Here is a 56,898-nt window from a genome sequence, read left to right as displayed (position 1 = left end):
GAGTGCGGGTCGCCCTCCTGGTCGGAGAAGGCGTGGTGGCGGCGGTGGTCGGCGACCCACTGGATGATCTCGCCCTGTACCGCCAGCGAACCGGAGACCGCCAGGGCGATCCGCAGCCACCGCTTGGCCTTGAACGAGCCGTGGGTGAAGTAGCGGTGGTAGCCGACCGTGATGCCGAGCCCGGACACCACGTACCAGACCAGCGCGATGGCGACGTCGGTCCAGCTCAACCAGCCGCCCCAGGCGACCGGGACGGCGGCGATCAGGGCCACGAAGGGGATCACGACGAACGCCCAGAGGGCGACCAGGATGCCTGGAGACTGGGTGCCCTGGGTAAGTGGCTTCGGGCCGGCGGCGTTGTTCGGGTCCAGCAGAGCGGTCGACATGGCACCTCGCAGAGGGGTCGGGCAAGATCGCAAAGTTACGCCTACGTCACCGTAACTTGAGGCACCGCGGTTCGCACGGGAGAGTTTCGGGAATGAATGGGTGAGAACGTCGTACGTGCGTTCTAACCTGCTGGTCATGGTCGATCCGCTCGCCGCCGAGGTGCGTCGCCTGCGCACCGTCGAACAGCTCTCCGTCCGCGAGATCCGGGCCCGCACCGGCCTCGGCCGAAACAAGGTCTACGACCTGCTGCGCGGCGTGCCGGCACCGGAGCGCACCCGCCGCCCCAACGCCAAGGACGAGTTGCGTGCCGAGGCGATCGAGCTGCGCGGGCTGGGGCGGTCGGTGAACGACATCGCCCGGCAGCTCGGCGTCGCCAGGTCCACCGCCTACCAGTGGGTCAAGCACCTGCCGCTCGATCCCGACGACCAGGCCGCCGAGCGCCGGCGCGACCACGCGGCGCGGATGACCGAGGCCCGCTGGGCGGCTCACCGGGAGACCCGCGACGCCGCGCAGGCGGACGCCCGGAGGCGCGCGGCCGAAACGGTGGGCCCGCTCGACGAACGCGATCTCCTGCTGCTGGGCGCGGCGATCTACTGGTGCGAAGGCACCAAGTCGAAGCCGTGGCGGCGCGACGACCGCGTGCAGTTCGTCAACAGCGATGTTCGGCTGCTCCGCCTCTTCCTGCGCTTTCTGGAGACCTGCGGGGTGGACCGCGGCGTTCCGGCCTACCGGGTCAGCATCCACGAGTCCGCCGATGCCGTGGCCGCCGAGCGATGGTGGGCCGGCGAACTCGACCTGCCGGCCGAGCGATTCCGGCGGGCGACGCTGAAGGCGCACCGCCCCAACACGGTCCGGCGCAACATTCAGGGCGACTATCACGGATGTCTGGTCATCGACGTGCCGCGGAGCCGAGAGTTGTACTGGCGTATCGAAGGGCTCGTCGCGGGACTTGACGACATGATCACGTAGGGGATGGGGCGGTCACCGCCGAGGCGCTAAGCTGTCTTGCGTCACGATCGGCCGTGGTGTAATTGGCAACACCCAAGATTTTGGCTCTTGAGTTTCAGGTTCGAATCCTGGCGGCCGAGCCTTCCTCGATGCCCCGCCTGGAGCGGGGTATCGGGCAATCCACCCACTCCCTCTGGTTAGCATGGCCGCGAGACTGTCCGTCGTCCCGACTGGAGCCGCGCCGTGTCCCAGCCCCACACCCGCACCGTCGTCGTGCTCGCCGCCGGTGAGGGCAAGCGGATGAAGTCGGCGCTGCCCAAGGTGCTGCACCCGCTGCTCGGCCGGACGCTGCTCGGCCACGTGCTGACCGCCGCCGCGCCGCTCGGCGCGGACCGCACGGTGGTCGTGGTCGGGCACGGCGCCGACCAGGTGCGCGGCCACCTGACCGAGATCGCCCCGGAGGCCACCCCGGTGCTCCAGGCCGAGCAGCTCGGTACCGGGCACGCGGTCCGGATCGCGCTGGACGCGGCGCCGGACGCCACCGGCACCGTCGTCGTGATCAACGGTGACGTGCCGCTGCTCCGTCCCGAGACGGTGGCCGCGCTGGTGGCGGCGCACGAGGGCGAGGGTGCCGCGGCCACCGTGCTCGCCGCCGAGGTGCCTGACCCGACCGGCCTGGGCCGGATCGTCCGCAACGCCGACGGCCGGCTGGAGCGGATCGTCGAGGAGCGGGACGCCACCGCCGCGCAGCGCGCGATCCGCGAGATCAACGCCGGGATCTACGCGTTCGACGCGGCCCGGCTGCGGGATGCGCTGGGCAAGCTCTCCACCGACAACGACCAGGGCGAGGAGTACCTCACCGACGTCTTCGGCCTGCTGGTCTCGGCCGGCGAGCCGGTCGCGGTGCACGTCGCGGCCGACCACGTCGAGACGCTGGGCTGCAACGACCGGGTCGAGCTGGCCGCGCTGCGCCGGCTGTTGCGCGACCGGGTGAACGAGGCCTGGATGCGGACCGGCGTGACCCTGCTGGACCCGGACACGACCTGGATCGACGTGACCGTCGCGCTGGACCGGGACGCGGTGGTGGACCAGAACACCCAGCTCCGCGGCGGCACGGTGGTCGGCACCGGCGCGCTGGTCGGGCCGGACGTCACCCTGATCGACACCGTGGTCGGCGCCGGCGCGACCGTGCTGCGCAGCCACGCGGTGGGCGCCGAGGTCGGCCCGGGGGCCAGCGTCGGGCCGTACGCGTACCTGCGGCCGGCCGCGCGGCTGGCCGGGAAGGCGAAGGTCGGCACGTTCGTCGAGGTGAAGAACTCCGAGGTCGGCGAGGGCGCCAAGGTGCCGCACCTGTCGTACGTGGGTGACGCGACGATCGGGGCGAAGGCCAACATCGGCGCGGCGACGATCTTCGTGAACTACGACGGGGTGAACAAGCACCGGACGGTGGTCGGCGAGGGGGCCTTCGTCGGCTGCGACACCAGCCTGATCGCCCCGGTCGAGGTGGGTCCCGGGGCGTACGTGGCGGCGGGCAGCGCGATCGCCCAGGACGTGCCGCCCGGCGCGCTCGGGGTGACCCGGGCGCCGCACCGCAACATCGAGGGCTGGGTGGCCCGCAAGCGGCCCGGCACGGTCTCCGCGGCGGCGGCCGAGCGGGCGCTGCGGGCCGCGGAGGGTGCGTCGGGCGGGGCGGGTGCCGCAAGCGAAGGTGAGGCAATCCACGGCGGCGCCGAGGCGGTGGGGCCGGCGTCCGCCGGGGGAGATACTGCAACCGAATAGTCCCCGGCCCACCACCACCGCGCGCCGGGCACCACCGACCACAACGGGAGCAGACGGGCCATGGGCAGCATCGTCGCCGAAAACCGCAAGAGCCTGATGCTCTTCTCCGGACGGGCCTTTCCGGAGCTGGCCAGGGAGATCGGCGAGGTGCTCGGCGTCGCGCCGACGCCGGCCGACGCGTACGAGTTCGCCAACGGTGAGATCTTCGTACGGTTCAAGGACTCGGTGCGTGGTTCGGACGCCTTCGTGGTGCAGTCCGTCACGCACGGGGTCAACACCTGGGTCATGGAGACCCTGATCATGATCGACGCGCTGAAGCGGGGTTCGGCGAAGCGGATCACCGTGGTCCTGCCGTTCTACCCGTACTCGCGGCAGGACAAGAAGCACCGGGGTCGGGAGCCGATCTCGGCCCGGCTGATCGCCGACCTGCTCAAGACCGCGGGCGCGAACCGGATCCTCACCGTCGACCTGCACACCGCGCAGATCCAGGGCTTCTTCGACGGCCCGGTGGACCACCTCTTCGCGATGGACGTGCTCGCCGAGTACGTCCAGCACCGGTACGCGGGCCGGCCGATGACCGTGGTGGCGCCGGACTCGGGCCGGGTGCGGGTGGCCGAGCGGTGGACGGACCGGCTGGGCGGCTGCCCGCTGGCGTTCATCCACAAGACCCGGGACCCGTTGAAGCCGAACCAGGTGGTGGCGAACCGGGTGGTCGGCGAGGTCGAGGGCCGGGTCTGCCTGATCGTCGACGACATGATCGACACCGGTGGCACGATCTGCCGGGCGGCGGACATCCTCAAGGAGTCCGGCGCGGCGGACGTGGTGGTCGCCTCCACCCACGCCCTGCTCTCCGATCCGGCCACCGAGCGGCTGAAGAACAGCCCGATCAGCGAGGTCGTGGTGACCAACACGCTGCCGCTGCCGCCGGAGAAGCAGCTCGACAAGCTCACCGTGCTGTCGATCGCGCCGCTGCTGGCCCGGGCGATCCGTGAGGTGTTCGACGACGGTTCGGTGACCACCCTGTTCGGCGGCCTGAGCTGACCGACCGGCGGGGGTGGGGCGGTGGCCCGACCCCCGCCGGCCCGTTTCGCCGAGCGCCGACGCCGGCGGCGGAGCGGAGACCTGGGGACTGCCGGAGAGCACGGAATCAGCTCGGGTAGACTGGTGCGGTTGCCACGGCGAGGGTGCCCGGCGGGCCGCTGACAAGCGCCGCACGGAGGCACCGTGATCGACGCGGTGCTCCGGGCAGTCGTTCATGACGCATGAGCCCCAGCGAGCCCCTCGCCCCAGCACCGCCAGACGACAAGCCGCCGCAGCGAAGCATCAGGAGTTTCCCCGTGTCCGAGGTAAAGATCAGCGCCGAGCCCCGTACCGAGTTCGGCAAGGGTGGTGCCCGTCGTACCCGCCGGGCCGGCAAGGTGCCCGCCGTGCTGTACGGCCACGGCGAGAAGCCCAAGCACATCGCGCTTCCCGCCCGGGAGTTCGCCGCGGCGATCCGTAAGGGTGGCGCCAACCAGCTCTTCGCGATCGAGGTGAGCGACGGCACCCAGGCGCTGGCGCTGCCGAAGGCGATCCAGCGTGACCCGATCAAGGACACCTTCGAGCACGTCGACCTGCTGCTGGTCCGGCGCGGCGAGAAGGTCACCGTCGACGTCCCGGTCCAGCTGACCGGTGAGGCCGCCAAGGACACCCTGATCGTGCACGACCACGACACCCTCTCGGTGACCGCCGACGCCACCAAGGTGCCGGACCACCTGGAGGCCTCGATCGAGGGCCTGGAGGCCGGCTCGCAGGTCACCGCCGGCGACGTTCAGCTGCCGGCCGGCGTCGAGCTGGCCGCCGACCCGGAGCTGCCGGTCGCCGCGGTGACCGCCGCGCCGACCGCCGAGCAGCTCGAGGCCACCCTGCCCGAGGTCGAGGAGGCCACCGAGGAGGCCGAGGCCGAGGTCGGCGAGGTCACCGAGGGCTCCGAGGGTGCCGAGGAAGCTCCGGCCGCCGAGGGCGGGGAGAGCGCCGAGGCGCGTACCGAGGCCTGATCGGTTCGCTTCGTGCGACAGGCGTCCCCGAGCGGTTGGGGGCGCCTGTCGGCGTATTCGGGGTCTGGTGACAGCGACAGCGGGAGGGGCGGGTCGTGACGGACGAGGCGGGGCCGTGGCTGGTGGTTGGCCTGGGCAACCCGGGCCGGGAGTACGCCGGTAACCGGCACAACGTCGGGTTCATGGTGGCCGACCTGCTGGCCGGGCGACTCGGCGCGAAGTTCGGCCGGCACAAGCGCGCGGTGGCGGAGGTGGCCGAGGCTCGGCTCGGCTTCGGCGGGCCCAAGCTGGTGCTGGTGAAGCCGCTGACCTACATGAACCTCTCCGGCGGGCCGGTGGCCGCGCTGGCGCAGTTCTACAAGGTGGCGCCGGGCCAGGTGATCGCTGTGCACGACGAGCTGGACATCGGCTACGGGCAGCTGCGGGTGAAGTGCGGCGGCGGTGAGGGCGGGCACAACGGCCTGCGGTCGATGTCGAAGTCGCTGGGCACCAAGGACTACGTCCGGGTGCGATTCGGCATCGGCCGGCCGCCGGGGCGGCAGGACCCGGCGGACTACGTACTGTCGGATTTCGACGCGGTCGAGCGCAAGGAGCTGGAGTTCCTGGTGGACCGGGCTGCGGACGTGGTGGAGTCGGTCGTCACCCGCGGCGTGGAGCCGACGCAGAACCTGTACCACGGGTCGTGAGCCGGGCGGGCGTCCGGGGCCGGACGTCGTCGGCGGGTAGTCTGCGCCTTTCGCCCGAGTGACGCGACCGGCGGCGCGGGTTGTCGCCGGCGCGCCGGGCGGCGCGGGACGGGACGAGGCGACGGGAGCGGAAGTTCATGGGCAGTCCTCCGATGATCGACGGCGCGTTCGCCCGCTGGCTGGCCGCCCGGGCCGGTCAGGCGCTGCTGGCGCTGCGGGCCGAGTTGGGGTTCGCGGACGCGGGAGCGCTGAAGTCGGCCGGGGACAAGGTCTCGCACGACCTGATCCGCACCGAGTTGGCGCAGTGGCGGCCGGGCGACGCGGTCCTCTCCGAGGAGGACGAGGGGTCGCGGCTGGCGTGGGCGGCGGAGGTGAACACCGGGGCGGTGTCCCGGTTGACCGCCGACCGGGTGTGGATCGTCGACCCGCTGGACGGCACCCGGGAGTTCGCCGAGGAGGGCCGTTCGGACTGGGCGGTACACGTGGCGCTCTGGTCGCGTACCGCGCCGACGCCGCACGGGCTGGTCGCCGGGGCGGTGGCGTTGCCGGCGCAGCAGCGGGTGCTCGCGACCGACTACCCGCCGGCGTACCCGCCGCTGACGGTGGAGGCGGCGGCCGCGGGCGGGCGGCGGACCATCCGGTTGGCGGCCAGCCGGAGCCGGCCGCCGGTCTTCCTCACCGACCTGGCCGAGGAGGTGGGGGCGCACCTGGTGCCGATGGGCTCGGCCGGCGCCAAGATCGCGGCGGTGGTGACCGGTGAGGTGGACGCCTACATCCACGCCGGCGGCCAGTACGAGTGGGACTCGGCGGCGCCGGTGGCTGTGGCGACGGCCACCGGGCTGCACGCTTCCCGGATCAATGGTTCTGCGCTGAAATACAACGAGGCGGATCCGCGCCTGCCCGACCTGCTGGTCTGTCGTGCGGATCTCGCTCCCCGGTTGCTTGCGGCGTTGCAGAGACATTCGGGGTAGCCTGAGCGTCTTCCTGACGTACCCGACCGGAAAGGTCTGGAATCGGATGAGCGAGCGAATCGAGTCCCGGTCGTGACCGGCCCCGCCTACCAGGTCTCGCACCTCGACGCGTTGGAAGCCGAGAGCATCTTCGTGATGCGCGAGGTGGTCGCCGAGATGGAGCGCCCGGTGCTGCTCTTCTCCGGCGGCAAGGACTCGATCGTGATGCTGCGGTTGGCCCAGAAGGCGTTCGCGCCGGCCAACATCCCCTTCCCCGTGATGCACGTGGACACCGGGCACAACTTCCCCGAGGTTCTCGAATACCGGGATCAGCGGGTCGCCGAGCTGGGCCTGCAGCTGGTGGTGGCGAGCGTGCCGGAGGCGTTGGCCAGCGGGCTGGTGCGCGAGTCGGCCGACGGCATGCGCAACCGGATCCAGACCCCGGTGCTGCTGGACGCGGTGGAGAAGCACCGTTTCGACGCGCTCTTCGGCGGCGCCCGCCGGGACGAGGAGAAGGCCCGGGCCAAGGAGCGGGTGTTCAGCTTCCGGGACGAGTTCGGCCAGTGGGACCCGAAGAACCAGCGTCCCGAACTGTGGGCGCTCTACAACGGCCGGCACCACCCGGGCGAGTCGATCCGGGTCTTCCCGCTGTCCAACTGGACCGAGCTGGACGTCTGGCACTACATCGCCCGAGAGCGGATCGCGCTGCCGTCGATCTACTACGCGCACGAGCGCGAGGTGGTCGAGCGGGACGGGATGCTCTACGCGGTCAACGAGTTCTTCCGGCCCCGGGCGGGTGAGGAGCGGTTCAAGGCGCGGGTGCGCTACCGCACGGTCGGCGACGCGTCCTGCACCGCCGCCGTCCGCTCGGACGCCGACACGGTGGAGAAGGTCATCGAGGAGGTCGCCGCCACCCGGATCACCGAGCGCGGCGCGACCCGGGGTGACGACCGGGTCAGCGAGGCCGCCATGGAGGACCGCAAGCGGGAGGGCTACTTCTGATGACCACCGAGACCGTCGCGCCGGACGGCGCGAACCCGGCGGGCGGCCGCGCCGCCACCGGGGCCGGGCCGGAGCCCCGCCGCATGGACCTGCTGCGCTTCGCCACCGCGGGCAGCGTGGACGACGGCAAGTCGACGCTGATCGGCCGGCTGCTGTACGACACCAAGTCGCTCTTCACCGACCAGCTCGCCGCCGTCGAGGCGGTCAGCGCGGCGCGCGGCGACGAGTACACCAACCTGGCGTTGCTCACCGACGGCCTGCGGGCCGAGCGGGAGCAGGGCATCACCATCGACGTGGCGTACCGCTACTTCGCCACGCCGCGGCGGAAGTTCATCATCGCCGACACCCCCGGGCACATCCAGTACACCCGGAACATGGTGACCGGGGCGTCCACCGCCGACCTGGCGCTGATCCTGGTCGACGCCCGCAAGGGCCTGGTCGAGCAGTCCCGCCGGCACGCGTTCCTCTGCTCGCTGCTGCGGGTCCCACACCTGGTGCTCTGCGTCAACAAGATGGACCTGGTCGATTTCTCGCAGGAGGTCTTCGAGCGGATCGCCGACGAGTTCACCGCGTTCGCCGCGAAGCTCGACGCGCCCGATCTGACGGTGGTGCCGATCTCCGCGCTGCGCGGCGACAACATCGTCAGCCGGTCGGAGAACATGCCCTGGTACGAGGGGCCGTCGCTGCTGCACCACCTGGAGCGGGTGCACATCGCCAGCGACCGCAACCTGGTCGACGTCCGGTTCCCGGTGCAGTACGTGATCCGTCCGCAGTCCACCACCGTCACCGACTACCGCGGCTACGCCGGCCAGGTGGCCTCCGGCGTGCTCAAGCCGGGCGACGAGGTGATGGTGCTGCCGTCCGGCTTCACCAGCCGGATCGCCGCGGTGGAGACCGCCGACGGGCCGGTCGCGGAGGCGTTCCCGCCGATGTCGGTGACCGTACGCCTGGAAGACGAGATCGACATCTCCCGGGGCGACCTGATCTGCCGGCCGAACAACGCCCCGGCGGTGGCCCAGGACATCGAGGCGATGGTCTGCTGGTTGGACGAGACCCGGCCGCTGCAGGTCGGCGGCAAGTACGCCATCAAGCACACCACCCGCTCGGCGCGGGCGATCGTGCGTGGGCTGAACTACCGGCTGGACATCAACTCGCTGCACCGCGACGAGGCGGCCGGCGAGCTGCGGCTCAACGAGATCGGCCGGGTGCGGCTGCGGACCACCATCCCGCTGCTCGCCGACGAGTACCGGCGCAACCGCACCACCGGTGGCTTCGTCATCATCGACGAGACCACCAACCGTACGGTCGGCGCCGGCATGATCATCGAAGCGTCCTGACCGGACCTGGTTCGCCGGTCAGCTTCCGGCTCCGGCGCCGGGGGTCGACACGGTGGTGCGGGCGGCGAGCCGGGTCCAGATCCGGTAGCCGAGCCAGCGGACGGCCGGCGCGGCGCGGCGGCTGAGTTGGCGCCAGGCGCGGAACGCGAAGATCGCGTAACCGGGGGCCAGCAGCAGCGCGCCCGGGACCGGCGCGCGGCTGCCGACCACCAGGCCGGCGGCCACGGTCAGGGTGAGCAGCAGGCAGAGCACCACCGAGGTCGAGCGGAACTGCCGGCGTAGCTGCCAGCGCACCGCCGCCGGCTGCCGGCGCCAGGCCAGCACGCCCACCGCGGCGACCAGCGGCGGCACCGCCAGCGCGGCGGCCAGCCGGGCGGGCCGGCCCGCGTCGCCGAGCGCGCCCGCGATCGCCGTGAACAGCGCCCAGTGCCCGAGGGTGGCCAGCACCAGCAGGTCGAACAGCCGCCAGCACAGCGCGGCGGCGACCGCTTCGTGCGCGGCGGCGGCCCCCGGGTTCTGCGGGTCGGCGGCCAGCGCGGCGGTGAAGCCCCGGGCGGCCCGCCCGGCCCGGTCCCGCGCGGCGTCCAGCAGCGCGAGCTGGCGCAGCGCCGGTTCGTACGCCGGGTCCAGGGCGAGGGCCTGCCGGCAGGCCTCCCGCGCGGCCCGTGGCCGGCCCATCCGGGCGTGCAGCCGGGCGTCGAGCAGGTGTAGCTCGGGGATGTGGCGGGCGAGGTCGAGCGCGGTGTCGGCGTACCGCCGGGCGACCACCACCCGGGTCGGGTTGCCGAGGGTGAGCAGCGCCTCGGCCAGCAGCGCGTTCGCCTCCCACGACCCGGGGGCCAGCTCCAACGCCCGCTGGGCGGCGGCCGCCGCATGCCCGGGGTGCCCGGCGGCCAGCAGGATCCGGGCCTTCTCGGCGAGCAGGTGCTCCTTGGCGGCGGCGACCTCCAGCGCCCGGTCGACCACCCGCATGGCCTCCGCGAGCTGGCCCAGCTCCCGGCGGCAGCGGGCCAGCATGAGCAGCACCCCGACGTGCTCGGGCTGCTCGGCGAGCAGGTCGGTCAGCACCCGTGCCGCGTCGGCGTGCCGCCCCACGCGGATCAGCGCCAGCGCCCGTTCCTGAGCGGCGATACCGGCGTCGCCCACGTCGCCTCCCCAGTCCGTCGCGTCGCCCGCCGGGACACCCTACCGACCGTCGCGTTCGGACCGTCGCGGTGGGAGCGGGGCCGGGGGCGGCTCAGTCCAGGCGGGTGGCGCCCGGCCCGGGAAGCACGGTGACGTGCCCGGGGGCGGTGAAGCCGCGCTCGGCGTACGCGGCCGTGACGGCGGCGGCCACGGCCTCGGCGGCGGCGGCGTCGTCGACCAGGGCGAGGACGCAGCCACCGAACCCGCCGCCGGTCATCCGCGCGCCGAGCGCCCCGGCCGCCAGCGCCGCCTCGACCGCGGTGTCGATCTCCGGGACGGTGATCTCGAAGTCGTCCCGCATCGAGGCGTGCGAGGCGGTCAGCAGCGGGCCGATCTCGCGGATCCGGCCGGCCCGCAGCAGCGCCACGGTGTCCAGTACCCGCTGGTCCTCGGTGACCACGTGCCGCACCCGGCGGCGGGTCTCGTCGTCGTCGAGGCGGGCGAGCGCGCCGTCCAGGTCGGCCACGCTGACGTCGCGCAGCGCCGGTACGCCGAGCTGCTCGGCGGCGTGCTCGCAGGACTTGCGGCGGGCCGCGTACTCGCCGTCGGCGTGCCGGTGCGGGGCCCGGCTGTCGACCACCAGCATGGCGAGGCCGGCGGCGTCCAGGTCGAACGGGATGTGCTCCACCGACTCGTCCCGGCAGTCGAGGAAGAGCGCGTGCCCGGCGCGGCAGCGGATCGCGGCGGACTGGTCCATGATCCCGGTCGGCGCGCCGACGTAGGCGTTCTCGGCCCGCTGGGCCAGCCGGGGCCGCCGCTCGGCGGGCAGGTCCAGCCCGCCCAGGTCGACCAGGGCGGCCAGCACGGCCGACTCCAGCGCGGCCGAGGAGGAGAGCCCGGAGCCGAGCGGCACGTCGGAGGCGATCGCCAGCCGGGCGCCGGGCACGGCGTGGCCGGCCTCGCGCAGCGCCCAGACCACCCCGGCCACGTACGCGGCCCAGCCGGTGACCCGGCCCGGCGCGGCGACCTCGGCGGCGCCGAAACTGACCGTCTCGCCGGTCAGCTCCGACCAGACGGTCCAGGTCCCGCCGGGCTGGGTGGCGGCCGCCGCCACGGTGCGCAGGGAGAGCGCGAAGGGGAGCACGAACCCGTCGTTGTAGTCGGTGTGCTCGCCGATCAGGTTGGCCCGCCCGGGAGCCGCCCAGCGGCCCGCCGGCTGCGCCCCGTACGCCGACCGGAAGCCGGCGGTGGCGCGGGCCGCGACGTCGTCGGTCACCGCTGCTCCAGCACGTGGGTGCGGTAGAAGGCCCAGGCGTCGCCGACCATGTCGTGCAGGGTCGGCTTCCGCGGCACCCAGCCGAGTTCGGCGCGGGCCAGCGCGGACGAGGCGACCAGCTCGGCCGGGTCGCCCTCCCGGCGCGGCGCGACCTCCACCGGCACCGGGTGCCCGGTGACCTCGCGGACCACGTCGACGACCTGCCGGTTGGTGAAGCCGCTGCCGTTGCCGAGGTTGTAGATGCGGTGCTGGCCGGGGGCCGCCGTGTCCAGCGCGAGCAGGTGGGCCCGGGCCAGGTCGGCGACGTGGATGTAGTCGCGCACGCAGGTGCCGTCGACGGTGGGGTAGTCGTCGCCGAAGAGCTGGAGCTTCTCCCGGCGGCCGGCGGCCACCTCGAGCGCGATCGGGATCAGGTGGGTCTCCGGGTCGTGCCGCTCGCCGAGCGCGACGTCGCCGTCCAGGTGGGCGCCGGCCACGTTGAAGTAGCGCAGCGAGACGGCGGCCAGGCCGTGTGCGATCGCCTCGGAGGTGAGCGCCATGTCGACGGCGAGCTTGGTGGCCCCGTACGTGTTGGTGGGGGCCTTGACGGCGGTCTCCGGGATCGGCAGCTCGGTGGGGTTGCCGTAGACGGCGGCGGTGGAGGAGAAGACCAGCCGGGGCACCCCGGCGGCGCGGACCGCGTCGAGCAGCGCGAGCGTGCCGACGGTGTTGGTGTGCCAGTAGAGCTCCGGCTTGACCATCGACTCGCCGGCGGCGATCAGCGCGGCGAAGTGCAGCACCCCGTCGAAGCCCGCCTCGGGGGTGACCACCCGGGCCGCCTCGTGAATGGACGCCTCGACGTGGGTCGCCTCGGGGGCGAGCGCGGCGCGGTGCCCGGTGCGCAGGTCGTCGAGGACGACCACCTGGTGACCGGCGTCCAGCAGCATCCGGGTCACCACGCTGCCGATGAAGCCGGCGCCGCCGGTGACGAGCAGTTTCACGTCGGTCTCCTCCTGCCTGGCCGGGCGGCCGCGACCATGTGGTGATCACCCTACGGCCGCCGGTCGGGCAGCGCTCCGCGTCCGCCCGCTCGCCATTCCATCATAAACTCTCACGATTAAACAGAGCCGAACATTCGCGCTTGTCGGTGGCGACGGCCTCCGCTGTCTACCATCCAAGGCATGCGGGAAGCGGGTCGTCCCGGGCTCCGGCGGCGGACGCGGGAGCGGCCGCGGCGCGAACCGGGCCCGCTCGCCCGGGCGGTGGCCCGGGTCGTGGTCCGCGCCGCGGACGGCGCCACCCGGCTGGTGACCGACCTGCTGGGCGCCAGCCCGGCCGCCGGCCGGGAGCGGATCAGCGAGGCCGACCTGCGCGACCTGGTCGCCGCCAACACGCTGCTGGACCCGGAGGAACGCCGGATCATCGACGAGGTGCTGGTCGCCGGCGCGAGCCTGGTCCGCGAGGTGATGATGCCCCGCACCGAGGTGGTCTTCCTCTCCGCCCGGCTGGCCATCGCCGAGGCGGCCCGGCTGGTCCGCGCCGAACCGCACACCCGCTACCCGGTGGTCGACGGCACCCACGACGACGTGGTCGGCTTCGTGCACCTGCGCGACGTGCTGCTGCGCCCCGAGGTCGACCCGTGCACCACGGTCGGGGAGCTGACCCGGGAGGTGAAGCGACTGCCCGGCAGCAAGCGGGTGCTCGCCGCGCTGACCGAGATGCGCCGGGAGGGACACCACCTGGCCGTGGTGGTCGACGAGTACGGCGGCACCGCCGGCATCGTCACCTGCGAGGACCTGATCGAGGAGCTGGTCGGGGAGATCCACGGCGAGTACGACGGCCCGCCCGAGCCGGTGCGTGCCGGCCTGCCGGCGGTGGTGGACGGCCGGCTCAACCTCGCCGACTTCGCCGAGCGCACCGGCGTGCGCCTGCCCGCCGGCCCGTACGAGACGGTCGGCGGGTACGTGATGGCGGCGCTGGGCCGGCTGCCGGTGGCCGGCGACGAGGTGCCGGTGGCCGTCGAACCGGACGGCGGCCCGGCCGGGCCGGGGGAGCCGCCCGGCGGGTGGCTGCTGCGGGTGCTGGCCCTGGAGGGGCGCCGGGTGGCCCGGCTCGCCGTCTCCGCGGTGCGCCTGCCCGAACAGCGCCGCGAGGTCGACACGCCCGCCGCGACCGGCCCCGCCCGACCCGTGGGGCCGTCATGACGGCCGCCGGGCGTTGCTGACAGAATTGCCGGCATGTCCGACGTTCCCGCCCGCCCCCGTGTCTTCTCCGGCATCCAGCCGACGGCCGACTCGTTCCACCTCGGCAACTACCTGGGCGCGGTGCGGCACTGGGTGGCGTTGCAGGACACCCACGACGCCTTCTACTGCGTGGTCGACCTGCACGCGATCACCGCGGGGCACGACCCGAAGGTGCTGAAGCAGCGGTCCCGGCTGGCCGCCGCGCAGTTGTTCGCGGTCGGGCTGGATCCGGAGCGCAGCACGCTCTTCGTGCAGTCGCAGGTGCCCGAGCACCCGATGCTGGCCTGGGTGCTGGGCTGCATCACCGGTTTCGGCGAGGCCAGCCGGATGACCCAGTTCAAGGACAAGTCGCAGAAGCAGGGCGGTGAGCGGGCCAGCGTCGGCCTGTTCACCTACCCGATCCTGCAGGCCGCCGACATCCTGCTCTACCAGGCCAACGCGGTGCCGGTCGGCGAGGACCAGCGCCAGCACCTGGAGCTCTCCCGCGACCTGGCCCAGCGGTTCAACTCGCTGTTCGGCCCGACCTTCACCGTGCCGGCGCCGCACATCGTCAAGGACACCGCGAAGATCACCGACCTGCAGGACCCGACCGCCAAGATGTCGAAGTCCAGCTCCTCCCCGGCCGGCATCATCGACCTGCTGGAGGACCCGGCCCGGTCGGCCAAGAAGATCCGCTCCGCGGTCACCGACACCGGTCGGGAGATCGTCTTCGACGCCGAGACCAAGCCCGGCATCGCCAACCTGCTGACCATCCACTCCGCGCTCAGCGGGCGCGGCATCGACGACCTGGTGGCCGCCTACGCCGGCAAGGGCTACGGCGACCTGAAGAAGGACCTGGCCGAGGTGGTCGGGGACTTCGTCCGGCCGATCCAGGAGCGCACCCGTGGCTACCTCGACGACCCGGCGCAGCTGGACAAGCTGCTCGCCGCCGGCGCCGAGAAGGCCCGCGCGGTCGCCGCCGCGACGCTGCGCACCGCGTACGAGCGGGTGGGCTTCTTCCCGCCGGTGCGCGGCGAGTAGCGCCGCGCGGCGCGACGGGTACGGGTTCGGCGGTCGGAGGGGTGGCGCGAAGCGTGGACGGCAGCAACGGGGCGCCCGGGGTGGACGACACCATCCAGATCGGTGTCGCGGTGGACATCCCCGAGCCGTGGGGGGCGATGCTGACCCGACGCCGGGCCGAGGCCGGCGACCCGCAGGCCGCGGACATCCCGGCGCACGTGACGCTGCTCGGGCCGACCGAGATCCCGGTGGCGACGCTGCCCGCCGTGGAGCGGCACCTGGGCGCGGTCGCCGCCGCCCACCTGCCGTTCACCCTGCACCTGCGGGGCACCGGCACGTTCCGGCCGGTGACCCAGGTGGTCTTCGTCGCGGTCGCGGCCGGGATCAGCGAGTGCGAGCTGCTGGCCGCCGCGATCAGCGCCGCCCCCGAGCTGCGCCGCGAGGCCCGCTTCCCCTACCACCCGCACGTCACGGTGGCGCAGGACGTCGCGCCGGAGGCGCTGGACAAGGCGTACGAGGACCTGGCCGACTTCTCCGCGATGTTCGAGGTGGAGGCGTTCACCCTCTTCTCGCACAGCGGGCAGACCCGGTGGCAGCCGCGCCGGGACTTCCAGTTGGGCGGCTGACCCTGCCGACGGCCGGACGGACGCGCGGCGGGCCGGTTACCCGCACGGGCGTCGGGGATCGGCGAGGATGAGCGCGTGAACGTGTTCGGCCGCCTGGAGGCGGGCATCGCGCGACGGCTGGACGCCGCGCGCCACCGCTCCGGCGCGTTCGACCACCTCTGGCGGGCCGGCGTTCTCTACGCCGACCTGCTGGGCGGCCGGCTGGCCGCGGCGATCGCCTACTACGGCTTCTTCGCGGTCTTCGCGCTCGCCCTGGTGGCGTACTGGGTCTTCGGCGCGATCCTGCAGGGCAACCGCGAGGTGAGCGTCGCCGCCGCCGACTTCGTCCGGGAGAACCTGCCGTTCCTCGACCCGGTGCAGATCGCCGAGAGCAGCGGCACGGTCGGGGTGGTCGGCCTGGTCATCCTGGTCTTCACCGGGATCGGCTGGGTGGAGGCGATCCGCTCGTCACAGCGACTGATGTACGGGTTCAACCAGCAGCCGGGCAACCTGGTGGTCCGCCGGCTGGTCGACCTCGGCGTGCTGGTCGTCGTCTTCGTGCTGCTCGGCGTCTCGGTGGCCGCGGTCGACGCGCTGGAGTCGCTGCTGCGCTGGCTGCTGCGCAGCACCGGCTCGCTCGGCCTCACCACCGTCAGCGCCGTGCTGAGCGTGCTGGTCAACGCGGTGCTGGCCACCCTGCTGCTGGTCGCCGTGCCCAGGCTGCGGATGAGCCGGGCCCGGCTGCGCCCGGTGGTGCTGCTGGTCGCGGTCGGCATCACGCTGCTCAACACCGTCGGGCGCTACTACGTGGTGCGCACCGAGCGGAACCCGGCGTACACCGTGGTGGCCGGCGCGGTGGGCCTGCTGCTCTACCTCTACCTGCTCAACCAGCTGCTGCTGTTCGGTGCGGCGCTCGCCGCGACCAGCACCCGGGGGCGGGTGGTGGACCTCGCGGCGGGCGGCCCGCCGCCGGGTGACCTCGACGTGGACACCGATCCCGGCACCCCGGGCGGGGCCGGATGAGCGGGAGGGACAAGCCGGTGCTGATCGTCGTCGACCAGGACTCGTCGGTGCCGCCGTACGAGCAGGTGCGCGGGCAGCTCGCGGAGATGGTCGGTGACGGCCGGCTGCCGGTGGGCACCCGGCTGCCCACCGTCCGGCAGCTCGCGGCGGACCTGAACCTGGCCGCCAACACGGTGGCCCGGGCGTACCGCGAGCTGGAGGCGGCCGGCCTGCTGCGCACCCGGGGTCGGCACGGCACGTTCGTCGCACCCGGGCGGGACGATGCGATGGACCGGTTGCAGCGGGCAGCGGCCGACTACGCGGCGCAGGCCGGCCGGCTCGGGGTGCCGCCCGCGGCGGCGCTCGCCCTGGTCCGTGCCGCGCTGGACGCGACCCGGCCGGGCTGACCAGCACACGCTCGCCCCGGCGCGGGCCACGCTGGCCGACGCGCCGGCGCCGGCCACGACACGCTCGCCCGGGCTCGGCGGGTGCGGTGCGGGGGCGGGACACGGTGGCCGCCAGGGCGCCGCGCGGCCGGGCCGACCGCGACGGGCGGCCGATGCGCGATCGGCCCCGCGTCCCGCGCTCGCCGGCGGCCGGCCGTGAATGGGCGATTGCCGCCCGGGATTCCGGCGGGACGGACCATGATGGGCCGGTGGGCGCACTCGTGACGTTGGACCTGCCGGACGACTCGCCGATGCTCGGCCTGCCCTGGATCATCACCTTCGGCCCGCTCGGCGACGCCGACGAGTGGGAGCCGGTGGTCTGCGGCCCGTACGAGCGGGCGCACGCGCTGGCGCTGGCCGAGGCGGTGGTGGCCGAGGAACAGCTGATGGCGGTGGTCGAACCGCTGCTGCCGGCGGTCTCCGCTGACGAGATCCGGGGCGAGATCGCGGCCGCCCAGATCGTCGCCGAGGACGAGATCGCGCAGGTCGAGGGGGCCGACCTCTACGGCGACTTCGAGGACACCATCGACGAGGAACTGGAGGCGGCGGCCGCGGCGGACCAGCGTACCGAGCCGACCCGCCCGCCGAGCGAGGCCGAGCTGCGGGAGGGCTTCCGGCGGATCGCCGCGAAGCTCACCGGCGCCGCGTCCTGAGCCCGGCGGCGACCGGCCCGGGCGGGGCCGGTCGGGCCGCTGGCGGGGGACCGCCGACGGCCGGGGCGCGGCCCGGGCAGGAGCGGCCCGGCCGTGCGCCGGTCAGTGGCGGCGCGGCGGGCCGTCCAGCACGCAGAACTCGTTGTCCTCCGGGTCGGCGAGGACGACGAAGCCCTCCTCGCCGGTCTGCCCCACGTCGGCCGGCCGGGCGCCCAGCTTCACCAGCCGGTCCACCTCGTCGGCCGGCTCGCCGTCGGCGACCAGGTCGAGGTGCAGCCGGTTCTTGTCGCGCTTGGGCGTACCCGACCCCTGCAACCAGACCGTGGGCGCGCCGATCGCGTCCGGCGGCGGGTACAGCTTGGCGCTGCCGTCACCGCCCTGCTCGACCCGGTAGCCGAGCGCCGCGGACCAGAACGTCGCCATCCGGTCGACGTCCGTCACGTCGAGGGTGTACTGGGCCACCCGTGCCATGGGGGATCACCTCCGGGGGGAACCGTCCTGGCACCTCCTACCCCCGCGGGCGGTGGCGACACGTCCGCCGATGGACGCCGGCGCCTCGCGGAGCGGACTCCACGAGGCGCCGGCGCCACCTCACCCCCCACCACAAGGGGTCGGTGGCCCAGCCGCCCGTCGGCGCGGGGCACAACGGACGACCAGGTCGATGACGGGTTACCCGCTCAGCGCCGTTCGAACCAGGCAGCCGCGTCGACCGGGAGCAGATGGCCGGAGCCCTGCCCGGTGAGCGCCTCGCTGGCGGCGATCGGCTCGCCGTACCCGTCGATCAGGGCCGGGGCACCGCTGATGTTGACCACGCAGGTCAGCACGGTGTCACCGGCGGCACGGCTGAAGGCCAGCACGCCCGGCGCGGTCTCCAACCAGGTCACCCCGCCGGCGTCGGCGGCCAGCGCCGGGTGTTCCCGGCGGATCCGCAGCGCCGTGCGGTAGAGCTCCAGGGTCGAGCCCGGCACGCCGGTCTGGGCGGCGACCGACAGGGCCCGCCAGGTCTCCGGGGCGGGCAGCCAGCTCAGCTCGCTGCCGGCCGGCCCGAAGCCGTACGGGGCCAGCTCGCCGCTCCACGGGATCGGCACCCGGCAGCCGTCCCGGCTCTCGCCGGTGCGCAGGAACGCCGGGTCCTGGCGCAGCTCGTCGGGGAGGTCGAGCACCTCCGGCAGGCCCAGCTCCTCGCCCTGGTAGAGGTACGCGCAGCCGGGCAGGGCGAGCATCAGCAGGGTGGCCGCGCGGGCCCGGCGCAGCCCCTCCGGGCCGTCGCCGTAGCGGGTGACGTGCCGCTGCTTGTCGTGGTTGGAGAGGACCCAGGTGGTGGGCGCGCCGACGATGGTGGCCTCGGCGAGCGCGGTGTCGATCACCTTGCGGAACGACTCGGCCGACCAGGTGGCGTCGAGGAAGTCGAAGCTGAACGCCTGGTGCAGCTCGTCCGGGCCGATGTAGCGGGCCAGCCGCTGCGGCGTCTCGGCCCACGCCTCGGCGACCGCCATCCGGCCGCCCGGGTAGCTGTCCAGGATCGGCCGCCAGGCGCGGTAGATGTCGTGCACCTCGTCCTGGTCGAAGTAGGGCAGCCGGCCCTTGCCCAGCAGCTCCACCTGGCGCTGCCCGGTGGTCATCGTGCTGAAGCCGACGTCCGGCAGGCCCTCGGCCTTGATCATTCCGTGCGCCACGTCGATCCGGAAGCCGTCCACGCCCCGGTCCAGCCAGAACCGCAGGACGTCCTCGAACTCGGCGCGCACCTGCGGGTGCCGCCAGTTCAGGTCCGGCTGGGCCGGGTCGAACAGGTGCAGGTACCACTGGCCGTCCGGCACCCGGGTCCAGGCCGGCCCGCCGAAGATGCTCTCCCAGTCGTTCGGCGGCAGCTCGCCGTGCTCGCCCTGGCCGTCGGCGAAGAGGTAGCGCGCCCGCTCCGCGGAACCGGGGGCGGCGGCCAGGGCGGCCTGGAACCACGGGTGCGCGCTGGAGGTGTGGTTGGGCACCAGGTCGACGATGATCCGCAGGCCGAGCGCGTGCGCGTCGGTGATCATGGCGTCGAAGTCGGCGAGGGTGCCGAACATCGGGTCGACGTCGCGGTAGTCGGCCACGTCGTAGCCGCCGTCGACCATCGGCGAGGTGTAGAAGGGGGTCAACCAGAGCGCGTCCACCCCGAGGTCGCGCAGGTACGGCAGGCGCTCCCGGATGCCGCGCAGGTCACCGATGCCGTCGCCGTCGCTGTCGGCGAAGCTGCGGACGTAGACCTGGTAGACGACGGCGGAGCGCCACCAGTCGGCGTCGGAGGTCTGCGGGGTGGGGTGGCTGGCGGTCATCGAGGCGTTCCCCGTTCTGTGGCGCGGGACGGCGGCACCCGGCGCGGGCGTGGCGGTGGACGCACGGGTGTCTGAGCAGGATGCCGCTCCGGCGTTGCAAGAGTCAAGCAGTCTTTGCGCAAGAAATGACGCCAATCACCGGATCAGGCTGGCACGGCGAGCGCGGGCGGCGCGGGCCGTTGCCCGCTCACCTCGCCGCTGCCCGGCCGGCCACCGGCCGCCCGGGCGACCGCGGTCGACCCGCGCACCACCAGCTCCGGGCGGAACAGGTACTCCGAGTGCGGGGCGGCGTGCCCGTTGATCTCGTCGACCAGGGCCCGCACCGCGGCCACCGCCATCGCCGCCACCGGCTGGCGCATGGTGGTCAGCGGCGGGTCGGTGAACGCCATCAGCGGCGAGTCGTCGTAGCCGACCACCGACAGGTCGGCCGGCACCGACAGGCCGCGCTGCCGGGCCGCCCGGATGGCGCCGAGCGCCATCAGGTCCGAGCCGCAGACGATGCCGGTGACGCCCCGGTCGAGCAGCCGGCCGGCGGCCGCCTCGCCACCCTCCACACCGAACAGCGACAGCTCGGCCAGTTCGTCTAGGTCGGCGGCGGGGAGCCCGGCCAGCCGGCTCATCGCGCTGCGCCAGCCGGCCACCTTCCGCTGCACCGGCACGAACCGGTCCGGACCGGTGATCAGGCCGATCCGGCGGTGCCCGAGCGCGACCAGGTGGGCCACCGCCAGCTCGGCGGCCTCGCCGTCGTCGCAGGAGACGAAGGGAGCGGCGATGCCGGGCACGTATCCGTTGATCATGACCACCGGCAGCGGGCGGGCGATCAGCGCGCGGTAGCGGTCGTGGTTGGCGGCGGTGTCGGCGTGCAGGCCGGAGACGAAGGCGATCCCGGAGACCTGCCGGTCCAGCAGCATCTCGACGTACTCGTCCTCGGTAACCCCGCCCGCGGTCTGGGTGCACAGCACCGGGGTGAACCCGCTCTGCGCCAGCGTCGACTCGATCACCTGGGCGAAGGCGGGGAAGATCGGGTTGTCCAGCTCCGGGACGACCAGACCGACCAGGCCGGCGCTGCGCTTGCGCAGTCGGGCCGGGCGCTCGTAGCCGAGCACGTCGAGGGCGGTCAGGACGGCCTGCCGGGTCTCCGGGGCCACGCCCGGGCGGTCGTTGAGCACCCGCGACACCGTGGCCTCGCTGACTTCGGCCTGTTGGGCGATGTCGGACAGTCGAGCGCGCATGGCGGCACTTTAGCTCACGGGCAAGTTCTTGCGTACACTCTTGCAAGCCCTTCCATTCTCTGAAACGCCTTGCTAACGTCCCCGCAACATGCGAGAGCAGCGGCGCGGCACCCTAGCGCCGGTTGGCAAGAACTTACAGAGGTTTCCACTGGCGGGGCCGCCTTCCCCCGGCGGACCGCCATGACGACAGGAGTACCGATGCGCATCCGTACCGCGGGTGTGGTCGCCGCCTTCGCCCTGGCGCTCGCCGCGTCCGGCTGCGGCGGCAGCGACGAGCCGGCCGCCAATGAGTCCCCCAAGGCTGCCGCCGGCGGCAAACTGGTGATCTGGGCCGACGACAAGCGGGCCGCGGCCCTCAAGCCGTTCGGTGAGAAGTTCGGCCAGGAGAACGGCGTCACCGTCGAGGTGCAGGCCGTCTCCAAGGACCTGCAGACCAACTTCGTCACCGCGCACCAGCAGGGCAGCGGCCCGGACGTGGTGGTCGGCGCGCACGACTGGATCGGCAACCTGGTGCAGAACGGCGCCATCGACCCGGTGCAGCTGACCGCCGAGCAGAAGAGCGCGTTCAACCCCACCGCTGTCAAGGCCGTCACCTTCAACGGCCAGCTCTACGGCGTGCCGTACGCGATGGAGAACCTCGCGCTGATCCGCAACACCGCGCTGGCCCCGGAGGCGCCGAAGACCATCGAGGAACTGGTCGCCACCGGCAAGAAGCTCAAGGCGGAGAAGAAGGCCAGCGAGATCCTCTGCCTGCAGTCCGGCCAGAACGGCGACGCGTACCACATCTACCCGCTGTACACCTCGGCCGGCGGCTACCTCTTCGGCACCGCGGCCAACGGTGACTACGACCCGAAGGACCTGGGCGTGGGCAAGCCGGAGTCGATCGAGGCGTTCAAGAAGATCGCCGCGCTCGGCGAGAAGGGTGAGGGTGCGTTGAAGCGCTCCATCACCGCCGAGAACTCGATCGCCAACTTCGGCGCCAAGAAGTGCGCCTTCCTGGTCTCCGGCCCGTGGGCCATCGCGGACGCCAAGAAGGCGAACATCTCCTACGACATCTCCCCGGTCCCCGGCTTCGCCGGCGGTAAGGAGGCGCAGCCGTTCGTCGGCGTCCAGTCCTTCTACGTGGCGGCCAAGGGCAAGAACAAGGCGCTGGCCCAGGAGTTCGTGGCCAACTACGTCACCACCCCCGAGCTGGCCGTGGCGCTGTACAACGCCGAGCCCCGCCCGCCGGCGCTGACCGCGGCGCTGGACCAGGTCAAGGGCACCGACCCGGACCTGGCCAAGTTCCAGGAGGCCGGCAAGAACGGCCAGGTGCTCCCGGCGATCCCGGCGATGGCCGCGATCTGGGACCCGTTCGGCAAGGCGCAGGCCGCGATCATCGGCGGCGCCGACCCGACCAAGACGATCACCGCGGCCGGCAAGACCATCTCCGGCCAGATCAAGTAATGAGCACGCCGCTGTCCGGCCCGGGACCTGCTCAGCAGGTCCCGGGCCGGGAGCCCGTCGGCTCCGGGCTCCCGCGCTCGTCCGGTACCGCGCGGAACCACGCGCCGATCACCGTGACCGGCCTGCTGGTCAAGGTGGTCCTGCTCGGCCTGGTGGCCGGGATCGCGATCTGGGCGGCCTTCCCGCTCATCGAGGCCGAGAAGTGGGCCGGGCTGGCCCTGCTGGCGGTCACCACCGCCGGACTGTTCTACCTCTACCTCACCCGCCGGCACGTCCCGGCCAAGTACCTGGTCCCCGGCACGCTCTTCCTGATCGCCTTCCAGGTCTTCCCGGTGCTCTACACGGCGAGCACCGCCTTCACGAACTTCGGCGACGGACACCGCGGCAGCAAGGACGACGCGATCGTCGCCATCCAGACCGCCTCGGTCAAGCAGGTGCCCGGGTCCACCGAGTACGCGCTCTCCATCGCCACCACCGGCGACCCGGCCAGCGGCCCGCTGGTCTTCCTGGTCACCGACCCGGCCACCGGGGTGGTCTCGGTCGGCGACGCCGAGGGGCTGCGCCGGCTCGACCCGGCCGACGTCACCGTCGCCCCGGGCGGCAAGGTCACCGCCGCCGACGGCTACACCGTGTTGAACTTCGGCCAGGCCGGCGCCCGCAGCCAGGAGATCACCGACCTGATCGTGCCGACCGCCGGTGGCGCCATCCGCTCCACCGGTCTCACCCGCGCCTACGAGGGCAAGGCCATGCGGGCGTACGACGCGGGCTGCGACTGCGTCCGGGACGCCGAGAGCGGCAGGACCTGGACCGCTGACGAGTCCAGCGGCGCCTTCGTGGCCGCCGACGGTGAGCGGCTGGCGCAGGGCTGGAAGGTCAACGTCGGGATCGACAACTTCGCCCGGGTGCTCACCGAGCCGGCCATCTCCGGCCCGTTCTTCGGCACGCTGGTCTGGAACTTCGCCTTCGCGATCGGCTCGACCGGGCTGACCTTCCTGCTCGGCATGGGCATCGCGCTGGCGTTGCACTCGCCCCGGATGCGCGGCACCAACCTCTACCGGGTGCTGCTGATCCTGCCGTACGCCATGCCGTCGTTCGCCATGCTGCTGGTCTGGCGGGACATGTTCAACACCGACTTCGGCCTGATCAACAACCTGTTCGGGCTGGGCGTGGACTGGTTCGGCCAGGACTGGTCGGCCCGCGCCGCGGTGCTGCTGGTGCAGCTCTGGCTCGGCTACCCGTACATGTTCCTGGTGACCACCGGCGCGCTCCAGGCGATCCCGCGCGAGCTGACCGAGGCCACCTCGGTCGACGGCGCGTCGCCGTTGCAGTCGTTCCGGTCGGTCACCCTGCCGCTGCTGCTGGTCGCGCTCTCCCCGCTGCTGATCGCGTCGTTCGCGTACAACTTCAACAACATCAACGCGATCTGGCTGACCACCGAGGGTGGGCCGTTCCCGGCCGACAACCCGACCAACGGGGCCACCGACCTGCTGATCACCTACACCTACCGGTTGGCGTTCGGCGCGCAGGGCGCGGAGTTCGGGATGGCCGCCGCAGTGTCGATCTTCATCTTCGCGATCGTCGCGACGGTCTCGGCGATCAGCTTCCGGCGCACCCGCAAGCAGGAGGAGGTGTACTCGTGAGCGCGAGGAGTGAGCTTGCGAGCCCCGCAGTCGCGAACGGCAGGTGGGTCCGGTGACCACCCTCAGCGGCGTACGGGCCGCCGGTGACACGGCCGGCGGCGCGCCGGTCGCCAACCGCAACGCCCGGAGTGGGCGGCGTGGCCAGTGGCTCCGCCAGGTCGGCTGGCGGCACGTGGTCGGGTTGCTGGCGGTGGCGTTCAGCCTCTTCCCGATCCTGTTCGTGCTCTCCGCGGCACTGAACCCGCGCGGCACGCTCTCCTCGACCGAACTGGTGCCGACCGAGGGTGTGTCGGTCGAGAACTTCGGCAACCTCTTCGAGCGGACCGCCTTCGGCCACTGGTTCCTCAACAGCCTGCTGATCGCCGGCACGGCGAGCTTCGTGTCGATCTTCCTCTCCGCGCTGGCCGCGTACGCCTTCTCCCGGATGCGGTTCGCCGGCCGCCGGATCGGGCTGCTCACCCTGCTGCTGATCCAGATGTTCCCGCAGTTCCTGGCGATCGTGGCGATCTTCCTGATCTTCACGACGGTCACCGACCTGTGGCCGGGCATCGGGTTCAACACGCCCTGGGGACTGTTCCTGCTCTACATGGGCGGCGCGCTGGGCGTGAACACCTGGCTGATGAAGGGCTTCTTCGACACGCTGCCCCGGGAGTTGGACGAGTCGGCCACCATGGACGGCGCCACCCACGCCCAGGTCTTCTTCCGGATCATGCTGCCGCTGGTGGCGCCGATCCTGGCGGTGACCGCACTGCTCTCCTTCATCGGCACCATCAACGAGTTCATGATCGCCAACGTGTTCCTCACCGACACCGAGTCGAAGACCCTGGCGGTCGGCATGTTCGGCCTGGTGGCCGGCGAGCGGAACAACAACTTCGGGATGTTCGCGGCGGGCACCCTGCTCACCGCGGTCCCCACCGTGCTGGTGTTCCAACTCCTTCAGCGCTACATCGTCTCCGGGCTCACCGCCGGAGCCGTCAAGGGATGACCCGCAGGGGTGGCCGCTCGCCGTCGTGGGTGTGGCGAGCGGTGCCACTGCGCTGCGGGGCCGGCGCCGTCCGGACGAGTGGCGGCCCCCCGCACCGCGCCCCGGCGTCGGTGCGAGCTGCGGCAAGGGCGTCGTGTCGACGTACACCGGAGCAGTCACGGGCCGAACGCCGCAGCCGGGGAACCGGCCGCGGTGGACGCCCCTTCCTCTCCCCGGCCGACCCAACCCGAAAGGTTCGACCATGCCGTTCCAGCCGCACCACGACGGGTCCGAGCTGTACGTCCCCGAGCAGGAGCCGTCGCTCGGCCAGACGGTCGACGTCTTCGTCCGGGTGCCGGCCGGTGCCGACGTCCGCCAGGTGCACGTGCGGACCACCGGCGACGGCGAGCCCCGGTTCGCCGAGGCGGCCGTCGACCGCACGGCCGGCGGCGAGGTCTGGTGGCGGGCCGCGGTGCAGGTGCGCAACCCGGTGAGCAACTACCGGTTCCTGCTCACCGGCGCGCACGGCCGCCGCTGGTTGAACGCCGCCGGGCTGGTCGACCACGACGTGCCGGACCACGGGGACTTCCGGCTGGTCTCGTACGATCCGCCGCCGGCCTGGGCCCGGGACGCGGTGGTCTACCAGATCTTCCCGGACCGGTTCGCCCGCTCGGCCGCCGCCGACGGCCGGCCGCTGCCCGACTGGGCGATCCCCTGCGACTGGGACACCCCGGTGATCGGGCGCGGACCGGAGACCCCGCGCCAGTTCTACGGCGGTGACCTGGACGGCGTCACCGAACGACTGGACCACCTGGCCCGGCTCGGCGTGAACACCGTCTACCTGACCCCGATCTTCCCGGCCCGCTCCAACCACCGCTACGACGCGGCCAGCTTCGACACGGTGGACCCGCTGCTCGGCGGGGACGCCGCCCTGGTCCGCCTCGCCGACGCGGTGCGGGCCCGGGGCTGGCGGCTGCTCGGCGACATCACCAGCAACCACACCGGCGACGCGCACCAGTGGTTCACCGCCGCCAGCTCGGACGTGCGCGCGGCCGAACGGGAGCTGTACTACTTCGACCAGGTGACCGGGGACTACGAGTCCTGGAACGGGGTCAAGTCGCTGCCGAAGCTGAACTGGGGCAGCGCCGAGCTGCGCCGGCGCTTCGCCACCGCCGACGACGCGCTGCTGCGCCGCTGGCTGCGCCCGCCGTACGGGCTGGACGGCTGGCGGGTGGACGTGGCGAACATGACCGGCCGGCGGGGCGCGGACGCGTACACCCACGAGGTGGCGGCGCTGCTGCGCCGGGTGGTCGCGCAGACCCGCGCCGACGGGCTGCTGATGGCCGAGCACGGTCACGACCACACCGGTGACCTGGACCGGGACGGCTGGCACGGCACGATGAACTACGTCGGGTTCACCGACCCGGTCTGGTCCTGGCTGCGCCACGGCGACCAGCCGCTGCCGAACTTCCTCGGCACCCCGGGCGGGGTGGCCCGCCGGGACGCCGACGCCGTGCTCGCCACCATGAACTGCTACCGGTCGCTGGTCTCCTGGCGGTCGTACGTGCACTCGTGGCAGCTGCTGGGCTCGCACGATTCGGCCCGGATCCGCACAGTGGTCGGCGACGCGGCCGGGCACGAGGTCGCCGCCGGCCTGCTCGCCACCATGCCGGGCATCCCGATGATCTTCGCGGGGGACGAGCTGGGGCTGACCGGCGACAACGGCGAGGGGTCGCGCACCCCGATGCCGTGGCACCGGCCGGAGCGCTGGGACGCCGGCACGTTCGCCACGTACCGGGCGCTGATCGCGCTGCGCCACGCCGAGCCCGCGCTGCGTCGGGGCGGGCTGCGCTGGCTGCACGTCGACGCCGACACGCTGGTGTTCCTGCGCGAGGCGCCGACCGGGTCGGTGCTGGTGCTGGCCCGTCGGGCGGCCGGCGCGCCGGTCCGGCTGACCGGCCTGCCGGGCGGCGGGAACGTCTACGGCGGAGCGCCGGCGCTGCGCCCGGACGCGGACGGCGCGTGCACTCTGCCGGGTGACGGCCCGACCTTCCAGGTGTGGCGGCTCTGACGCCGTTCCGATCGCGGATCTCCGGCTTTCTTGGCACGCCTTCGTGGCGAATTACCGTTCCGGTGGAATGGGCGGACGGACGAACGTCTTCAACAATTACCCGAACGACGTGCAACCTGCCGTCCATTGTCACCGATTCTGATCGTTGACCTTCGCCAGATCCGCTGGTCAGGCTCGGATCGGCGGCGTGGGTGGCAATTCCTCCGGGACACCGCTTCCGTTTTGGGTCCTTTTTCCATCGGGGGCGGCGGCCCGGTGTCCGATCTGTTTCACTGACGCCTCCCTGTTGGTCACCCGCGAGCCGGCGCATCGGCGCCGTCGATTCTTGGGAGATTCCCGTGAAGTTGTCGGTCCTCATGCCCGTCTACAACGAAGTGGCGCGCGTAGCGGATGCCGTGAAGCAGGCGTTGGCGGTCGACTACCCGTGCGCGGTCGAACTCGTGGTGGTCGACGACGGCAGCCGGGACGGCACCGGGGAGATTCTGCGTCGGGCCGACGACGCCCGACTACGGGTGATCACGCATGCGCGTAACGCGGGGAAGGGTGCGGCCATCAAGACCGCCGTCGACAGCGCCGAGGGCGACTACATGGTGATCCTGGACGCGGATCTGGAGTACGACCCGCAGGACATTCCCAAGCTGCTCGACCCGGTGCTCGACGGCCGGGCCACGGTGGTCTACGGCAATCGGACCTTCGGCAGCCACAGCGCCTACAGCTTCTGGTACGTGATGGGCAACAAGGGCGTCACGATGGCGGCGAACGTGTTGTTCAACTCCTACATCAGTGACCTGGAGACCTGCTTCAAGTTGATGCCGGTGGCGCTCTACCGCTCGCTCGACATCCGCTCCCGGGGCTTCGGGATGGAGGCCGAGGTGACCGGCAAGCTGCTGCGCCGCCGGATCCGGCCGTACGAGGTGCCGATCAGCTACCGCGCCCGCGGTCGCGAGGAGGGCAAGAAGATCACCTGGCGGGACGGGGTCGAGGCGGTGTGGATCCTGGGTCGGGAGCGCTTCCGCCGCCGTCCCACCGGTACCCCTGCTCACTGAGCGGGGCCGGTCGTGATGGCGGGAGAGCGTGGTGCGGGGGCCGTCGGTCGCCTCGTCGTCCGGGTCGTCGTGGCGACCCTCGGCGTCGGTTGTCTGGTCGTGACCGGTGAAGGGGCCTGGCAGGCCACCGGTCACGGGGTCGCCTACCTGCGCGACCCCGAACACAACCCGGGGGCTCGGCGTTCCCAGGTGGACTTCGAATCGCTGCGCCGGGAGTTCGCCGACCAGGTGCCACCCGGCAGCCGGGTCTACCCGGTGCCGGCGGCCACCGACCGGACCCTGTGGCGGCAGCGGCTGGCCGAGTTCGCGGCGCTGACCGGCAGCCTGGTCGTCGGCAACCCGGACGCCGCGGACCACCTGGTGAGCGTCGGTGTGGTGGAGCAACCCGGGCCGACCGGCCCGCGGGTCCGGCTGGTCGTGCGGCGGGCCGGGCGATGACGCCCGTCGTCGCCGGACTGTCGCTCCTGGTCGGCGGGTTTCCGCTGGCGTACGCGCTGCTCCGCAGCCCGTACCTCGCCGTGCTGCTGGCGCCCCTGGTGTCGGCGCTGCTGAGCACCGCCGCGGTGATCCTGATGCTGCTCGCCGGCGGGCCACTGGTGCTCTGGCTCGCGCTGGTGCTGCCCGCGGCGGCGGCGCTGGCGTGGTGGCTGCTGCGCCGGCCCGGCGAGCCGGTGCCGTACGGCGGCTGGTCGTCAGCGCTGCTGACCGCTCTCCCGCTGCTTCCGCCGCTGCTCTTCATCGGCGAACCGGCGGTCCGCTGGGATCCGCACTCCATCTGGTGGTTGCGCGCCGGCTACCTGTCGCACGACGGCGGGTACGCCCGGGAGGCGATCGGCAGTGCCGGCTTCGCCTTCTCGCACACCGACTATCCGCCGCTGGCCTCGGCTCCGTTGGCGGCGGTGTGGAGCGTCGCCGAGCCGGATTTCCGCACCGCGCAGGCGGTCGGGGTCCTGATCGGCTTCTCGGCGATCGCCATGCTGGTGCACCTGGTGCGACGGGTGCTCGCGTTCGCCCCTGCCCCGGTCGCCTGGCCGCTCGCCATCGGGGTCGGCCTGGCCACCTGGGCGACCGCGCCACACGCGCTCACCAGCGGCTACGTCGATCCGCTCTGGTCGGCCGCCGCGGCCGCCGCCGTGGTCGCCCTGCTTCTCGCGGCGGATCCGCTGCGCCGGCCGGCGCTGGCCCTGCTGCTGCTGACCGTGGCCGCGCTTGCCAAGAACGAGGGCCTGGTGGTCGCCGGCGGGGTCGCGGTACTGGCCACGGTGCGGGCCCGGGCCCAGTTGCGGCGGGCCGGGCTGGTCTGGCTTCCGGCGCTGGCCGGGGTCGGCTGGGCGCTGCTCGCCCGGCTGCTGGGTGCCCGCTCCGACATCACCGGGCACGCCGGCCGGGGCGCGGCGTCCGGCTGGGACCCGGAGACGGTCGAGCGGTTCCGGGTGACCCTGCGGGTGCTGCGCGACGTGGTCGGGCCGGTGGCGGCCGGCGCGCTGGCCGTGGCGGTGCTGGGTGCGCTCTTCCTGCGGCGGCACCGCCGACGGGCCGGGCTCGGGTCGGACGGCTGGCTCTGGGCGCTCTGCGGGTACTACCTGGCCGCCCTCACGCTGACCTACGCGTTGGGGCCGAACGACATCGACTGGTGGCTGCGCACCTCGGCGGCCCGGGTCGCCGTGCTGGTCGTCCTGCTCGCGGCGCTGAGCTGCGCCGGCTGGGTAGCGGTCGCGGTCAGCCCCGACCGGAGCGACGAGCCGGCGGTCACCGAGCCGCCGCCGGCCGAGGTGGCGGGGCCGGCTGTCGGGGACCCGGAGCCCTCGACAGCCGACGCGCGGGCGCCGGGTGGCCGGCCGGTCTCGACCGCCGAGGGTCGCTGACCCCACCCCGGCCGGGCGTGGGCGGCACGGCTAGCCCAGCGGGGTCGCGCCGAGCAGGGCCCGCACGCCGGCCAGATAGGTCCGCCGGTCCGGTCCGCCGGTCAGGATGCGTTGGGTGAACCAGCCCGGAACGAGGGCGAAAAGCGCCGCGGCGATCGCGTCCGGGTCGGCGTCCGCGGGCAGCTCGCCGGCCTGCTGGGCCCGGCGCACCAGCAGGCCGAACTGGCTGCGGAAGCCGCTGTACTTCTCCGCGACGAACGCGGCCAGCGCCGGATCGCGCTGCGCCTCGCCCCAGACCTGGATCGCGATGCGCAGCACCCCGTCGGCTCCGAGCTGGGTCTCCACGTACGTCAGGATGCGGTCCAGCGCCTCGACCAGCGGCAGCGGCGGGTCGTGCCGGGCCAACCCGGCGAGCACCTCCCCGGCCCCGCTGACCGCCTCCTCGGCGATGGCGTTGATCAGGTCGTTCTTGCTCGGGAAGTAGCGGTAGACGGCGCCGACGGAGAGGCCGGCCTCGGCGATCACGTCCTGCATCGAGGTGCGGTGGAAGCCCTCCCGGAGGAAGCAGCGCCGGGCCGCGTCGACGATCTGGCGGCGGCGGGCGGCGAGGTGTTCGGCCGAGACACGTGGCACGGGATACATCGTAAAGCGAACGTTCGTTCTTGACAGCGGAGTGGGGTGAGGGGAGTCTGGACCTAAAGAGAACGAGCATTCGTTTTAGGAGATGGGACATGTCGACCCGTACCCGCTCGCCGTTGCTGCTCGCCGTCCTGGCCGCCGCCCTGGTGGTGGGCGTGCAGGCGCTGCTCGTACCGCTGTTCGCGGCCCCGGCCGCCCACCTCGCGCCGCGCGACCTGCCGGTCGCCGTCGCCGGCCCCGCGCCCGCCACCGCCGAACTGGCCGGCCGGCTCGCCGCCGCCCGGCCCGGCGCGTTCGAGGTCACCACCCTGCCGGACGCGGCCGCGGCCGACCGGGCGCTGCGCGACCGCGAGGTCTACGCCGCCTTCGTCGCCGGCCCGGACGGGATCGCCCTGCACACCGCCGCGGCCGCCAGCCCGACGGTGGCGGCACTGCTCACCGAGGCGGCCGGCCAGCTCGCCACCGGGCGGCCGGTACCGGTGGTCGAGGTGGTGCCCGCCGACCCGGACGACCCCCGGGGCGCCGGGTTCGCCGCCGGCTTCCTGCCGCTGGCGCTGACCAGCATGCTCGCCGGGGTGCTGCTCGTCCTGCTGGTCACCGGCCGGGCCGCCCGGCTCGCCGGACTGGCGGCGTACGCCGTGCTGGCCGGCGGGGTCGGGGTGGCGGTGCTGCACGGCTGGCTCGGCCTGCTCGGCGGCGACCCGCTCGCCGAGGCGGCCGTGATCGGGCTCTTCGGGCTGGCCACCGCGGCGGTGGTCGCCGGGCTCGGCGCGCTGCTCGGCCGTCCGGGGATCGGGCTGGGCGCGCTGCTGGTCTTCCTGGTCGGCAACCCGCTCTCGGCGGTCGCCGCGGCCCCCGAGCTGCTGCCGCAGCCCTGGGGCACGGTGGGTCAGTGGCTGCCGGTCGGCGCCGGCGGCACGCTGCTGCGCTCGGCGGCCTTCTTCGACGGCGCCGGGGCCGGCACCCCGCTGGCCGTGCTCGCCGGGTACGCCGTGCTCGGCCTGGCCCTGCTGCTACTGGCCCGGCGTGCGCCCGCGCCGGCCGACGAGCCGGTCGCCGCCCGCCGGCCGGCCCGGGCGGCGGCCGGCTGACCCGCGGCCCGGTCTCCGCCGCGCCCCCTACTACAAACTGTCGTTGATAGGGGAAGATGGTCGCCGTGGAAGCTCTGAGACTGATACTTCGCTACGTCCACCTGATCGGTTTCGCGCTGCTGCTGGGCGGGGCGATCGTCCAGTACGTCAGCGGCCGGCTGCGGATCAACTCGTCGATGCTGTGGGGCGCGGTGATCATGCTGCTCACCGGCATCGGCCTCTCCGCGCCGCTGCGCGACGGCGATGAGCCCGACCCGGCGAAACTTGTTACCAAGTTGGTGCTCGCGCTGCTGATCTTCGTCATGGTCTTCTTCTCCCGCAAGCGAGAGGTGGTCAACCGCGGCCATTTCCTCGCCATCGTCGGTCTGACCCTGGTCAACGCGGCGGTGGCGGTCTTCTGGCGGTAACGTCCCCGACAGGGGGACGGCCCCGGAAAACGGACGTTCGCGACGCCGGAACGCCCACCCGTCGGTGCCGAGAGTGACCTGGCCCACCCCAGGGTTACGTAGGGGTAACAGGCACTCAACAGTCGTGCACGATTGTCGGCCGTTGGGTGGGCGCGGGCGTACGCTCCCGTCCGTAACGTGGGACGCCGGCGGCAAGTCGCCAGGCCGGCTAATGGGCTGCCACCGCGCGACCCGCGGTGAGCAATGGAAGGGAGACGTCTTGCGCTCGGTGCGTGGGATGCGGATCGCCTCGGTCCTCGCGGTGGGTGGGCTCGTGCTGAGCGCCGCCGCGTGTGGCGAGGCCCCCGAGGAGAACAACGGCGCCGGTGACGGCGGCAAGAAGTACAGCGCCTGCATGGTGACCGACGTCGGCGGCATCGACGACAAGTCGTTCAACACCTCGGCCTGGCAGGGCCTGGAGGCCGCCAAGGCCGAGAACGGCAACATCGACATCAAGTACGTGGCGTCGAAGGCCGAGGCCGACTACGAGCCGAACCTGACCCAGTACGTGAACCAGAAGTGCGACTTCATCCTCGCGGTCGGCGGCCTGATGGGCGACGCCACCTCGAAGATCGCCAAGGCGAACCCGAACCAGCAGTTCGGCATCGTCGACGCGAAGCTGCCGGAGAGCAACGTCTACCCGATGCAGTTCGACACCGCCCAGGCCGGCTTCCTGGCCGGTTACCTGGCCGCCGGGATGAGCAAGTCCGGCACCGTCGGCACCTACGGCGGCATGAAGATCCCGCCGGTGACCATCTTCATGGACGGGTACGTCGACGGCGTGGCCCACTACAACAAGACCAAGAGCAAGAGCGTCAAGGTCCTGGGCTGGGACAAGGCCACCCAGAACGGCTCCTTCACCAACGACTTCGTCAAGCAGGACGAGGGCAAGAAGGTCAGCGACGCGCTGGTCGCGCAGGGCGCCGACATCATCATGCCGGTCGCCGGCGGCGCCGGCCTCGGCACCACCGGTGCGGCGAAGGCCTCGGGCGGCAAGTACAACACCATCTGGGTGGACGTCGACGGCTGCGAGAGCACCCCGGACTGCCCGGCGATCATCACCACCGTGGTCAAGAACATCCCGGACGCCGTCAAGGAGGCCGTGCTGAAGGCCGCCGGTGGCGAGAAGCTCAGCGCCAACCCGGGCTTCCTGGGCACCCTGGCCAACAACGGTGTCTCGCTGGCCCCGTACCACGAGTTCGACAGCAAGGTTCCGGCCGAGCTGAAGGCCGAGGTCGACAAGCTGAAGGCGGACATCGCCGCCGGCACCGTCACGGTCACCTCCAAGGCCCAGCCGAAGTGACGCTCGGCCGGCCACCCGCGGTGGGACGATCACCCGGGTAGGCCGGCGAGCGGGACAGCACCACGATCCGGCCGCCCCGAGCACCGCGGGACCTCACCCGCGGCGCCGGGGCGGCCGATCCGCTCCACCCGACGACCGGCCCCGCGCCGCGACCGGCCGGCAGCTACGCTGCACCATCGCTTCGCACTCCAGGAGGTTGCGCTGAGACTCGAACTGCGCGGCATCACCAAGCGGTTCGGTGATCTGGTCGCCAACGACCACATCGACCTGACGGTGGAGCCTGGAGAGATCCACGCCCTGCTCGGCGAGAACGGCGCCGGCAAGTCGACCCTGATGAACGTGCTCTACGGGCTCTACCAGCCCGACGAGGGCGAGATCCTGGTCGACGGCCAGCCGCTGAAGCTGAAGGGCCCGTCGGACGCGATCGCGGCCGGGATCGGCATGGTGCACCAGCACTTCATGCTGGTGCCGGTCTTCACCGTGGCGGAGAACATCATGCTCGGCGCCGAGCAGGTGCGCGGCGGCATCGCCGGCCTGCTGGACCGCCGCCGGGCCCGGCGCGAGGTCGCCGAGGTCTCCGAGCGGTACAACCTCCGGGTCGACCCGGACGCGGTGATCGAGGACCTGCCGGTCGGCATCCAGCAGCGGGTGGAGATCGTCAAGGCGCTCACCCGTGACGTCGACCTGCTGATCCTGGACGAGCCCACCGCGGTGCTCACCCCGCAGGAGACCGAGGAACTGCTCGCCGTGATGCGGTCGCTCAAGGCCGCCGGCAAGTCGATCGTCTTCATCACCCACAAGCTCGGCGAGGTCAAGGCGATCGCCGACCGGATCACCGTGATCCGGCGCGGCAAGACCGTCGGCACCGCCTCGCCGGAGGCGAGCCGGGACGAGCTGGCCGCGCTGATGGTCGGTCGCAGCGTCCGGCTCACCGTCGACAAGACCCCGGCCGAGCCGGGCCGCCCGGTCCTGGAGGTCGCCGGCCTGGTCGTCGACGACGACCGGCAGGTACGCGCGGTGGACGGGGTGGACCTCACCGTGCACGCCGGCGAGGTGCTCGGCATCGCGGGCGTGCAGGGCAACGGCCAGACCGAGCTGATCGAGGCGATCATGGGTCTGCGTCCGCTGCTGGCCGGCACGGTCACCCTCGACGGGCAGCCGGTGCACGGCTGGTCGACCAAGAAGGTGCTCCGCGCCGGCGTCGGCTACGTGCCCGAGGACCGCAGCGTCGACGGCCTGGTCAAGGAGTTCAGCGTCGCGGAGAACCTGGTGCTGGACATCTACGACCAGCCGCCGTTCGGCGCCGGGCTGGCGCTGAAGCCGGACGAGATCGCCCGCTCGGCCCGGGAGCGGATCGAGCAGTTCGACGTCCGCACCTCCTCCGCCGAGGCGCCGGTCGGCACCCTCTCCGGCGGCAACCAGCAGAAGGTGATCGTGGCCCGGGAGCTGTCCCGGCCGCTGAAGCTCTTCATCGCCGCCCAGCCGACCCGCGGCGTCGACGTCGGCTCCATCGAGTTCATCCACAGCCGGGTCATCCGCGAGCGGGACATCGGCACCGCCGTCATGGTGGTCTCCAGCGAACTCGACGAGGTCATCGGCCTGGCCGACCGGATCGCAGTGATGTACCGCGGCCGGATCATCGGCGTGGTCGGCCCGGACACCCCGCGCGAGGAGATCGGCCTGCTGATGGCCGGCATCACCCCCGACGCGACCGGCGCCCCCGGTACCCCCGGCGGCGCCACGGCCCCGGACGGCGCGGCGGCGCCGGCCCCCGAGGTCCCAGGCAGCGAGGACGAGGCATGACGAACCCAGATCCGCAGTCGGGCTCCCCGGACAAGGAGCCGGCGACCGAGGCGCAGGCCGCGCAGACCGCGCTCGGCAACACCGAGCAGGCCGAGACGGCGACCACGCCGAAGCAGCCGGGCGACGGGGGCCGGCCGTCACTGGGCCGGCTGTTCCTGGACAACCTCTGGGCCGCCAACACGTTCACGGTGACCCTGCTGTCGCTGGTGCTCGCGATGCTCGTCGGCGCGGTGCTGATCATCGTCTCGGACCCGGACGTGCTGGCCACCTACAGCTACATCACCGCCCGGCCGTCCGACGCGATCAACGCCAGCTGGACGCTGGTCAGCGAGGCGTACGCCAACCTGTTCAAGGGCGCCGTCTTCGACCCGGAGGCGTTCTCCGGCTGGCTGAACGGCAGCAACGGCTGGGAGGCCGTCCTCGCGCCGATCTCCGAGACGCTCACCTACACCGCGCCGCTGGTCTTCACCGGGCTCGCGGTCGCGCTGGCCTTCCGGGGCGGCCTGTTCAACATCGGCGCCCAGGGCCAGGCCACCATCGGCGTCATCCTGGCCGCGCTGGCCGGCTTCCTGCTGCCACTGCCGCCCGGCCTGCACGTGCTGGTCGCGGTGCTCGCCGGCGCCCTCGGCGGGGCGATCTGGGGCTTCATCCCGGGCATCCTGAAGGCCAAGGCCGGCGCCCACGAGGTGATCAACACGATCATGCTCAACTACATCGCCACGTACTTCCTGACCTGGCTGATCGTGCAGAACGGCGTGCAGGACCCGAACCGGACCGACGCGATCAGCCGGCCGGTGGACGCCTCCGCCCAGTTGCCCCGGCTGCTCGGCGACAACCTGCGGGTGCACGCCGGCATCCTGGTGGCGGTGCTGGCCACCTGGGCGGTCGCCTGGCTGCTCAACCGCTCCACGCTCGGCTTCGAGCTGCGCGCGGTGGGCGCCAACCCGGACGCCGCCCGGACCGCCGGCATCAGCGTCACCCGGACGTACGTGCTGATCATGGTTTTCTCCGGGATCCTGGCCGGCCTCGGCGGCTCGAACATGGTGCTCGGCTCCACCGCCAGCGCGCTGACCCCGCTGGTGGTCGCGCAGATCGGCTTCGACGGCATCCTGGTGGCGCTGCTCGGCCGGGTGAAGCCGTGGGGCGTGGCGCTGGCCGCGCTGCTCTTCGGCGCGCTCCAAGCCGGCGGCAACCGGATGCAGTCGTACTCGGGGATCTCGCTGGAGCTGGTCACCGTGCTCCAGGCGCTGATCGTCATCTTCATCGCCGCGCCGGCCCTGGTGAAGGCGATCTTCCAGCTCCGGGCCGCGCGCGCCGCCCGGTTGCAGACGAGCCTGGCGAAGGGCTGGTAACTCATGTCCACCATGGCTGTCCCCGACATCGCGGTCGCCCCGGTCGACGAGGGCTTCTGGACCCGTACCCGCAAGGTCGGCCTGACCCTGCTCGGCCTCGGCCTGATCAGCGCGGTGATCTTCGGCGCGCTCGCCACCGACCAGCCGGCCCGCTTCACGTTGAGCGAGGACGCCGCCGGCGCCGCGTTGAAGATCAACGGCACGGTCGGCGCGATCCTCTTCGGCGTGGTCGCGATCGCCGCCGGCGCCGCGATGCTCGCCGGGCTGCCGAAGCGCTGGTTCACCCTGGTGCTCGGCATCGGGCTGGTCGGCTTCGTGCTCTCCTTCCTCTGCTGGCAGGTCTCCGCGGCTCCGGCCGGGCAGAACTTCATGCCGCTGGTGAACATGGTGCGCGGCACGTTCGTGCTGGCCCTGCCGCTGATCTTCGGGGCGCTCGCCGGCGTGCTCTGCGAGCGCTCCGGCGTGGTCAACGTGGCGATCGAGGGCCAGCTGCTGATGGGCGCCTTCAGCGGCGCGCTCTTCGGCAGCATCTCCGGCAGCGTCTGGGTGGGCCTGGTCGCGGCGGCGATCGGCGGCGCCTTCATCTCGCTGCTGCTGGCCATCTTCGCCATCCGCTACCTGGTCGACCAGGTCGTCATGGGCATCGTGCTGAACCTGCTCGCGGTCGGCGTCACCGGCTTCCTCTACGAGCGGCTGATGCAGACCGACGCGCAGCAGTACAACAGCGCGCCGCGGTTCAGCAACTGGGAGATCCCGCTGCTCAAGGACATTCCGGTGCTCGGCCCGGCGCTGTTCCGCAGCAACATCTTCCTCTACCTCGGGCTGCTGCTGGTGCTGGTGATCCACATCGCGCTGTTCCGCACCCGCTGGGGGCTGCGGACCCGCGCGGTCGGCGAGCACCCGACCGCCGCCGACACCCTGGGTGTGCGGGTGCTCGGGCTGCGCTACCGCAACGTGCTGCTCGCCGGGGTGGTGGCCGGCATCGGCGGCGCCTCCTACACGCTGGCGCTCTACTCGTTCACCAAGAACATGATCGGTGGCAAGGGCTTCATCGCCCTGGCCGCGCTGATCTTCGGCCGGTGGAGCCCGACCGGTGCGCTGCTCGCGGCGCTCTTCTTCGGCTTCGCCGACCAGCTCGGCACCTACCTCGGCGCGATCAACAGTGTGATCCCGAGCCAGTTCCTGGCCATGCTGCCCTACCTGGCGACGATCCTGGCGGTGGCCGGCCTGGTCGGCCGGGTCCGGGCGCCGGCCGCGGACGGCAAGCCGTACATCAAGGGCTGACGGGAGCGCACGATGGAGATCGACTGGGAGCGACTGCGGGCCGCCGCCACCGAGGTGATGCGGCACGCGTACGTCCCGTACTCGAAGTTCCCGGTCGGGGCGGCCGCCCTGGTCGACGACGGCCGGGTGGTGGTCGGCTGCAACGTGGAGAACGCCGCGTACGGGGTGGTGCTCTGCGCCGAGTGCGGAGTGGTCTCCTCCCTGCACGCCACCGGCGGCGGCCGGATCGTCGCGCTGTCCTGCGTCGACGCCACCGGCGAGCCGCTCATGCCGTGCGGCCGGTGCCGGCAGCTGCTCTGGGAGAACGGCGGCCCGGAGTGCCTGATCGAGGCGAAGGGCCGGCCGCTGCGGATGGCCGAGCTGCTGCCGCACGCGTTCGGCGTGGAGGACCTGGAGGCCGTCACCGGCGAGACGCCGGTGCCGGTCGTGCCGGAACGGCTGGCCGCCTGGCGGGGCCGCGGCACCGTCTTCGTCCACCCGGACCTCTCCGCCGGCCAGCAGGTCTGGACGGCGTACTGGGAGCGGTCCGCCGGGGCAGACGCGGGCGCCGAGACCGGCGTGCTGGAGGAGGGCCCGAGCTGGGACGACCCGGCGGAGGCGATCACCTGGGGGCTGGCGCGGACGCCGCGCGTGGTGGTGGTGGACGCGGCCGGGACCATCTTCTGGGCGGGTGAGGGTGAGCCGCCGATGGAGATCCCGGTTCGTTGGTCCGCTTGAACGTGGCCTGTCCGGTCCCACGTGGTCGAGCTTGGGGATCGGGCCGACCGCACCCGGCTCCGGGCGGTCAGGCTTGATCCCTCCGCCGGGCGCGGTCGGCCCGATCCCGTGGTGGTCGACCGCCGCGGGTCGGTTGCGGCGTGGCACCCGGGCGGGGCACGGTTTCTGCCCTACGACGAGGAAAGATCTAGCTGATGAGTGCATTCACGGCGGTTGACGTCATTCGGACCAAGCGGGATGGCGGGGTGTTGTCGGACGGGCAGATCGACTGGGTGGTGGACGCGTACACCCGGGGGCTGGTCGCCGACGAGCAGATGTCGGCGTTGGCCATGGCGATCCTGCTGCGCGGCATGACCCCGGCCGAGATCGCCCGGTGGACGGCCGCGATGATCGCCAGCGGGGAGCGGCTCGACCTCTCCGCGGTGGACCGGCCGACCGTCGACAAGCACTCCACCGGCGGCGTCGGCGACAAGATCACCCTTCCGCTCACCCCGCTGGTCGCGGCGTGCGGCGCGGCCGTACCGCAGCTCAGCGGCCGCGGCCTCGGGCACACCGGCGGCACCCTGGACAAGCTGGAGTCGATCCCGGGCTGGCGGGCCGCGCTGACCAACGACGAGTTCATCGCCCAGCTGCGCGACGTGGGCGCGGTGATCTGCGCGGCCGGCGAGGGGCTCGCCCCCGCCGACCGCAAGCTGTACGCGCTGCGCGACGTGACCGGCACCGTCGAGGCGATCCCGCTGATCGCCAGCTCGATCATGAGCAAGAAGATCGCCGAGGGCACCGGCGCGCTGGTGCTCGACGTCAAGGTCGGCTCCGGCGCGTTCATGAAGTCGGTCGACGACGCCCGCGAGCTGGCCCGGACCATGGTGGAGCTGGGCGGGGCGCACGGGGTGCGTACCGTCGCCCTGCTCACCGACATGTCCACCCCGCTCGGCCTGGCGATCGGCAACGCGCTGGAGGTGACCGAGTCGGTCGAGGTGCTGGCCGGTGGCGGCCCCGCCGACGTGGTCGAGCTGACCCTGGCGCTGGCCCGGGAGATGCTCGACGCGGCCGGCCTGCCCGACGCCGACCCGGCGGCCGCGCTGCGCGACGGCCGGGCGATGGACGCCTGGCGGGCGATGGTCCGCGCCCAGGGCGGCGACCCGGACGCGCCGATGCCGACCGCGGACGAGGTCGAGGTGGTCCGCGCGGACGCGGACGGCTTCGTCGCGGCCGTCGACGCGTACGCCATGGGGGTGGCCGCCTGGCGGCTCGGCGCCGGCCGGGCCCGCAAGGAGGACCCGGTCAGCGTGCCGGCCGGGGTGCTGCTGCACAAGCGCCCGGGTGACCCGGTACGGGCCGGCGAGCCGCTCTACGAGCTGCGCGCCGAGCACGCCGGGCGGATCCCGGCGGCGCTGGCCGAGGCGGAGCGGGCGGTGCGCATCTCGCCGACCGCGCCGGCCGCGACTCCGCTGGTGATCGAGCGGATCGGCTGAGCAGGCTCGCCAGCCGGCATGGTGCTGGTCACCTGGGAGCGCTATTCTCCCAGGCCAGGGGGGAACACCGGCGCTGAGCCGTCGCGAGCAGACAGGAATTTTCGGCCGTGATCGTTGCTGCCCCCGACCCCCGAGAGGTGCGCGAGGCCAGCCTGGACGAGCTGTCCCGGCTGCGCCTGCCGTTGCCTCCGCCGCAGTTCCCGCTGGTCTGGGAGCCCGGCGACCAGATCGAGCTACGCCCGACGGCCGAGATCGAGGCGCGCATCGCGGTGCTGCACCTGATCCTGGCGCGCTGCTTCGGGATGCCGCCGCAGGCGGCGATGAGCTGGCTGCTCGCCTCGCACCTGGTCGAGATGGTCACCCCGCCGGAATGGCAGTTCGTCACCGGCGGCCGGGGCGACCACCGCTCGTTCGTGCTGCACCACGACGCGCTCTTCGCGCTGGCCTGGGTGCTCGGGCTGACCAAGCAGCTCGACCCGACCGTGCCGGTGGACGAGCGGCTGGTGGAGCGGATGCCGTACATCCCCGGCGGCGAGACCTTCGGACAGTGGCGCTCGCGGATCCTGGCCGCGCCGCAGCATCCCGCTGACGCGGCGGCCCTGCTCGACCTGCACTACTGCCTCGACTGGGCGTACCTGGAGGTGCAGCGGGCCGGCCGGAAGCCGCCGGGCCTGGTGGACGCCAACGCGATCGGGCAGCGGCGCTGGGCGCTGGAGTGGGCGGTGATCCTGCGCGGTCCATACCACGACGAGCCCCCGGGCTGGGAAGAGGTCGACCTCTCCACCTGACCGGTCGTTGGGGTCAGCCGGGGGCTGGGCGCCAGACGGTCAGCCGGACCGACACGGTCACCCGGACCGGTTCCGGCAGCGCGGCCACCCGGGCGGCGAGGCCGGCCGGGTCGGTGTGCCAGGCGCTTGGTCCCATGCCGACCAGCGTCGCCACCTCCGGACCGGTCAGCGCCAGCTCCTGGCGCAGCGCGGTCCCGCCGTCCGGGGTGAACCGGCCACCGAGACTCTCCGCTACCCGGTCGGACTTGGCCGGGTCGACCCGGAGCAGGTCGAGCGCGCCGACCAGCTCGGCGAGGTGGTCGCCGGCCGGGGTGACCACCAGCAGCGCGCCGGCCGGGTCGAGGACCCGGTGGAACTCCGCGCCGTTGCGCGGCGCGAAGACGTTCAGCAGCACCGCGGCCGAGCCGTCGGCCAGCGGCAGCCGCTGCCAGGTGTCGGCGAGCGCCGCGGCGGCGCGCGGGTGGGCCCGGGCCGCCCGGCGCAGCGCCGGCTTCGAGACGTCCAGGGCCAGGCCGACGGCGTCCGGCAGCGCCGCCAGCACCGCGGCGAGGTACCGGCCGGTGCCCGCCCCCGCGTCCACCACCAGGGGGTACGCCCCGGCGCCCGGCGCCGCCGCCCCGACCCGGGCCACCGCCTCGGTCGCCGCCTCGGCGAGGGCGGCGGAGATGACGTCGTAGTGCCCGGCGGCCAGGAAGTCGGCCCGGGCGGCCACCATCTCGGCGGTGTCCCCGGCGTGCGGGGCGCGCCCGGCGAGCAGGTTCACGTAACCCTGCCGGGCGACGTCGAAGCTGTGCCGGCGCGGGCAGCGCAGCGCGCGGGCGGTGCCGGCGGTCGCCTCGGCCAGCGGTTCGCCGCAGACCGGGCAGCGCAACCGGTCGACGATGCGGGCGTCCACGTCAGGCGTCCAGGTAGGTCAGCACCGCGCGTACCCGGCGGTGGTCGTCGTCGCACTCGCGCAGGTCGAGCTTCGCGAAGATCGAGTTGATGTGCTTGCTGACCGCCTTCTCGGTGACCACCAGCCGCTGCGCGATCGCGCCGTTCGAGCGCCCCTCGGCCATCAGCGCCAGCACCTCGTGCTCGCGCGGGGTGAGCCGGCGCAGCGGCTCCGCCCGGGCCGGCCGGGCCAGCAGCTGCGAGATCACCTCCGGGTCCATGGCCATCCCGCCACCGGCCACCCGGTGCACCGCGGCGACGAACTGCGCCACGTCGGCCACCCGGTCCTTGAGCAGGTAGCCCACCGCGCCGGCGCCGTCGGAGAGCAGCTCCCGGGCGTAGAGCTGCTCGACGTACTGGGACAGCACCAGCACCGGCAGGCCGGGCACCCGGGCCCGGGCGGCGAGCGCGGCGCGCAGCCCCTCGTCGGTGTGGGTGGGTGGCAGGCGGACGTCCACCACCGCCACGTCGGGCCGGTGCTCCAGCAGCGCGGCGAGCAGCTCGTCGCCGGTCTCCACGGCGGCCACCACCTCGTCGCCGTACGCGGTGAGCAGCCGGATCAGCCCGTCGCGCAGCAGCACGAGGTCCTCGGCGATCACGATCCGCACGGCAGCTCCACGTCGACCACGGTAGGCCCTCCCGGCGGCGAGTCGATCCGGACCCGCCCGTCGAAGGCGGCGAGCCGCCGCCGGATGCCGGCCAGCCCGGTGCCCCGCTCCGGGTCGGCGCCGCCGCGACCGTCGTCGGAGACGGTCAGCCGGACCTGGTCGTCGCTCCGCCACAGCCGCACCGCCACCCGGGTGGCCCCGCTGTGCCGGGCCGCGTTGGTGACCAGTTCGGCGGCGGTGAAGTAGAGCGCCGACTCCAGCGGCGGCGCCAACCGGTCGGGCAGGTCGACGGCCAGGTCGACCGGGAGGGCGGCGCCGAGCGCGAGCGCGGCGAGGCCCCCGGCCAGGCCCCGGTCGGCCAGCACCGGCGGGTGGATGCCGCGGACCACGTCGCGCAGCTCGGCCAGCGCGGTGCCGGCGGCCGAACGGGCCTCGGTGACCAGCCCGCGCGCCGCCTCCGGGTCGCGGGCCAGCAGCTCCTCGGCCAGACCCAGGTTCATCGCCATCGCCACCAACCGGGCCTGCGCGCCGTCGTGCAGGTCCCGCTCGATCCGGCGCAGCTCGGCGGCCTGGGCGTCGACGGTCTGGGCGCGGGTGTCGGTCAGCTCCTCGACCCGCTCGGTCAGCGTCGCCCGGGCGGTCGGCCCGAGCAGCGCCCGGGTCAACCGCCCCTCCAGGTGCAGCAACCCCCGGGGCAGCCAGTACGCGCCGACGCCCACCAGCAGCCCGGCCACGGCGGCCAGCCAGGCGTTGCCGGGGGAGTCGATCGGGAGACCGAGGTAGTTGCCGATCGCGCTCGGCCGGACCGCGTGGATCAGCGGCATGGCCAGGCCCTGCGCGGCGCCGAGCCAGATCGCCACGGCGAAGAGCGCGGCCGACGGGGCGTAGGCGAAGTGGGCGAACTGGAACGCGAGGTCCCGGTAGGTGGCCGGGTCGCCGGACCTGGTCATCAGCCGGGCGGTCAGCCCACCGCGCACCGGCTGGTACGGGGACCGCACCGGTGGCCCGGGCACCCGGCGGCGCTGCCGGTCGAGCAGCGCCCGGGTGCCGGACAGGGCGCGGTCGAGCAGTGGCAGGCCGACGCCGATCAGACTGAGGGCGGCGGCGGTGAGGGTGGCCACGGCGAGCGCCACGCCCGCGCCGGCCAGGCCCAGCCCGACCGCGAGCTGGCCCAGCTCCCGCACCGCCCGCCGCGCCCAGCTCATCGGACCATTGTTCCAGCCGTCGCGGCACCGGCCGGCGGCTCGGGCGCCGGTGCGGGTCGCCGGTGGGCGCGGGCCGGCCAGAACGCGGCCCGCCCGGTGAGCGCGGTGAGCGCCGGCACCAGCAGCCAGGAGAGCCCGAAGGTGGCGATCAGGATGCCGACCGCGACGGCGAGGCCGATCTGCGCCAGCACCGGTGAGGCGACGAGCACCGCGAAGCTGCCGGCCAGGATGACACCGGCCGCGGCGACCGCGGGCCCGGCGTGGCGTACCGCCTCCTGCGCGGCCTGGCGGGGGGACCGTCCCGCGCGCAGCTCCTCCCGGAGCCGGGCGATCATCAGGATGTTGTAGTCGGTCCCGATCGCGGTGACGAAGAGGAACACGACCAGCGGCAACTGGAAGTTGAGCCCGGGCTGGCCGCCGACGACCTGGAACGCCAGCACGCTCGTGCCGAGGGTGGCGGCGAAGCCGAGGGCGACCGCGGCGAGCAGCCCCAGCGCGGCGAGCAGGCCGCGCAGCATCAGCAGCAGGAGCAGCCCGATCAGGCCGGCGGCCACCGGAAAGACCAGCCGGAGGTCCCGGTCGAGCACGGTGCGGACGTCGGCGAAGGTGGCCGTCTCGCCGCCGACGTACGCCCGGGTGCCCGGCGGCGCGGCGGCGTGCGCGGCCGGCCGCAGTCCTGTCTCCACCTGATCGATCGCCCGCTGCGAGTACGGCGGCTCGGCGAGCAGCAGCCGCACCCGGGCCACGCCCCGCTCGACCTCGATCCCGGCCGGCGCCGCCACGATCGGCACCTCGGCGAGCCGGTCGGCGAACCGCTGGGCGGCGGCCGCGTCCACCCCGGCACCGGTCAGGTAGACAACGGTCGGGGTGAGCGTTCCGGCCGGGAAGCCCGAGCGGAGCGTCGCCAGGGCGCGGGCCGACTCGGAGCCGGGCGGCAGCACGTCGACGTCGTAGCTCGGCCGGTGGAGCAGCGAGCCGAGGCCGAGCAGCACCAGCGCGGCGATCGTGGCCAGCGCGACCCGGCCCGGCCGGCGGGCCACCAGCCGCCCGGTCCGCGCCGCCAGCCCGGCCGGTTCGGCACCCGGCATCGATCCGCTACCCGGTGCTGACCCGCCGACCGGTGCTGGCCCGTCGACCGGTGCTGGCCCGTCGACCGGTGCCGGAGGGGTGGCGGGCGTGACCAGCTTGGCCGGCCAGTAGGCCCGGCGGCCGAGCAGTGCGTAGACCGCGGGGAAGAGGGTCAGCGCGGCCGCCACCATGAGCAGGACGGCGACGGCCAGGGCCGGGCCGAGCACCTGGAACGAGGCGAGCCGGGAGAGCACCAGGGCGCCGAACGCCACCGCCACGACCAGGGCGGAAACAGTGATCGCCCCGCCGATCCGGCCGACCGCGTGGACCATCGCGGCCCGTCGCTCCTCGCCGGCCCGCAGCCGCTCCCGGTAGCGGAAGAGCAGGAAGACCGCGTAGTCGGTGCCGATGCCGAGCAGCACGACCGGGAGCAGGCCGGTGGTGGAGGCGTCCAGGGCGTACCCGAAGACCTTTCCGCCCAGCGCGAGGAGGCTGGTGGCGGCCTGTGCGACCAGCAGCACCAGGAGCAGGTTCAGCAGCGCGATGGCCGGGCTGCGGAAGATGACCAGCAGCAGGATCAGGATCACCAGCATCATGCCGCCGTTGACGATCAGGTCGAGCAGGAACGCGTCGGCTGCTCCGGCCGCCTCGCCGGTCCAGCCGGCGACCAGTCCGGTGCCGGCCAGCGCGGTGTCGGTGCCCTGCCGCAGCCGCTTCACCGCCTGGATGGTCGCCTCCGCGTCCGGGTCGCCCGGGAGGCGGGCCTCGGCCAGTCGTACCCGTCCGTCCGGTGCCGTGGCGCCGGCGGTCACCGCGGTCACGCCGGCCACCCGCAGCTCCCGCGGCAGCCGGTCGATCCGGGCGTTGTCCTCGGCGGTCAGCGGTGCCCGGTCGGTCCGGCGGACGACCAGCACAGCGCTGCTGCCCTCGGGCGCGGGAAAGACCTGCGCCCCGATCCGGGCGGCCTGCGCCGACTCGTACCGGTCGGGCAGGAAGTCGGCCTGGCTGCTGCCGGCCCGCGGACCGTCCAGCCCGTAGACGGCGAAGGTGGCGGCGCTGAGCGCCGCGATGGCGAGCAGCCAAGCGGCGATCACCCGTCCCGGTCGCCGGACCACCGCCGTGGCCAATGTCGTGAACACCTGTGAACTCCCCGCGTCGGCGTTGTGCGTTCCACTGCCGACGCTAGGCAGCCGGGCGGGTGAGTTCGATGGTGTGCGCACGCCGGTCCGGTGGTGGTGCGCGCACCACCACCGGCTCAGCCGCGTGGCCGGTCGAGGCTGGTCAGGTGGTCGACGACGCGGTGGGTGAGCGCGTCCAGCGCGGCGATCTCGTCCGGGGTGAGCAGGTCGATCAGGTGCCGCCGGACGGCCGCCACGTGGCCGGGCGCGGCGGCCTCGATCGCCCGCCGGCCCTCGGCGGTGAGCACGACGATCGCACCCCGCCCGTCCGTGGCGCACTCCTCGCGGGTGACCAGGCCGCGCTGCTGCATCCGGGTCAGGTGATGGGAGAGCCGGCTGCGCGACCAGAGCATCCGGTCGGCCAGTTCGCTGAGCCGCAGGCGCTGGTCGGGCGTCTCGGAGAGGTCGGAGAGGACGTCGTAGTCGGGCTCGGACAGCCCCGCGTCGCGCATCAGCTCGCGGGCCAGTTCGAGGGTGAGCAGGCGGCGCATCTGGTTGTAGCCCCGCCAGGCGTGCTGTTCCTGCTCGCTGAGCCAGCGTGGTTGCTCCATGTCGGCCATCGTAGCCATCTGGTTGACATGTCATCAACCACCTCCTAGAGTGAGTGACATGTCAACCACATTGCCGGGCCGGCTGGCCCGCCTGCTGACCGGCCTCGTGCTGTTCGGCGTCAGCGTGGCCCTGATGGTCCGCGCCGACCTGGGCCTCGCGTCCTGGGACGTGCTGCACCAGGGACTCGCCGAGCGGACCGGGCTACCCCTCGGCCAGGTGGTCAACCTGGTCGCCGTGGTCGTGCTGCTGCTCTGGATCCCGCTACGGCAGCGCCCCGGGGTCGGCACCCTCGCGAACGCGGTGGTGGTCGGGTTCGCCGCCGACGCCGCGCTCGTCCTCCTCCCGCCGGTGCCCTCGCTCGCCGGCCGGATCGGCCTGCTGGTCGCCGGCATCCTGCTCAACGGGCTCGCCACGGCCCTCTACCTGGGAGCGAGCCTCGGGCCCGGGCCGCGCGACGGCCTGATGACCGGGCTGGCCGCCCGCGGCCTGCCGATCGGGCGGGTCCGCACGGCCATCGAGCTCGGCGTGCTCGCGCTGGGCTGGGCGCTCGGCGGCACCGTCGGTCCCGGCACCCTCCTCTTCGCCGTCAGCATCGGTCCGCTGGCGCAGTACCTCATCCCGAAGTTCACCGTGCCGGCCCAGCGCCGGCCCGCCACCACAGGAGTGACCCCGCCATGCCCCGCCTGAACGTCATCGTCGCCAGCACCCGACCGGGCCGCGTGGGCCGCCGGATCGGCGACTGGTTCACCGCCGTCGCCACCGCACACGGTGCCTTCGACGAGGTACGCCTCGTCGACCTCGCCGAGGTGGCCCTGCCCTTCCACGACGAGCCGCACCACCCGTCCGAGGGGCGCTACCTGCATCAGCACACTCGCGAGTGGAGCGCCACGATCGCCGCCGGCGACGCCTTCGTCTTCGTCATGCCGGAGTACAACTACGGCTTCAGCGCACCGCTGAAGAACGCGATCGACTACCTCTACACCGAGTGGCAGTACAAGCCGGTCGGCTTCGTCAGCTACGGCATGACCTCCGGCGGTCTGCGCGCGGTCCAGATGATCAAGCAGGTGGTGACCACCCTCAAGATGATGCCGGCCAACGAGGCGGTGACCGTGTTCCTGCGGCAGGCGCTCGACGACGCCGGGGAACTGGTGCCGGACCCGGGGCGCGACGCCGCCGCCGAGGGGATGCTCGACGAGGTCGCCCGGCTGACCGCCGCGCTCGCCCCGCTGCGGGTGCCGGCGTGACCGCCCGGCTGTGGGAGCTGTTCGGCGAGCGCGGCCGGGGCGTCCTGGTCACCCTGCGCCAGGACGGCCGCCCCCAACTCTCCAACGTCGACTACCTGGCCGAGCCCGGCCTGATCCGCTGCTCCACCACCGCCGGCCGGGCCAAGGTGCGCAACCTGCGCCGCGACCCCCGGGTCAGCTTCCACGTCACCACCGCCGACGGCGGGGCGTACGCGGTGGCGGAGGGGACGGCGGTGCTCACGCCGCCGGCGGCGGCGCCCGACGACGCCACGGTCGAGGAACTGGTCGAGGTCTACCGGCGGATCCGCGGCGAGCACCCCGACTGGGCCGACTACCGGGCGGCGATGGTCGCCGACGGCCGGCTGGTGCTCCGGATCGTCGTCGACCGGGTGTACGGCTGGCGTCCCTGACCGGCGCCGCCCCCGCCGTACCGGCGGGGGCGGCGTCCATCGCCTTCCGCGCCGGTCCCGTCGGCCGATTCGGTCCGGCCGACTAGGGTCTGAGCATGGTCGCGACAATCCGGTACGAGGACATCGTCAAGGTTCCCAAGGCGCTGCTGCACGACCACCTCGACGGCGGCCTGCGGCCGGCGACGATCGTCGAGTTGGCCGCCGAGGTCGGTCACGAGCTGCCCACCACCGATCCCGAGGCGCTCGGCCGCTGGTTCGTCGAGGCGGCCGACTCGGGCTCGCTGGAGCGCTACCTGGAGACGTTCGCGCACACCGTCGCCGTGATGCAGACCGCCCCGGCGCTGCGCCGGGTGGCCCGGGAGTGCGCGCTCGACCTGGCGGCCGACGGGGTGGTCTACGCCGAGGTGCGGTTCGCCCCGGAGCAGCACCTGGAGCGGGACCTGACCCTGGACCAGGTGGTCGAGGCGGTGCTGGCCGGCTTCGCCGAGGGCAGCGCGCTGGCCGCCGAGGCGGGCACGCCGATCCGGGTCGGCACGCTGCTCACCGCGATGCGGCACGCGGCCCGCTCGCAGGAGATCGCCGAGCTCGCCGTGCGGCACCGGGACGCCGGGGTGGTCGGCTTCGACATCGCCGGCGCCGAGGCGGGCTTCCCACCCACCCGGCACCTGGACGCCTTCGAGTACCTCCAGCGGGAGAACTTCCACTTCACCATCCACGCCGGCGAGGCGTTCGGGCTGCCGTCGATCTGGCAGGCGATCCAGTGGTGCGGGGCCGACCGGCTCGGCCACGGGGTGCGGATCGTGGACGACATCACCCCGGGCGCGGAGCCCACGCTCGGCCGGCTGGCCGCGTACGTGCGGGACAAGCGGATCCCGCTGGAGCTGTGCCCGTCCTCGAACGTGCAGACCGGCGCCGCCCCGTCGATCGCCGAGCACCCCATCGGGCTGCTGCGGGACCTGCGCTTCAGGGTCACGGTCAACACCGACAACCGGCTGATGAGCGGCACCTCGATGTCCCGCGAGATGGCCCTGCTGGTGGAGGCGTTCGGCTACGGCTGGCGCGAGTTGCAGTGGTTCACCATCAACGCGATGAAGAGCGCCTTCATCCCGTTCGACCAGCGGCTGCGGATCATCGACGAGGTGATCAAGCCGGCGTACGCCAAGCTGCTGCCCTGATCACCGGCGGTGCGGGTGGCCGGCGAGCAGGCCGGCCACCCCACGCAGCACCTGGCGGGCCCGGGCCGCCTCCGCGCCCAGGCCGGTCTGCCGGCGCAGCACGGCCGGCTCGGCGCGCAGCAACGCCACCCCGCGCCGGATCAGCACCCGGGGAGCCTTGCGCTGCTCGGCGAGGTCGCGGGCCAGCCGGCGGACGAAGGTCGCGCCGCGCGGCCGCCGCAGGGCGTACGCCCCGGCGAGCACCCCCCGTCGCCGGCACTCCTCGACGATGTCGGCGGCAAAAATGCCTTCGGCGATGAAAAGTGGCGAACCGGCGACCTCGAATGACCGGGTGGCCACCCGACGATCGGCCTCGATGGCATAGACCGGCACATCCGCCCGACCATCCCTGGCCAGCCGGGTAATCGCCGCAACCGCCGCGTCGGCGTCCCAGGACAGCGGGGACTCCCAGTCCACCTGGCCGTTTCGTCGCGGCAACGTAGGGTCATCACCGTCCTTGTAGAAGTCGTCCAGGCACAGCACCGGAAGCCCGGTTCGCTGCGCTATGTACGACTTTCCGGACCCGGAGGGGCCCGCGAGCAGCACGACGCGGTGGGGGTGATTCATTACCTTCAGTGACTCCGGCCAGACGGATTGCTATCAAATCGCATCAACATCTCATCACACCGTCCGCGACGGCCAACCTGGGCTTTCTCTTTGCCGGGCGGCGTGATGGAATCTCGGATGGTCCGACCCGCCGGGTCGGCCGCTAGGCGTTGCCCAGGGCAACGCGACGCTGAATCGCGAGGGCGGTGACGTGAGCAAACGGCCAAAGACGGCGGGCTCTTTCCTGTCGCGGCTGCGCCGGCCGGCCGGTCGGCTCCGCGACATGCCGATCTGGTCCAAGCTCGGTCTCATCATGATCGTGCCGACCATCGCCACGGTCGTCGTGGGTACCAGTGGTCTCGTCGACCACCTGCAGACGCTCAACAACGCCAACCGGGCCGGCGAGCTGGCCAGCCTGGTCGGCTACTCCGGGGAGCTGGTCGACACCCTCCAGGACGAGCGGACGGCCGCGCTGCGGCTGCTCGGCGCGCCGCCGGCCCAGGCGGACCCGTTCAAGGACGCGTACAACCAGACGAACGGCCGGGTGGACCAGGCCCGGGTGCCCTACTCCTCCCAGCGGACCGAGCTGGAGGACCTGCCGTCGAAACTCGAGAGCGACCTGGACAGGATCGATCAGGACCTCAAGGACCTGCCCGCCACCCGTAGCCAGGTGCTCAACGGCAAGTACGGTCTCGTCCCGGCCGTGCAGCAGTACGACGGGATCATCAACCGACTGCTGGCCGTCCGCGACTCCGCCACCCAGCTGGCCGGCAACAACAACCTGAGCGACCGGATGCGCGCCGCGACCGCCGTTGCCAGCAACAAGGAGTTCCTCTCCCAGCAGCGCAACGTGGTGCACCGGGTGCTGATCTCCAAGAAGATCACTCCGGCGCTGCGTAACGACTACATCGCCACGGTCACCGGTCAGAGCCAGGCGGAGCAGACCTTCGGCATCGTCGCCAACCAGGACGAACAGGACCTTTTCTCACGTACCGTCGCTGGCCCCGACCTGCGCGAAGCGAAGGTCTACAGCGGCTGGCTGAGCAACACCAACACCAGCGACAACCTGGTAGGCGCGCCGTTCGACGCCAACCAGTGGGACGCGGCCATGGTCGCCAACGCCGACCTGGTTCGCAGCGTGGAGTCGAGGCTCGACCGCGACGTGGTCGCCCTGGCCGACGAGCTCCGCTCGGACGTGCAGCGCCAGGTCTTCCTGGAGTCCGGCCTGCTGCTGAGCATGCTGCTGCTGGCCATCCTCTTCGCCTACCTGGTCGCCCGCTCGATGGCCCGCTCGCTGCGCGATCTGCGCCAGGGTGCCCTCTCCGTCGCCCAGTACGGCCTGCCGCAGGCGGTGGCCCGGCTGCGTGACCCGCAGGTCACCGGGCAGCTGACGCCGACCCAGCTGGCCAACCAGATCGCCGAGCCGCTGCCGGTGCGCAGCAAGGACGAGTTCGGCCAGGTGACCGAGGCGTTCAACGCCGTCCACCTGGAGGCCGTCCGGACCGCCGCCGAGCAGGCCGCGCTGCGCGCCTCCGTCGCGACGATGTTCGTCAACCTGGCCCGCCGGTCGCAGATCCTGGTCGACCGGCTGATCGGTCACCTCGACCGGCTGGAGCGCGGCGAGGAGGACCCGGACCGGCTGGCCGAGCTGTTCCAGCTGGACCACCTGGCCACCCGGATGCGCCGCAACGACGAGAACCTGCTGGTCCTCGCGGGCGCCGACTCGACCCGCGTGCAGCGGGAGCCGGCCGCGCTGATCGACGTGCTCCGGGCCGCGCAGTCCGAGGTCGAGCACTACACCCGGATCGAGTTCGGGGTCATCGACCGGGACATCGAGGTCGCCGCGCACGCCGTCAACGACCTGGTCCACCTGGTCGCCGAACTGTTCGACAACGCCACCGCGTTCTCGCCGCCGGACTCGCAGGTGCTGATCGAGGCCCGCCGGGTCGGCGACCGCGCCTCGCTCTACGTCGAGGACCGCGGTATCGGCATCAGCCCCGACCAGCTGCACGAACTCAACGAGCGGCTCGCCACGCCGCCGCAGGTGGACGTGGCCGTCTCCCGGATGATGGGCCTGGTCGTGGTCGCCCGACTGGCGTCCCGGCACGGGGTGAAGGTCGAGCTGCGTCCGGGTGCCGACCGGGGCACCGTGGCGGATGTCACGCTGCCGCCGTCGGTGCTGGTGCCCCGGGCGCTCGCCGGGCGGGCCCAGCCGGCCCCGGCGCTGCCCGCCGGCAACGCGCCGTCCTCCGGTCCGGCGCCCGTCTTCGGTGCCCTGCCGGCCCTCGGCAACCTGCCCAACAGCCCGCGGCCGAGCGGGTCCGGCAACCAGGTCACCCTGGGCGGCCGGCCGTTCGAGCCGGCACCTGCCAACGGCACCGGCAGCCCGGCTCCGGCCGGCGCCGGTCGGAGCATGCCGGCCTGGTCGGACCTCACCGGCGCGACCGCGGCCAACGGCGGCGACGCGTTCGGCCCGCGCACCTCCAACGGCCAGCCGATCGACCCGCTGCCGCAGCGACGGGCGACCGATGGCGACCCGGCCACCACCGGCCAGCAGTCGGGTATCCCGCGGCAGCTGCCGAGCAGCCCGGAGGCGCAGCCGTACTTCCCGCCGCCGGTGTCGGCCCCGCCGGTGCCGCCGCACTCGGCGCCGCCGTACTCGGGGCAGCCCCACTCGGCGCCGCCGTACTCGGGGCAGCCGTACTCCGGGCCGCCGTACGCCGGGCCGGTCTCCTCGCCGCCGGTCTCCGGGATGCCGGTCTCGTCGTCCCCGGTCTCCGGGATGCCGGTCTCCGCGTCGCCGGTGTCGGGCATGCCGGTCTCCGGTCAGCCGATGTCGTCGCCGCCCGGTGGCGCGCTGCCGCAGCGCCCGGTGACGCCGCCGAACACCTCGGCGCCGCCGGCCTGGCCGCCGGTCGCCGGGGCGGACCCGGCCACCCCGCCGGTGCCCGAGCGGCTGGCCGCCGCGCTCGACATGACCACCGAGCTGCCGCGGATGCCGCGTGCGGACCAGCCGACCGCGCCGAACCCGGCGCCGGCCCCGGCGGCCCGACCGGCCCCCACGCCGGCGGCCCCGCCCGCGCCGGCTCGGCCGACCACCCCGCAGCCGCAGAACCGGCAGCGGTACGCGGACGAGACGATGGAGCTGCCGATCTTCCGGGAGCTCGAGTCGGCCTGGTTCCGTACCCGGCGACCGGGGCCGGAGGAGGCGGCTGGTGCCCGGCAGCCGGCGTCGAACGGTTCCGCCGCGACCCAGCAGTTCAGCAAGGTCGACGCGGCGGGTCGCGCCGTGCAGCAGACACCACCCGCAACGACAGGTAACGCACCGATGGCACAGACACCGACGGCCGGAGGAGCGCCGCGCGAGAACGGGGCCACAGCGAACGGTGGGGCGCGACCCGCGTCCGCCGAGAGCCTCCCCACCCGTCGTCCGCAGCCCAGCGAGGGCGGCGGCTGGGCGACCGCGGCCGACGAGGGCTGGCGGGCGGCGTCGGCCGCCAGCGAGGTGCCGGTGGCGGCCACCACCCCGACGGGTCTGCCGAAGCGCACCCCGATGGCCCAACTGGTGCCCGGCGCGGTGGAGAAGCCGACCACCTCGGTGCAGCGGCGGACGCCGGAGTCCGTACGCGGCCTGCTCTCCGCCTACCACCGTGGCGTCCAGCGAGGGCGTAGCCACCCGTCCGACAGCAACCCGACCAGCCCGGAGGCGACTCCGGGAGGGCAGCAATCCTCGCAGTCTGGCTCAGGCCCGGTGGCCGGGAGCGGGCAGAAGGAGCAAGAAGGATGACTACTACGCAGGATCTCGGTTGGCTGCTCGCCAACTTCGCCGATCGGGTTCCCGGTGTCGCGCACGCGGTCGCCGTCTCCGCGGACGGCCTGCTCCTCGCTGCGTCACGGGACCTCCCGCGGGACCGGGCCGACCAGCTGGCCGCGATCGCGTCCGGCCTGGTCAGCCTGACCCAGGGGGCGGCCCGCTGCTTCGAGGGAGGCGCGGTGCTGCAGACGGTGGTGGAGATGGACAATGGCTTCCTGTTCCTGATGTCCATCTCGGACGGCTCGTCGTTCGCCGTGCTCGCCGCCCGCAGCTGCGACGTCGGGCAGGTCGGTTACGAGATGGCGTTGCTGGTCGACCGGGTGGGCGACGCATTGACCCCGCAGCCGCGCGCGGCCGCGGGCATGCTGGGCTGACGTCCTGCTGACCTTGAGGTCGGCGGGGCGGCAACGACGGGACGGACGGGCTCCAACGGAGGGAGCCGGTGTCGGGTACGAAGGAGGTGAGCGGCGACATGGTTGATCGTGACGAACCGACCGGAGCGTTGGTCCGTCCATACGCCGTGACCCGTGGTCGTACCCGCCCCCGACTCGACATCGCGCTGGAGGCGCTCGTCGAGACGACGGTGCGCGGCCGGGCCGCTGCCAACGGCAGTGGCGGCCAGGGCCGCGAGCACCAGTACATCGCTGCGCTGTGTGACGGACGCGTGCAGTCGCTAGCCGAGATCGCGGCGCGAATGCAGCTCCCGCTCGGTGTGGCCCGGGTGCTCATCGCCGACATGGCGACGGACGGCCTGGTCGCGGTCCACGAGCCGACCATCCTGGACGACTCGGACGACGCGGTGGGCACTGAACTGCTGGAGAGGGTGCTGAGTGGACTTCGCAGGCTCTGACATGTCGCACCGCCCGCCGACCCCGAGCGGGCGCGTGACGTCGGCGAAGATCGTTATCGCCGGTGGCTTCGGCGTCGGCAAGACGACGCTGGTCGGCTCGGTCTCGGAGATCACGCCGCTGACCACGGAGGCCATCATGACCTCCGCCGGCGTGGGCGTCAACGACAACCGGCAGGTGCCGGGTAAGACGACGACCACGGTGGCGATGGACTTCGGCCGGATCTCGATCGACCGTGACCTGATCCTGTACCTGTTCGGTACGCCGGGTCAGACCCGCTTCTGGTTCATGTGGGACGAACTGGTGCGCGGGGCGATCGGCGCGGTCGTGCTGGTGGACACCCGCCGGCTGGCCGACTGCTTCGCGGCGATCGACTTCTTCGAGCACCGGCGGCTGCCGTACCTGGTGGCCATCAACTGCTTCGACGGGATGCAGTACCACGACCCGCAGGACGTCCGGGACGCGCTGGCGATCTCGAGCGACGTGCCGGTGGTGGCCTGCGACGCCCGCAACCGGGAGTCGACGAAGCACGTGCTGATCTCGCTGGTCGAGTACGTGCTCACCATGCGTCGCTCGCGCCAGGTCGCGCCGGCCTGATCGTTCCGCCCAGCGCCCGGTGGCCCGTCCGCCACCGGGCGCTGCGCGCTGCCCCGGGGCCGGTGACGTCGCCGCTCCGGCGCCCGACGGCCACGTCGCCGCCGGGCGCTCTCCGCTGGCCGGGTCCGGGGACCGTGTCCGGAGTCCGGCGACTCGTTGTCACTGTGGCCTGTTCTCGTGGCGGTCGCGCCAGCTCCAGTCCGGCAGGGTGGCCGTCCAGCCCCTTGTAGTGCCCGCTGGCGGGCGGATCTGCCGCTCCGGCTTCAACGGGGCCGGGCTCGTCCTGGCGCCGCTGACGGGCGGCGTGAGGGCGGTACGGCCGTGCGCGGGCATGGCCGCAGGCCGCCGGCCGTGGAGATGCCGGCGATCACCACCGCGGGTGCCCACGCCGGCCGGTCGCCGGCAAACGGCCGGTAGCACGACGGCGCCCCCGGTCACTGTGGACGTCCACAGTGACCGGGGGCGCGCTGTCCGGTGCGGGTACCGCCGGTCAGGAGCGGTAGCCGGCGGAGCGGTACTCGTACTCCCGATCGTCGTCGCGGTCGCCGGTGTCGCGGGTGAAGTCCCAGCCGCCGGCGGCCTCGCGGCCCGGCCGGCCGCCGACCGCGAACCCGCCGATCTCCTGCCCGCGACGCCAGCCGCGGAAGTAGCCGGTGGTGTTCTCGGCGAGGCTCGCCGCGTCCCGGACGATCCGCAGTGGACGCTCCTCGCGCAGCGGGGAGCCGGGGACGAGGTTGGCCTGCGGGACCCGCTTGGGCAGCCCGGCCTTGGTCTCGGCACCGACCGACGGCCGGGCCGCCTGCTCGGCAGCCTGCCAGCCGGTGTCGGCAGTGGTCGACCAGTCCAGGTCGGCCGCCGAGTCGCCGTGCCCCACGAACCAGGCGGACTTCGCCTGGGCGAAGATCAGCAGGTCACCGTCGCCCTCGTCGGAGACGGGCGGGGGACGTCGCTCCACCGGCGGCGCCGGCCGGTGCTCGGGCGCCGGGCGGTCGGCACGCGGGGCGGCCGGCCGGCCGTTGCGCGCGGCCTCCTCGCGGTCGACCAGGCGCAGCGGCGGGTTCTCCAGCTGCGGGTCGGTGGGCGGGTTCGGCCCGTCGCGCAGTGCCCGGTCGGCCATCGGCGGGGGCTCCACCAGCCGCAGCATCGGCGGCTCCTGGGGCAGGTCGTCGGCGAGCCACGGCGGGGTGACCCGGCGCTCCGCCCCGGGATCGGTCGGTGCATCCACGCCGCGCCCGCCCCGGTCGCCGTACGAGCCGACGACCGGGTTGTTGGCGGAGCTGTCGGCCGGATCCTCCGGGTTGTTGACCAGCGGCCAGTTGGCCCTGGAGCCCGGCGGGGCGGCTTCCTTGCCCGGTCGGGGCGTGGGCACCGGGATGCTGAGGTCGGTGGCGCTGAATCCGCCGGTGGGCGCCTCGCCGTTGGTCTTCGGGCGGGGCGGGATGACGGTGCGCTGCCGCTCGGCACGCGCGCTGTTGATCGCCGCGGTGGTCAGCGTGGGCCGGAACGGCTCACCCGCCTCGGCCGGAGGCACCGCGCCGCGCTGCGCGGGCGCGATCGGGGTGATCCCGGGTGGCGGTGGCGGTGGCGCGGAGACCGGCCGGTTGGTCGGGGCGTCCACCCGGCGGGCCGGCTCGGTGTGGCTCGGCGCGCCGGAGACCGGGGTACCCGCCGCCGCGGCCGGGGTGACCGGCTGTGGCGCGACCGGTGGCGGGGCGACCGGCGCCGGGGCGACCGGCGGCGGGCCGAGCGGGCGG

General features: G+C 73.3%; 52 protein-coding genes, 1 tRNA gene and 1 pseudogene (1 of these 54 only partly in view). 39 read left to right on the top strand and 15 right to left on the bottom strand.

The genetic code is table 11. The annotated features are described in order from the left end of the window. Window positions 1–386, bottom strand: the start of a protein-coding gene (locus DLJ47_RS19600; protein ID WP_109901418.1) for an acyl-CoA desaturase. The gene continues 577 nt to the left of window position 1, outside the view; 386 of the gene's 963 nt are visible here — the first part of the coding sequence; it begins with the start codon at window positions 384–386; its stop codon lies beyond the left edge, outside the window. Between the two features lie 100 nt (window positions 387–486). On the opposite strand from DLJ47_RS19600, the gene DLJ47_RS19595 reads away from it, so the two are divergent. The 9 genes from DLJ47_RS19595 (at window position 487) to DLJ47_RS19555 (ending at window position 9,125) form a co-directional block, all read left to right on the top strand. Then, entirely contained in the window at window positions 487–1,356 is an 870-nt protein-coding gene (locus tag DLJ47_RS19595; protein WP_233257904.1) for a helix-turn-helix domain-containing protein, read from the top strand. A gap of 47 nt (window positions 1,357–1,403) precedes the next feature. After that, window positions 1,404–1,475 (top strand) — tRNA-Gln (locus DLJ47_RS19590). A 103-nt stretch (window positions 1,476–1,578) separates the two neighbouring features. Beyond that, complete coding sequence (gene glmU / locus DLJ47_RS19585; RefSeq protein WP_109901414.1) at window positions 1,579–3,114, top strand: bifunctional UDP-N-acetylglucosamine diphosphorylase/glucosamine-1-phosphate N-acetyltransferase GlmU; 1,536 nt, start codon at window positions 1,579–1,581, stop codon at window positions 3,112–3,114. Window positions 3,115–3,174: 60 nt separating this feature from the next. Continuing rightward, window positions 3,175–4,155, top strand: a complete 981-nt coding sequence (locus DLJ47_RS19580; protein ID WP_109901412.1) for a ribose-phosphate diphosphokinase — start codon at window positions 3,175–3,177, stop codon at window positions 4,153–4,155. Between the two features lie 296 nt (window positions 4,156–4,451). Further along, window positions 4,452–5,150, top strand: a complete 699-nt coding sequence (locus DLJ47_RS19575; protein ID WP_109901410.1) for a 50S ribosomal protein L25/general stress protein Ctc — start codon at window positions 4,452–4,454, stop codon at window positions 5,148–5,150. A gap of 95 nt (window positions 5,151–5,245) precedes the next feature. Next, on the top strand, window positions 5,246–5,836 hold the full coding sequence (gene pth / locus DLJ47_RS19570; RefSeq protein ID WP_109901408.1) for an aminoacyl-tRNA hydrolase: 591 nt from the start codon (window positions 5,246–5,248) through the stop codon (window positions 5,834–5,836). Between the two features lie 137 nt (window positions 5,837–5,973). Next, a complete protein-coding gene (locus tag DLJ47_RS19565; protein WP_109901406.1) occupies window positions 5,974–6,807 on the top strand; it encodes an inositol monophosphatase family protein in 834 nt (277 codons plus the stop codon). Between the two features lie 72 nt (window positions 6,808–6,879). After that, the gene (cysD, locus tag DLJ47_RS19560) at window positions 6,880–7,788 is read left to right on the top strand and encodes a sulfate adenylyltransferase subunit CysD (RefSeq protein WP_109901404.1); all 909 of its coding nucleotides are present in this window, start codon (window positions 6,880–6,882) and stop codon (window positions 7,786–7,788) included. Next, a complete protein-coding gene (locus DLJ47_RS19555; RefSeq protein WP_109901402.1) occupies window positions 7,788–9,125 on the top strand; it encodes a sulfate adenylyltransferase subunit 1 in 1,338 nt (445 codons plus the stop codon). Before cysD ends, DLJ47_RS19555 begins: the two co-directional genes overlap by 1 nt. A gap of 18 nt (window positions 9,126–9,143) precedes the next feature. Here DLJ47_RS19555 and DLJ47_RS19550 read toward each other — a convergent pair whose 3' ends face one another. From DLJ47_RS19550 to galE, 3 genes are all read right to left on the bottom strand, one after another. Continuing rightward, on the bottom strand, window positions 9,144–10,271 hold the full coding sequence (locus DLJ47_RS19550; RefSeq protein WP_109901400.1) for a tetratricopeptide repeat protein: 1,128 nt from the start codon (window positions 10,269–10,271) through the stop codon (window positions 9,144–9,146). A 91-nt stretch (window positions 10,272–10,362) separates the two neighbouring features. Beyond that, window positions 10,363–11,526: a galactokinase gene (gene galK, locus DLJ47_RS19545; RefSeq protein WP_109901398.1), complete on the bottom strand. Its 1,164-nt coding sequence runs from the start codon at window positions 11,524–11,526 to the stop codon at window positions 10,363–10,365. After that, window positions 11,523–12,506 carry a UDP-glucose 4-epimerase GalE gene (gene galE / locus DLJ47_RS19540; protein WP_109901396.1) on the bottom strand — a complete coding sequence of 328 codons (984 nt, stop codon included), beginning with the start codon at window positions 12,504–12,506 and terminating at the stop codon, window positions 11,523–11,525. The genes galK and galE overlap by 4 nt, the downstream gene beginning before the upstream one ends. A 180-nt stretch (window positions 12,507–12,686) precedes the next feature. On the opposite strand from galE, the gene DLJ47_RS19535 reads away from it, so the two are divergent. The 6 genes from DLJ47_RS19535 (at window position 12,687) to DLJ47_RS19510 (ending at window position 17,453) form a co-directional block, all read left to right on the top strand. Beyond that, complete coding sequence (locus DLJ47_RS19535) at window positions 12,687–13,709, top strand: hemolysin family protein (RefSeq protein ID WP_109901394.1); 1,023 nt, start codon at window positions 12,687–12,689, stop codon at window positions 13,707–13,709. A 33-nt stretch (window positions 13,710–13,742) separates the two neighbouring features. Continuing rightward, complete coding sequence (trpS, locus tag DLJ47_RS19530) at window positions 13,743–14,768, top strand: tryptophan--tRNA ligase (protein ID WP_109901392.1); 1,026 nt, start codon at window positions 13,743–13,745, stop codon at window positions 14,766–14,768. A gap of 41 nt (window positions 14,769–14,809) precedes the next feature. After that, window positions 14,810–15,373 (top strand): 2'-5' RNA ligase family protein, encoded by a 564-nt coding sequence (locus DLJ47_RS19525; protein WP_109901390.1) that lies wholly within the window; start codon window positions 14,810–14,812, stop codon window positions 15,371–15,373. Between the two features lie 75 nt (window positions 15,374–15,448). Beyond that, a complete protein-coding gene (locus DLJ47_RS19520) occupies window positions 15,449–16,375 on the top strand; it encodes a YhjD/YihY/BrkB family envelope integrity protein (protein WP_109901388.1) in 927 nt (308 codons plus the stop codon). After that, window positions 16,372–16,761, top strand: coding sequence for a GntR family transcriptional regulator (locus DLJ47_RS19515; RefSeq protein ID WP_109901386.1), 390 nt, complete (start codon window positions 16,372–16,374; stop codon window positions 16,759–16,761). The genes DLJ47_RS19520 and DLJ47_RS19515 overlap by 4 nt, the downstream gene beginning before the upstream one ends. Window positions 16,762–17,009: 248 nt before the next feature. After that, entirely contained in the window at window positions 17,010–17,453 is a 444-nt protein-coding gene (locus tag DLJ47_RS19510) for a hypothetical protein (RefSeq protein WP_109901384.1), read from the top strand. A 102-nt stretch (window positions 17,454–17,555) separates the two neighbouring features. Here DLJ47_RS19510 and DLJ47_RS19505 read toward each other — a convergent pair whose 3' ends face one another. The 3 genes from DLJ47_RS19505 to DLJ47_RS19495 form a co-directional block, all read right to left on the bottom strand. Then, complete coding sequence (locus DLJ47_RS19505) at window positions 17,556–17,924, bottom strand: VOC family protein (RefSeq protein ID WP_109901382.1); 369 nt, start codon at window positions 17,922–17,924, stop codon at window positions 17,556–17,558. 206 nt (window positions 17,925–18,130) lie between these two features. Further along, window positions 18,131–19,765 carry a glycoside hydrolase family 13 protein gene (locus DLJ47_RS19500; RefSeq protein WP_109901380.1) on the bottom strand — a complete coding sequence of 545 codons (1,635 nt, stop codon included), beginning with the start codon at window positions 19,763–19,765 and terminating at the stop codon, window positions 18,131–18,133. 143 nt (window positions 19,766–19,908) lie between these two features. Beyond that, window positions 19,909–20,997: a LacI family DNA-binding transcriptional regulator gene (locus tag DLJ47_RS19495; protein ID WP_233257903.1), complete on the bottom strand. Its 1,089-nt coding sequence runs from the start codon at window positions 20,995–20,997 to the stop codon at window positions 19,909–19,911. Between the two features lie 198 nt (window positions 20,998–21,195). Between DLJ47_RS19495 and DLJ47_RS19490 the strand changes: the two genes are divergently transcribed. From DLJ47_RS19490 to DLJ47_RS19460, 7 genes are all read left to right on the top strand, one after another. Beyond that, complete coding sequence (locus DLJ47_RS19490; RefSeq protein WP_109901378.1) at window positions 21,196–22,443, top strand: sugar ABC transporter substrate-binding protein; 1,248 nt, start codon at window positions 21,196–21,198, stop codon at window positions 22,441–22,443. After that, window positions 22,443–24,083 carry an ABC transporter permease subunit gene (locus DLJ47_RS19485; protein WP_109901376.1) on the top strand — a complete coding sequence of 547 codons (1,641 nt, stop codon included), beginning with the start codon at window positions 22,443–22,445 and terminating at the stop codon, window positions 24,081–24,083. The genes DLJ47_RS19490 and DLJ47_RS19485 overlap by 1 nt, the downstream gene beginning before the upstream one ends. Before the next feature lie 172 nt (window positions 24,084–24,255). Continuing rightward, window positions 24,256–25,068 carry a sugar ABC transporter permease gene (locus DLJ47_RS19480; RefSeq protein WP_199235912.1) on the top strand — a complete coding sequence of 271 codons (813 nt, stop codon included), beginning with the start codon at window positions 24,256–24,258 and terminating at the stop codon, window positions 25,066–25,068. A 241-nt stretch (window positions 25,069–25,309) separates the two neighbouring features. After that, window positions 25,310–27,118 carry a glycoside hydrolase family 13 protein gene (locus tag DLJ47_RS19475; protein ID WP_109901374.1) on the top strand — a complete coding sequence of 603 codons (1,809 nt, stop codon included), beginning with the start codon at window positions 25,310–25,312 and terminating at the stop codon, window positions 27,116–27,118. 338 nt (window positions 27,119–27,456) lie between these two features. After that, window positions 27,457–28,164 (top strand): glycosyltransferase family 2 protein, encoded by a 708-nt coding sequence (locus DLJ47_RS19470; RefSeq protein ID WP_109901372.1) that lies wholly within the window; start codon window positions 27,457–27,459, stop codon window positions 28,162–28,164. A gap of 99 nt (window positions 28,165–28,263) precedes the next feature. After that, window positions 28,264–28,602: a hypothetical protein gene (locus tag DLJ47_RS19465; protein ID WP_146228146.1), complete on the top strand. Its 339-nt coding sequence runs from the start codon at window positions 28,264–28,266 to the stop codon at window positions 28,600–28,602. Next, window positions 28,599–30,029: a hypothetical protein gene (locus tag DLJ47_RS19460; protein WP_109901368.1), complete on the top strand. Its 1,431-nt coding sequence runs from the start codon at window positions 28,599–28,601 to the stop codon at window positions 30,027–30,029. Before DLJ47_RS19465 ends, DLJ47_RS19460 begins: the two co-directional genes overlap by 4 nt. 30 nt (window positions 30,030–30,059) lie before the next feature. Here the strand turns inward: DLJ47_RS19460 and DLJ47_RS19455 are convergent, their stop codons facing one another. Further along, the gene (locus DLJ47_RS19455; protein WP_199235909.1) at window positions 30,060–30,662 is read right to left on the bottom strand and encodes a TetR/AcrR family transcriptional regulator; all 603 of its coding nucleotides are present in this window, start codon (window positions 30,660–30,662) and stop codon (window positions 30,060–30,062) included. A gap of 98 nt (window positions 30,663–30,760) precedes the next feature. Here DLJ47_RS19455 and DLJ47_RS19450 point away from each other — a divergent pair, with 98 nt between their 5' ends. The 9 genes from DLJ47_RS19450 to DLJ47_RS19410 all read left to right on the top strand — a co-directional run bounded on the left by DLJ47_RS19450 (window position 30,761) and on the right by DLJ47_RS19410 (window position 40,927). After that, window positions 30,761–31,759 (top strand): hypothetical protein, encoded by a 999-nt coding sequence (locus DLJ47_RS19450; RefSeq protein WP_109901364.1) that lies wholly within the window; start codon window positions 30,761–30,763, stop codon window positions 31,757–31,759. A 65-nt stretch (window positions 31,760–31,824) separates the two neighbouring features. Then, entirely contained in the window at window positions 31,825–32,166 is a 342-nt protein-coding gene (locus tag DLJ47_RS19445; protein WP_109901430.1) for a hypothetical protein, read from the top strand. A gap of 277 nt (window positions 32,167–32,443) precedes the next feature. Beyond that, a complete protein-coding gene (locus tag DLJ47_RS19440; protein WP_109901362.1) occupies window positions 32,444–33,508 on the top strand; it encodes a BMP family lipoprotein in 1,065 nt (354 codons plus the stop codon). Between the two features lie 168 nt (window positions 33,509–33,676). After that, window positions 33,677–35,311 (top strand): ABC transporter ATP-binding protein, encoded by a 1,635-nt coding sequence (locus DLJ47_RS19435; RefSeq protein WP_109901361.1) that lies wholly within the window; start codon window positions 33,677–33,679, stop codon window positions 35,309–35,311. Beyond that, a complete protein-coding gene (locus DLJ47_RS19430) occupies window positions 35,308–36,663 on the top strand; it encodes an ABC transporter permease (RefSeq protein ID WP_109901360.1) in 1,356 nt (451 codons plus the stop codon). Before DLJ47_RS19435 ends, DLJ47_RS19430 begins: the two co-directional genes overlap by 4 nt. A gap of 3 nt (window positions 36,664–36,666) precedes the next feature. After that, a complete protein-coding gene (locus tag DLJ47_RS19425) occupies window positions 36,667–37,947 on the top strand; it encodes an ABC transporter permease (protein ID WP_109901359.1) in 1,281 nt (426 codons plus the stop codon). A 12-nt stretch (window positions 37,948–37,959) separates the two neighbouring features. After that, a complete protein-coding gene (locus DLJ47_RS19420; RefSeq protein ID WP_109901358.1) occupies window positions 37,960–38,664 on the top strand; it encodes a cytidine deaminase in 705 nt (234 codons plus the stop codon). 194 nt (window positions 38,665–38,858) lie between these two features. Further along, window positions 38,859–40,139, top strand: a complete 1,281-nt coding sequence (locus tag DLJ47_RS19415; RefSeq protein WP_109901357.1) for a thymidine phosphorylase — start codon at window positions 38,859–38,861, stop codon at window positions 40,137–40,139. Window positions 40,140–40,246: 107 nt separating this feature from the next. Then, window positions 40,247–40,927 (top strand): DUF4272 domain-containing protein, encoded by a 681-nt coding sequence (locus tag DLJ47_RS19410; RefSeq protein WP_088996087.1) that lies wholly within the window; start codon window positions 40,247–40,249, stop codon window positions 40,925–40,927. Window positions 40,928–40,940: 13 nt separating this feature from the next. Here the strand turns inward: DLJ47_RS19410 and DLJ47_RS19405 are convergent, their stop codons facing one another. The 5 genes from DLJ47_RS19405 to DLJ47_RS19385 form a co-directional block, all read right to left on the bottom strand. Next, window positions 40,941–41,822 carry a putative RNA methyltransferase gene (locus tag DLJ47_RS19405; protein ID WP_109901356.1) on the bottom strand — a complete coding sequence of 294 codons (882 nt, stop codon included), beginning with the start codon at window positions 41,820–41,822 and terminating at the stop codon, window positions 40,941–40,943. Window position 41,823: 1 nt separating this feature from the next. Further along, window positions 41,824–42,468 (bottom strand): response regulator, encoded by a 645-nt coding sequence (locus DLJ47_RS19400; RefSeq protein WP_109901355.1) that lies wholly within the window; start codon window positions 42,466–42,468, stop codon window positions 41,824–41,826. Further along, the gene (locus DLJ47_RS19395) at window positions 42,456–43,673 is read right to left on the bottom strand and encodes a sensor histidine kinase (RefSeq protein WP_109901354.1); all 1,218 of its coding nucleotides are present in this window, start codon (window positions 43,671–43,673) and stop codon (window positions 42,456–42,458) included. The genes DLJ47_RS19400 and DLJ47_RS19395 overlap by 13 nt, the downstream gene beginning before the upstream one ends. After that, a complete protein-coding gene (locus DLJ47_RS19390) occupies window positions 43,670–45,880 on the bottom strand; it encodes an MMPL family transporter (RefSeq protein ID WP_158289850.1) in 2,211 nt (736 codons plus the stop codon). The genes DLJ47_RS19395 and DLJ47_RS19390 overlap by 4 nt, the downstream gene beginning before the upstream one ends. A 116-nt stretch (window positions 45,881–45,996) precedes the next feature. Then, window positions 45,997–46,470 (bottom strand): MarR family winged helix-turn-helix transcriptional regulator, encoded by a 474-nt coding sequence (locus DLJ47_RS19385; protein ID WP_109901428.1) that lies wholly within the window; start codon window positions 46,468–46,470, stop codon window positions 45,997–45,999. A gap of 58 nt (window positions 46,471–46,528) precedes the next feature. On the opposite strand from DLJ47_RS19385, the gene yczE reads away from it, so the two are divergent. The 4 genes from yczE to DLJ47_RS19365 all read left to right on the top strand — a co-directional run bounded on the left by yczE (window position 46,529) and on the right by DLJ47_RS19365 (window position 49,300). After that, complete coding sequence (yczE, locus tag DLJ47_RS19380) at window positions 46,529–47,158, top strand: membrane protein YczE (protein WP_109901352.1); 630 nt, start codon at window positions 46,529–46,531, stop codon at window positions 47,156–47,158. After that, complete coding sequence (locus DLJ47_RS19375; protein WP_109901351.1) at window positions 47,146–47,715, top strand: NADPH-dependent FMN reductase; 570 nt, start codon at window positions 47,146–47,148, stop codon at window positions 47,713–47,715. The genes yczE and DLJ47_RS19375 overlap by 13 nt, the downstream gene beginning before the upstream one ends. Continuing rightward, window positions 47,712–48,125 (top strand): PPOX class F420-dependent oxidoreductase, encoded by a 414-nt coding sequence (locus DLJ47_RS19370; protein ID WP_109901350.1) that lies wholly within the window; start codon window positions 47,712–47,714, stop codon window positions 48,123–48,125. The genes DLJ47_RS19375 and DLJ47_RS19370 overlap by 4 nt, the downstream gene beginning before the upstream one ends. A 95-nt stretch (window positions 48,126–48,220) precedes the next feature. Next, a complete protein-coding gene (locus tag DLJ47_RS19365; protein ID WP_109901349.1) occupies window positions 48,221–49,300 on the top strand; it encodes an adenosine deaminase in 1,080 nt (359 codons plus the stop codon). Here DLJ47_RS19365 and DLJ47_RS19360 read toward each other — a convergent pair whose 3' ends face one another. Beyond that, window positions 49,301–49,756: an ATP-binding protein gene (locus DLJ47_RS19360; RefSeq protein ID WP_233257902.1), complete on the bottom strand. Its 456-nt coding sequence runs from the start codon at window positions 49,754–49,756 to the stop codon at window positions 49,301–49,303. A gap of 340 nt (window positions 49,757–50,096) precedes the next feature. Here DLJ47_RS19360 and DLJ47_RS19355 point away from each other — a divergent pair, with 340 nt between their 5' ends. The 4 genes from DLJ47_RS19355 (at window position 50,097) to DLJ47_RS19340 (ending at window position 55,144) form a co-directional block, all read left to right on the top strand. Then, a complete protein-coding gene (locus DLJ47_RS19355; RefSeq protein ID WP_109901347.1) occupies window positions 50,097–53,672 on the top strand; it encodes a sensor histidine kinase in 3,576 nt (1,191 codons plus the stop codon). Then, a complete protein-coding gene (locus DLJ47_RS19350; protein WP_109901346.1) occupies window positions 53,669–54,073 on the top strand; it encodes a roadblock/LC7 domain-containing protein in 405 nt (134 codons plus the stop codon). The genes DLJ47_RS19355 and DLJ47_RS19350 overlap by 4 nt, the downstream gene beginning before the upstream one ends. Window positions 54,074–54,171: 98 nt before the next feature. Then, the gene (locus DLJ47_RS19345) at window positions 54,172–54,549 is read left to right on the top strand and encodes a DUF742 domain-containing protein (RefSeq protein ID WP_088997952.1); all 378 of its coding nucleotides are present in this window, start codon (window positions 54,172–54,174) and stop codon (window positions 54,547–54,549) included. A gap of 1 nt (window position 54,550) precedes the next feature. Further along, window positions 54,551–55,144 (top strand): GTP-binding protein, encoded by a 594-nt coding sequence (locus tag DLJ47_RS19340; protein ID WP_109901345.1) that lies wholly within the window; start codon window positions 54,551–54,553, stop codon window positions 55,142–55,144. A 490-nt stretch (window positions 55,145–55,634) separates the two neighbouring features. On the opposite strand, the pseudogene DLJ47_RS19335 reads toward DLJ47_RS19340, so the two are convergent. After that, a pseudogene (locus DLJ47_RS19335) lies at window positions 55,635–56,898 on the bottom strand (transposase); the annotation flags it as partial.

It is taken from the genome of Micromonospora sp. S4605 (genome assembly GCF_003176715.1).
In the GTDB taxonomy this organism is placed as follows: domain Bacteria; phylum Actinomycetota; class Actinomycetes; order Mycobacteriales; family Micromonosporaceae; genus Micromonospora; species Micromonospora echinaurantiaca.
Note: the sequence above shows the minus strand (reverse complement) of the source record. Positions and strands in the feature narration are given on the sequence as shown.

Bases quoted from the DNA above. Each gene is read 5' to 3' on its own strand.
- DLJ47_RS19515 (WP_109901386.1), top strand. From the start codon at position 16,372: ATGAGCGGGAGGGACAAGCCGGTGCTGATCGTCGTCGACCAGGACTCG.
- DLJ47_RS19345 (WP_088997952.1), top strand. From the start codon at position 54,172: ATGGTTGATCGTGACGAACCGACCGGAGCGTTGGTCCGTCCATACGCC.
- DLJ47_RS19375 (WP_109901351.1), top strand. From the start codon at position 47,146: ATGCCCCGCCTGAACGTCATCGTCGCCAGCACCCGACCGGGCCGCGTG.
- DLJ47_RS19365 (WP_109901349.1), top strand. From the start codon at position 48,221: ATGGTCGCGACAATCCGGTACGAGGACATCGTCAAGGTTCCCAAGGCG.
- DLJ47_RS19415 (WP_109901357.1), top strand. From the start codon at position 38,859: ATGAGTGCATTCACGGCGGTTGACGTCATTCGGACCAAGCGGGATGGC.
- DLJ47_RS19430 (WP_109901360.1), top strand. From the start codon at position 35,308: ATGACGAACCCAGATCCGCAGTCGGGCTCCCCGGACAAGGAGCCGGCG.
- DLJ47_RS19535 (WP_109901394.1), top strand. From the start codon at position 12,687: ATGCGGGAAGCGGGTCGTCCCGGGCTCCGGCGGCGGACGCGGGAGCGG.
- DLJ47_RS19425 (WP_109901359.1), top strand. From the start codon at position 36,667: ATGTCCACCATGGCTGTCCCCGACATCGCGGTCGCCCCGGTCGACGAG.
- DLJ47_RS19460 (WP_109901368.1), top strand. From the start codon at position 28,599: ATGACGCCCGTCGTCGCCGGACTGTCGCTCCTGGTCGGCGGGTTTCCG.
- DLJ47_RS19420 (WP_109901358.1), top strand. From the start codon at position 37,960: ATGGAGATCGACTGGGAGCGACTGCGGGCCGCCGCCACCGAGGTGATG.
- DLJ47_RS19385 (WP_109901428.1), bottom strand. From the start codon at position 46,470: ATGGAGCAACCACGCTGGCTCAGCGAGCAGGAACAGCACGCCTGGCGG.
- DLJ47_RS19350 (WP_109901346.1), top strand. From the start codon at position 53,669: ATGACTACTACGCAGGATCTCGGTTGGCTGCTCGCCAACTTCGCCGAT.
- DLJ47_RS19495 (WP_233257903.1), bottom strand. From the start codon at position 20,997: ATGCGCGCTCGACTGTCCGACATCGCCCAACAGGCCGAAGTCAGCGAG.
- DLJ47_RS19505 (WP_109901382.1), bottom strand. From the start codon at position 17,924: ATGGCACGGGTGGCCCAGTACACCCTCGACGTGACGGACGTCGACCGG.
- DLJ47_RS19565 (WP_109901406.1), top strand. From the start codon at position 5,974: ATGGGCAGTCCTCCGATGATCGACGGCGCGTTCGCCCGCTGGCTGGCC.
- DLJ47_RS19580 (WP_109901412.1), top strand. From the start codon at position 3,175: ATGGGCAGCATCGTCGCCGAAAACCGCAAGAGCCTGATGCTCTTCTCC.
- DLJ47_RS19555 (WP_109901402.1), top strand. From the start codon at position 7,788: ATGACCACCGAGACCGTCGCGCCGGACGGCGCGAACCCGGCGGGCGGC.
- DLJ47_RS19395 (WP_109901354.1), bottom strand. From the start codon at position 43,673: ATGAGCTGGGCGCGGCGGGCGGTGCGGGAGCTGGGCCAGCTCGCGGTC.
- DLJ47_RS19440 (WP_109901362.1), top strand. From the start codon at position 32,444: ATGCGGATCGCCTCGGTCCTCGCGGTGGGTGGGCTCGTGCTGAGCGCC.
- trpS (WP_109901392.1), top strand. From the start codon at position 13,743: ATGTCCGACGTTCCCGCCCGCCCCCGTGTCTTCTCCGGCATCCAGCCG.
- DLJ47_RS19490 (WP_109901378.1), top strand. From the start codon at position 21,196: ATGCGCATCCGTACCGCGGGTGTGGTCGCCGCCTTCGCCCTGGCGCTC.
- DLJ47_RS19475 (WP_109901374.1), top strand. From the start codon at position 25,310: ATGCCGTTCCAGCCGCACCACGACGGGTCCGAGCTGTACGTCCCCGAG.
- DLJ47_RS19485 (WP_109901376.1), top strand. From the start codon at position 22,443: ATGAGCACGCCGCTGTCCGGCCCGGGACCTGCTCAGCAGGTCCCGGGC.
- yczE (WP_109901352.1), top strand. From the start codon at position 46,529: ATGTCAACCACATTGCCGGGCCGGCTGGCCCGCCTGCTGACCGGCCTC.
- DLJ47_RS19450 (WP_109901364.1), top strand. From the start codon at position 30,761: ATGTCGACCCGTACCCGCTCGCCGTTGCTGCTCGCCGTCCTGGCCGCC.
- DLJ47_RS19340 (WP_109901345.1), top strand. From the start codon at position 54,551: ATGTCGCACCGCCCGCCGACCCCGAGCGGGCGCGTGACGTCGGCGAAG.
- DLJ47_RS19500 (WP_109901380.1), bottom strand. From the start codon at position 19,765: ATGACCGCCAGCCACCCCACCCCGCAGACCTCCGACGCCGACTGGTGG.